Origin of the sequence: Bacteroides sp. AF34-31BH (genome assembly GCF_003602795.1) — a bacterium.
In the GTDB taxonomy this organism is placed as follows: Bacteria; Bacteroidota; Bacteroidia; order Bacteroidales; family Bacteroidaceae; genus Bacteroides; species Bacteroides uniformis.
Genome location: NZ_QTLV01000007.1, coordinates 1 through 53,749 on the forward strand (window position 1 = coordinate 1; position 53,749 = coordinate 53,749).

Annotated in this window: 70 protein-coding genes and 5 pseudogenes (1 of these 75 cut by a window edge); 40 read left to right on the top strand and 35 right to left on the bottom strand. The window is 43.8% G+C overall.

Annotated features, from left to right (window positions below):
* Positions 1 to 504 (top strand): transposase (locus DWZ67_RS11635; protein ID WP_133302941.1); only part of this gene is annotated, 504 nt, incomplete at its 5' end.
* A gap of 193 nt (positions 505 to 697) precedes the next feature.
* On the opposite strand, the gene DWZ67_RS11640 is transcribed toward DWZ67_RS11635, so the two are convergent.
* Positions 698 to 1,312 (bottom strand): SLOG family protein, encoded by a 615-nt coding sequence (locus tag DWZ67_RS11640; protein WP_005868759.1) that lies wholly within the window; start codon positions 1,310 to 1,312, stop codon positions 698 to 700.
* Position 1,313: 1 nt separating this feature from the next.
* Positions 1,314 to 1,880, bottom strand: a complete 567-nt coding sequence (locus DWZ67_RS11645; protein ID WP_005868760.1) for a phosphoribosyltransferase — start codon at positions 1,878 to 1,880, stop codon at positions 1,314 to 1,316.
* A gap of 396 nt (positions 1,881 to 2,276) precedes the next feature.
* Here DWZ67_RS11645 and DWZ67_RS20105 point away from each other — a divergent pair, with 396 nt between their 5' ends.
* Positions 2,277 to 2,477: a hypothetical protein gene (locus DWZ67_RS20105; RefSeq protein ID WP_008782408.1), complete on the top strand. Its 201-nt coding sequence runs from the start codon at positions 2,277 to 2,279 to the stop codon at positions 2,475 to 2,477.
* A 565-nt stretch (positions 2,478 to 3,042) separates the two neighbouring features.
* Here the strand turns inward: DWZ67_RS20105 and DWZ67_RS11665 are convergent.
* The 4 genes from DWZ67_RS11665 to DWZ67_RS11680 form a co-directional block, all read right to left on the bottom strand.
* Positions 3,043 to 3,366: a hypothetical protein gene (locus DWZ67_RS11665; protein ID WP_005868762.1), complete on the bottom strand. Its 324-nt coding sequence runs from the start codon at positions 3,364 to 3,366 to the stop codon at positions 3,043 to 3,045.
* A 29-nt stretch (positions 3,367 to 3,395) separates the two neighbouring features.
* Positions 3,396 to 3,959 carry an N-6 DNA methylase gene (locus DWZ67_RS11670; protein WP_225990576.1) on the bottom strand — a complete coding sequence of 188 codons (564 nt, stop codon included), beginning with the start codon at positions 3,957 to 3,959 and terminating at the stop codon, positions 3,396 to 3,398.
* 177 nt (positions 3,960 to 4,136) lie between these two features.
* Positions 4,137 to 4,400: a hypothetical protein gene (locus DWZ67_RS11675; protein WP_005868765.1), complete on the bottom strand. Its 264-nt coding sequence runs from the start codon at positions 4,398 to 4,400 to the stop codon at positions 4,137 to 4,139.
* A 56-nt stretch (positions 4,401 to 4,456) separates the two neighbouring features.
* Entirely contained in the window at positions 4,457 to 4,936 is a 480-nt protein-coding gene (locus DWZ67_RS11680) for an LPD28 domain-containing protein (RefSeq protein ID WP_005868767.1), read from the bottom strand.
* Between the two features lie 410 nt (positions 4,937 to 5,346).
* On the opposite strand from DWZ67_RS11680, the gene DWZ67_RS20265 reads away from it, so the two are divergent.
* The 4 genes from DWZ67_RS20265 (at position 5,347) to DWZ67_RS11705 (ending at position 6,763) form a co-directional block, all read left to right on the top strand.
* A complete protein-coding gene (locus DWZ67_RS20265) occupies positions 5,347 to 5,547 on the top strand; it encodes a hypothetical protein (RefSeq protein ID WP_007564649.1) in 201 nt (66 codons plus the stop codon).
* Positions 5,548 to 5,744: 197 nt separating this feature from the next.
* Complete coding sequence (locus DWZ67_RS11695) at positions 5,745 to 5,999, top strand: hypothetical protein (RefSeq protein WP_005868768.1); 255 nt, start codon at positions 5,745 to 5,747, stop codon at positions 5,997 to 5,999.
* A gap of 45 nt (positions 6,000 to 6,044) precedes the next feature.
* Entirely contained in the window at positions 6,045 to 6,371 is a 327-nt protein-coding gene (locus DWZ67_RS11700) for a hypothetical protein (protein ID WP_005868769.1), read from the top strand.
* 14 nt (positions 6,372 to 6,385) lie between these two features.
* Positions 6,386 to 6,763 (top strand): hypothetical protein, encoded by a 378-nt coding sequence (locus DWZ67_RS11705; protein WP_005868770.1) that lies wholly within the window; start codon positions 6,386 to 6,388, stop codon positions 6,761 to 6,763.
* Between the two features lie 61 nt (positions 6,764 to 6,824).
* On the opposite strand, the gene DWZ67_RS11710 is transcribed toward DWZ67_RS11705, so the two are convergent.
* The 5 genes from DWZ67_RS11710 to DWZ67_RS11730 form a co-directional block, all read right to left on the bottom strand.
* Positions 6,825 to 7,097 carry a hypothetical protein gene (locus DWZ67_RS11710; RefSeq protein ID WP_005868772.1) on the bottom strand — a complete coding sequence of 91 codons (273 nt, stop codon included), beginning with the start codon at positions 7,095 to 7,097 and terminating at the stop codon, positions 6,825 to 6,827.
* Between the two features lie 12 nt (positions 7,098 to 7,109).
* A complete protein-coding gene (locus tag DWZ67_RS11715) occupies positions 7,110 to 7,394 on the bottom strand; it encodes an HU family DNA-binding protein (protein WP_005868774.1) in 285 nt (94 codons plus the stop codon).
* 99 nt (positions 7,395 to 7,493) lie between these two features.
* Complete coding sequence (locus DWZ67_RS11720) at positions 7,494 to 7,892, bottom strand: hypothetical protein (RefSeq protein WP_005868776.1); 399 nt, start codon at positions 7,890 to 7,892, stop codon at positions 7,494 to 7,496.
* Positions 7,893 to 7,941: 49 nt separating this feature from the next.
* Complete coding sequence (locus tag DWZ67_RS11725; RefSeq protein WP_005868777.1) at positions 7,942 to 8,262, bottom strand: type II toxin-antitoxin system PemK/MazF family toxin; 321 nt, start codon at positions 8,260 to 8,262, stop codon at positions 7,942 to 7,944.
* Positions 8,256 to 8,504, bottom strand: a complete 249-nt coding sequence (locus tag DWZ67_RS11730; protein ID WP_005868778.1) for an AbrB/MazE/SpoVT family DNA-binding domain-containing protein — start codon at positions 8,502 to 8,504, stop codon at positions 8,256 to 8,258. Before DWZ67_RS11730 ends, DWZ67_RS11725 begins: the two co-directional genes overlap by 7 nt.
* Before the next feature lie 433 nt (positions 8,505 to 8,937).
* Here DWZ67_RS11730 and DWZ67_RS11740 point away from each other — a divergent pair.
* The 3 genes and pseudogenes from DWZ67_RS11740 (at position 8,938) to DWZ67_RS11755 (ending at position 10,774) form a co-directional block, all read left to right on the top strand.
* Positions 8,938 to 9,790, top strand: a pseudogene (locus DWZ67_RS11740) (virulence RhuM family protein).
* A gap of 16 nt (positions 9,791 to 9,806) precedes the next feature.
* On the top strand, positions 9,807 to 10,136 hold the full coding sequence (locus tag DWZ67_RS11750; RefSeq protein WP_005868780.1) for a hypothetical protein: 330 nt from the start codon (positions 9,807 to 9,809) through the stop codon (positions 10,134 to 10,136).
* Positions 10,137 to 10,177: 41 nt separating this feature from the next.
* Positions 10,178 to 10,774: a recombinase family protein gene (locus tag DWZ67_RS11755; protein WP_005868781.1), complete on the top strand. Its 597-nt coding sequence runs from the start codon at positions 10,178 to 10,180 to the stop codon at positions 10,772 to 10,774.
* A gap of 112 nt (positions 10,775 to 10,886) precedes the next feature.
* On the opposite strand, the gene DWZ67_RS11760 is transcribed toward DWZ67_RS11755, so the two are convergent.
* From DWZ67_RS11760 to DWZ67_RS11785, 5 genes are all read right to left on the bottom strand, one after another.
* A complete protein-coding gene (locus DWZ67_RS11760) occupies positions 10,887 to 11,285 on the bottom strand; it encodes a hypothetical protein (protein ID WP_005868782.1) in 399 nt (132 codons plus the stop codon).
* A 348-nt stretch (positions 11,286 to 11,633) separates the two neighbouring features.
* Positions 11,634 to 12,044, bottom strand: coding sequence for a hypothetical protein (locus tag DWZ67_RS11765; RefSeq protein ID WP_005868783.1), 411 nt, complete (start codon positions 12,042 to 12,044; stop codon positions 11,634 to 11,636).
* A 176-nt stretch (positions 12,045 to 12,220) separates the two neighbouring features.
* Positions 12,221 to 12,847, bottom strand: a complete 627-nt coding sequence (locus tag DWZ67_RS11775) for a RadC family protein (RefSeq protein ID WP_005868785.1) — start codon at positions 12,845 to 12,847, stop codon at positions 12,221 to 12,223.
* Between the two features lie 881 nt (positions 12,848 to 13,728).
* A complete protein-coding gene (locus DWZ67_RS11780) occupies positions 13,729 to 14,937 on the bottom strand; it encodes a hypothetical protein (RefSeq protein WP_005868786.1) in 1,209 nt (402 codons plus the stop codon).
* Between the two features lie 203 nt (positions 14,938 to 15,140).
* Positions 15,141 to 15,314: a hypothetical protein gene (locus DWZ67_RS11785; RefSeq protein ID WP_224201638.1), complete on the bottom strand. Its 174-nt coding sequence runs from the start codon at positions 15,312 to 15,314 to the stop codon at positions 15,141 to 15,143.
* Here DWZ67_RS11785 and DWZ67_RS11790 point away from each other — a divergent pair.
* The 3 genes and pseudogenes from DWZ67_RS11790 to DWZ67_RS11805 all read left to right on the top strand — a co-directional run.
* Positions 15,296 to 16,555, top strand: a pseudogene (locus tag DWZ67_RS11790) (IS1380 family transposase); the annotation flags it as partial. The gene DWZ67_RS11785 and the pseudogene DWZ67_RS11790 sit on opposite strands and share 19 nt — an antisense overlap.
* Before the next feature lie 114 nt (positions 16,556 to 16,669).
* The gene (locus DWZ67_RS11800) at positions 16,670 to 17,062 is read left to right on the top strand and encodes a MobC family plasmid mobilization relaxosome protein (RefSeq protein WP_005868789.1); all 393 of its coding nucleotides are present in this window, start codon (positions 16,670 to 16,672) and stop codon (positions 17,060 to 17,062) included.
* Entirely contained in the window at positions 17,059 to 18,006 is a 948-nt protein-coding gene (locus tag DWZ67_RS11805; RefSeq protein ID WP_005868790.1) for a relaxase/mobilization nuclease domain-containing protein, read from the top strand. Before DWZ67_RS11800 ends, DWZ67_RS11805 begins: the two co-directional genes overlap by 4 nt.
* Positions 18,007 to 18,027: 21 nt before the next feature.
* Here DWZ67_RS11805 and DWZ67_RS11810 read toward each other — a convergent pair whose 3' ends face one another.
* A complete protein-coding gene (locus DWZ67_RS11810; RefSeq protein ID WP_004329304.1) occupies positions 18,028 to 18,687 on the bottom strand; it encodes a helix-turn-helix domain-containing protein in 660 nt (219 codons plus the stop codon).
* Positions 18,688 to 18,749: 62 nt separating this feature from the next.
* Between DWZ67_RS11810 and DWZ67_RS20115 the strand changes: the two genes are divergently transcribed.
* Entirely contained in the window at positions 18,750 to 18,899 is a 150-nt protein-coding gene (locus DWZ67_RS20115) for a hypothetical protein (RefSeq protein ID WP_004329303.1), read from the top strand.
* A 47-nt stretch (positions 18,900 to 18,946) separates the two neighbouring features.
* Here DWZ67_RS20115 and DWZ67_RS11815 read toward each other — a convergent pair whose 3' ends face one another.
* Positions 18,947 to 19,846 (bottom strand): helix-turn-helix domain-containing protein, encoded by a 900-nt coding sequence (locus DWZ67_RS11815; RefSeq protein ID WP_004329302.1) that lies wholly within the window; start codon positions 19,844 to 19,846, stop codon positions 18,947 to 18,949.
* A gap of 130 nt (positions 19,847 to 19,976) precedes the next feature.
* On the opposite strand from DWZ67_RS11815, the gene DWZ67_RS11820 reads away from it, so the two are divergent.
* The 4 genes and pseudogenes from DWZ67_RS11820 to DWZ67_RS11835 form a co-directional block, all read left to right on the top strand.
* Positions 19,977 to 20,753 (top strand): MBL fold metallo-hydrolase, encoded by a 777-nt coding sequence (locus tag DWZ67_RS11820; RefSeq protein ID WP_004329300.1) that lies wholly within the window; start codon positions 19,977 to 19,979, stop codon positions 20,751 to 20,753.
* The gene (locus tag DWZ67_RS11825) at positions 20,750 to 21,418 is read left to right on the top strand and encodes a radical SAM mobile pair protein A (protein ID WP_004329299.1); all 669 of its coding nucleotides are present in this window, start codon (positions 20,750 to 20,752) and stop codon (positions 21,416 to 21,418) included. The genes DWZ67_RS11820 and DWZ67_RS11825 overlap by 4 nt, the downstream gene beginning before the upstream one ends.
* A complete protein-coding gene (locus tag DWZ67_RS11830) occupies positions 21,415 to 22,290 on the top strand; it encodes a radical SAM mobile pair protein B (protein WP_004329298.1) in 876 nt (291 codons plus the stop codon). The genes DWZ67_RS11825 and DWZ67_RS11830 overlap by 4 nt, the downstream gene beginning before the upstream one ends.
* Positions 22,291 to 22,782 (top strand): annotated as a pseudogene (locus DWZ67_RS11835) (sensor histidine kinase); the annotation flags it as partial. It lies immediately after the preceding gene.
* Here DWZ67_RS11835 and DWZ67_RS20270 read toward each other — a convergent pair.
* The 4 genes from DWZ67_RS20270 to DWZ67_RS11850 form a co-directional block, all read right to left on the bottom strand.
* Positions 22,777 to 22,929 carry a hypothetical protein gene (locus tag DWZ67_RS20270; RefSeq protein ID WP_005868795.1) on the bottom strand — a complete coding sequence of 51 codons (153 nt, stop codon included), beginning with the start codon at positions 22,927 to 22,929 and terminating at the stop codon, positions 22,777 to 22,779. The pseudogene DWZ67_RS11835 and the gene DWZ67_RS20270 sit on opposite strands and share 6 nt — an antisense overlap.
* 127 nt (positions 22,930 to 23,056) lie before the next feature.
* Positions 23,057 to 23,695: a recombinase family protein gene (locus DWZ67_RS11840; protein ID WP_007564634.1), complete on the bottom strand. Its 639-nt coding sequence runs from the start codon at positions 23,693 to 23,695 to the stop codon at positions 23,057 to 23,059.
* Between the two features lie 241 nt (positions 23,696 to 23,936).
* Complete coding sequence (locus DWZ67_RS11845) at positions 23,937 to 24,773, bottom strand: virulence RhuM family protein (RefSeq protein WP_007564633.1); 837 nt, start codon at positions 24,771 to 24,773, stop codon at positions 23,937 to 23,939.
* A gap of 3 nt (positions 24,774 to 24,776) precedes the next feature.
* A complete protein-coding gene (locus tag DWZ67_RS11850; RefSeq protein WP_007564632.1) occupies positions 24,777 to 25,106 on the bottom strand; it encodes a hypothetical protein in 330 nt (109 codons plus the stop codon).
* Between the two features lie 286 nt (positions 25,107 to 25,392).
* Between DWZ67_RS11850 and DWZ67_RS11855 the strand changes: the two are divergent.
* Positions 25,393 to 26,150 (top strand): annotated as a pseudogene (locus DWZ67_RS11855) (ParA family protein).
* A 4-nt stretch (positions 26,151 to 26,154) separates the two neighbouring features.
* Positions 26,155 to 26,412 carry a hypothetical protein gene (locus DWZ67_RS11860; protein ID WP_005648607.1) on the top strand — a complete coding sequence of 86 codons (258 nt, stop codon included), beginning with the start codon at positions 26,155 to 26,157 and terminating at the stop codon, positions 26,410 to 26,412.
* Between the two features lie 188 nt (positions 26,413 to 26,600).
* Here DWZ67_RS11860 and DWZ67_RS11865 read toward each other — a convergent pair whose 3' ends face one another.
* The 3 genes from DWZ67_RS11865 to DWZ67_RS11875 are packed head-to-tail and all read right to left on the bottom strand — an operon-like array spanning position 26,601 to position 29,926.
* Positions 26,601 to 27,743: a fimbrillin family protein gene (locus tag DWZ67_RS11865; protein WP_243635160.1), complete on the bottom strand. Its 1,143-nt coding sequence runs from the start codon at positions 27,741 to 27,743 to the stop codon at positions 26,601 to 26,603.
* Between the two features lie 45 nt (positions 27,744 to 27,788).
* Entirely contained in the window at positions 27,789 to 28,709 is a 921-nt protein-coding gene (locus DWZ67_RS11870; protein WP_005868808.1) for a DUF5119 domain-containing protein, read from the bottom strand.
* Positions 28,706 to 29,926 (bottom strand): DUF3575 domain-containing protein, encoded by a 1,221-nt coding sequence (locus DWZ67_RS11875; protein WP_009276883.1) that lies wholly within the window; start codon positions 29,924 to 29,926, stop codon positions 28,706 to 28,708. The genes DWZ67_RS11870 and DWZ67_RS11875 overlap by 4 nt, the downstream gene beginning before the upstream one ends.
* Positions 29,927 to 30,240: 314 nt before the next feature.
* On the opposite strand from DWZ67_RS11875, the gene DWZ67_RS11880 reads away from it, so the two are divergent.
* Positions 30,241 to 31,302, top strand: coding sequence for a LuxR C-terminal-related transcriptional regulator (locus tag DWZ67_RS11880; RefSeq protein WP_120138893.1), 1,062 nt, complete (start codon positions 30,241 to 30,243; stop codon positions 31,300 to 31,302).
* Positions 31,303 to 31,607: 305 nt separating this feature from the next.
* On the opposite strand, the gene DWZ67_RS11885 is transcribed toward DWZ67_RS11880, so the two are convergent.
* Entirely contained in the window at positions 31,608 to 32,888 is a 1,281-nt protein-coding gene (locus DWZ67_RS11885) for an ATP-binding protein (RefSeq protein WP_005868811.1), read from the bottom strand.
* Between the two features lie 126 nt (positions 32,889 to 33,014).
* A pseudogene (locus DWZ67_RS20425) lies at positions 33,015 to 33,174 on the bottom strand (helix-turn-helix domain-containing protein).
* 129 nt (positions 33,175 to 33,303) lie between these two features.
* Between DWZ67_RS20425 and DWZ67_RS11895 the strand changes: the two are divergent.
* From DWZ67_RS11895 to DWZ67_RS11915, 5 genes are all read left to right on the top strand, one after another.
* Positions 33,304 to 33,654 (top strand): helix-turn-helix transcriptional regulator, encoded by a 351-nt coding sequence (locus tag DWZ67_RS11895; RefSeq protein ID WP_005868812.1) that lies wholly within the window; start codon positions 33,304 to 33,306, stop codon positions 33,652 to 33,654.
* Positions 33,647 to 35,236, top strand: coding sequence for a type II toxin-antitoxin system HipA family toxin (locus tag DWZ67_RS11900; RefSeq protein ID WP_005868813.1), 1,590 nt, complete (start codon positions 33,647 to 33,649; stop codon positions 35,234 to 35,236). Before DWZ67_RS11895 ends, DWZ67_RS11900 begins: the two co-directional genes overlap by 8 nt.
* 99 nt (positions 35,237 to 35,335) lie before the next feature.
* A complete protein-coding gene (locus DWZ67_RS11905; RefSeq protein ID WP_005868815.1) occupies positions 35,336 to 35,656 on the top strand; it encodes a helix-turn-helix domain-containing protein in 321 nt (106 codons plus the stop codon).
* The gene (locus DWZ67_RS11910) at positions 35,646 to 37,172 is read left to right on the top strand and encodes a type II toxin-antitoxin system HipA family toxin (protein WP_005868817.1); all 1,527 of its coding nucleotides are present in this window, start codon (positions 35,646 to 35,648) and stop codon (positions 37,170 to 37,172) included. The genes DWZ67_RS11905 and DWZ67_RS11910 overlap by 11 nt, the downstream gene beginning before the upstream one ends.
* Before the next feature lie 110 nt (positions 37,173 to 37,282).
* A complete protein-coding gene (locus tag DWZ67_RS11915) occupies positions 37,283 to 37,570 on the top strand; it encodes a hypothetical protein (protein ID WP_007569214.1) in 288 nt (95 codons plus the stop codon).
* A 15-nt stretch (positions 37,571 to 37,585) separates the two neighbouring features.
* On the opposite strand, the gene DWZ67_RS11920 is transcribed toward DWZ67_RS11915, so the two are convergent.
* From DWZ67_RS11920 to DWZ67_RS11940, 5 genes are all read right to left on the bottom strand, one after another.
* Complete coding sequence (locus DWZ67_RS11920) at positions 37,586 to 38,095, bottom strand: hypothetical protein (protein WP_007569216.1); 510 nt, start codon at positions 38,093 to 38,095, stop codon at positions 37,586 to 37,588.
* A gap of 267 nt (positions 38,096 to 38,362) precedes the next feature.
* A complete protein-coding gene (locus DWZ67_RS11925) occupies positions 38,363 to 38,800 on the bottom strand; it encodes a hypothetical protein (protein ID WP_005868821.1) in 438 nt (145 codons plus the stop codon).
* Positions 38,801 to 38,843: 43 nt separating this feature from the next.
* Positions 38,844 to 39,092 carry a hypothetical protein gene (locus DWZ67_RS11930; RefSeq protein ID WP_005868823.1) on the bottom strand — a complete coding sequence of 83 codons (249 nt, stop codon included), beginning with the start codon at positions 39,090 to 39,092 and terminating at the stop codon, positions 38,844 to 38,846.
* Positions 39,093 to 39,105: 13 nt separating this feature from the next.
* Positions 39,106 to 39,342 (bottom strand): hypothetical protein, encoded by a 237-nt coding sequence (locus DWZ67_RS11935; protein WP_005868824.1) that lies wholly within the window; start codon positions 39,340 to 39,342, stop codon positions 39,106 to 39,108.
* Between the two features lie 73 nt (positions 39,343 to 39,415).
* Positions 39,416 to 39,727 (bottom strand): DUF2958 domain-containing protein, encoded by a 312-nt coding sequence (locus tag DWZ67_RS11940; RefSeq protein WP_005868826.1) that lies wholly within the window; start codon positions 39,725 to 39,727, stop codon positions 39,416 to 39,418.
* 648 nt (positions 39,728 to 40,375) lie between these two features.
* On the opposite strand from DWZ67_RS11940, the gene tnpA reads away from it, so the two are divergent.
* Positions 40,376 to 40,732 (top strand): IS66 family insertion sequence element accessory protein TnpA, encoded by a 357-nt coding sequence (tnpA, locus tag DWZ67_RS11950; protein WP_004319780.1) that lies wholly within the window; start codon positions 40,376 to 40,378, stop codon positions 40,730 to 40,732.
* A 3-nt stretch (positions 40,733 to 40,735) separates the two neighbouring features.
* Positions 40,736 to 41,038, top strand: coding sequence for an IS66 family insertion sequence element accessory protein TnpB (tnpB, locus tag DWZ67_RS20430; RefSeq protein ID WP_083444256.1), 303 nt, complete (start codon positions 40,736 to 40,738; stop codon positions 41,036 to 41,038).
* A gap of 44 nt (positions 41,039 to 41,082) precedes the next feature.
* On the opposite strand, the gene DWZ67_RS11960 is transcribed toward tnpB, so the two are convergent.
* From DWZ67_RS11960 to DWZ67_RS11970, 3 genes are read right to left on the bottom strand one after another with little or no spacing between them, the layout of a single operon-like run.
* On the bottom strand, positions 41,083 to 42,066 hold the full coding sequence (locus DWZ67_RS11960) for a hypothetical protein (protein WP_005868869.1): 984 nt from the start codon (positions 42,064 to 42,066) through the stop codon (positions 41,083 to 41,085).
* A 27-nt stretch (positions 42,067 to 42,093) separates the two neighbouring features.
* Positions 42,094 to 43,494 (bottom strand): relaxase/mobilization nuclease domain-containing protein, encoded by a 1,401-nt coding sequence (locus tag DWZ67_RS11965; protein ID WP_005868870.1) that lies wholly within the window; start codon positions 43,492 to 43,494, stop codon positions 42,094 to 42,096.
* A complete protein-coding gene (locus tag DWZ67_RS11970) occupies positions 43,491 to 43,829 on the bottom strand; it encodes a plasmid mobilization protein (RefSeq protein WP_008770294.1) in 339 nt (112 codons plus the stop codon). Before DWZ67_RS11970 ends, DWZ67_RS11965 begins: the two co-directional genes overlap by 4 nt.
* A 403-nt stretch (positions 43,830 to 44,232) precedes the next feature.
* Between DWZ67_RS11970 and DWZ67_RS11975 the strand changes: the two genes are divergently transcribed.
* The 13 genes from DWZ67_RS11975 to DWZ67_RS12035 form a co-directional block, all read left to right on the top strand.
* A complete protein-coding gene (locus tag DWZ67_RS11975; RefSeq protein WP_005868872.1) occupies positions 44,233 to 44,931 on the top strand; it encodes a ParA family protein in 699 nt (232 codons plus the stop codon).
* A gap of 4 nt (positions 44,932 to 44,935) precedes the next feature.
* Positions 44,936 to 45,418, top strand: coding sequence for a DUF3408 domain-containing protein (locus tag DWZ67_RS11980; RefSeq protein ID WP_005868873.1), 483 nt, complete (start codon positions 44,936 to 44,938; stop codon positions 45,416 to 45,418).
* 692 nt (positions 45,419 to 46,110) lie between these two features.
* On the top strand, positions 46,111 to 47,241 hold the full coding sequence (locus tag DWZ67_RS11985; RefSeq protein ID WP_005868874.1) for a hypothetical protein: 1,131 nt from the start codon (positions 46,111 to 46,113) through the stop codon (positions 47,239 to 47,241).
* Between the two features lie 244 nt (positions 47,242 to 47,485).
* Positions 47,486 to 48,079 carry a Crp/Fnr family transcriptional regulator gene (locus tag DWZ67_RS11990; RefSeq protein ID WP_005868875.1) on the top strand — a complete coding sequence of 198 codons (594 nt, stop codon included), beginning with the start codon at positions 47,486 to 47,488 and terminating at the stop codon, positions 48,077 to 48,079.
* Between the two features lie 309 nt (positions 48,080 to 48,388).
* Positions 48,389 to 48,967 (top strand): conjugal transfer protein TraO, encoded by a 579-nt coding sequence (locus tag DWZ67_RS11995; protein WP_005868877.1) that lies wholly within the window; start codon positions 48,389 to 48,391, stop codon positions 48,965 to 48,967.
* A gap of 18 nt (positions 48,968 to 48,985) precedes the next feature.
* Positions 48,986 to 49,198 carry a hypothetical protein gene (locus DWZ67_RS12000; RefSeq protein WP_005868879.1) on the top strand — a complete coding sequence of 71 codons (213 nt, stop codon included), beginning with the start codon at positions 48,986 to 48,988 and terminating at the stop codon, positions 49,196 to 49,198.
* A complete protein-coding gene (locus tag DWZ67_RS12005; RefSeq protein ID WP_005868881.1) occupies positions 49,195 to 49,539 on the top strand; it encodes a hypothetical protein in 345 nt (114 codons plus the stop codon). Before DWZ67_RS12000 ends, DWZ67_RS12005 begins: the two co-directional genes overlap by 4 nt.
* An 18-nt stretch (positions 49,540 to 49,557) precedes the next feature.
* A complete protein-coding gene (locus tag DWZ67_RS12010) occupies positions 49,558 to 49,902 on the top strand; it encodes a hypothetical protein (RefSeq protein ID WP_005868883.1) in 345 nt (114 codons plus the stop codon).
* A 12-nt stretch (positions 49,903 to 49,914) separates the two neighbouring features.
* On the top strand, positions 49,915 to 50,226 hold the full coding sequence (locus tag DWZ67_RS12015) for a hypothetical protein (protein ID WP_005868885.1): 312 nt from the start codon (positions 49,915 to 49,917) through the stop codon (positions 50,224 to 50,226).
* The gene (locus DWZ67_RS12020; protein ID WP_005868887.1) at positions 50,223 to 52,829 is read left to right on the top strand and encodes a TraG family conjugative transposon ATPase; all 2,607 of its coding nucleotides are present in this window, start codon (positions 50,223 to 50,225) and stop codon (positions 52,827 to 52,829) included. Before DWZ67_RS12015 ends, DWZ67_RS12020 begins: the two co-directional genes overlap by 4 nt.
* Positions 52,822 to 53,043, top strand: coding sequence for a hypothetical protein (locus tag DWZ67_RS12025; RefSeq protein ID WP_005868888.1), 222 nt, complete (start codon positions 52,822 to 52,824; stop codon positions 53,041 to 53,043). Before DWZ67_RS12020 ends, DWZ67_RS12025 begins: the two co-directional genes overlap by 8 nt.
* A gap of 5 nt (positions 53,044 to 53,048) precedes the next feature.
* A complete protein-coding gene (locus tag DWZ67_RS12030) occupies positions 53,049 to 53,645 on the top strand; it encodes a hypothetical protein (protein WP_005868889.1) in 597 nt (198 codons plus the stop codon).
* A 6-nt stretch (positions 53,646 to 53,651) separates the two neighbouring features.
* Positions 53,652 to 53,749 carry the start of a hypothetical protein gene (locus DWZ67_RS12035; protein WP_005868890.1) on the top strand. The gene runs 958 nt beyond the window's last position, so the window shows 98 of its 1,056 coding nt (coding positions 1–98); the start codon lies at positions 53,652 to 53,654; the stop codon falls past the right edge of the window.

Sequence of the window (53,749 nt, forward strand, 5' to 3'; positions counted from 1 at the left end):
TACAAATCCATCCAATGGAAACGTAGGCTGCCTAAGAATGTGCTTTCAGACGCAAGTGTATTTCTGACAGGATTCTATCCTAAACAATATTATCCAGAGCCACTTAGATTGGTTAAATATTGGGATGAAGAACAAGAACGAGAATTTACATTCATAACCAATGCGATGCATATATCTGCGCTTCAAGTTGCTGAACTTTATAAAAATCGCTGGCAGGTAGAGCTGTTTTTCAAATGGCTCAAGCAGCACCTTAAAATCAAAAGATTTTGGGGAACTACAGAGAATGCTGTTCGAATACAGATATATGCTGCTATATGCGCTTACTGTTTGGTGGCAATCATTCAACACGATATGCAACTGAACAGAAGTACATATGAAGTGTTACAAATACTGAGCATCTCATTGACTGATAAGACTCATCTGAGAGACCTCTTTGATAAAACTAAATTTCAAAATGACAAAGAACGATTCGGACCAAATGGGCCAAGTTTATTTAATTTTTAATTCGTCCCAATTTTAATGGGACACTAATGTTTTACAAAGGTAAAACAATTAAGTAAAATTCATCTATCATTGCTTTTCATATTTATTGTGTCTTTCTCTTTTGCATCGGAAGTATTAGCACTTACAGCAACCAGACAGTATGACATCGCCACGTTTGATCATACCGCTGGAAAACAACGATATACAATCTGAATCAAAACAGATTGTATATCACCAATTTCTTTTTTTGTGCCTTGTTAAACGTATAAGAAGTTCCTCCGGCAGATTTTCCATCCCAATAGGCAATCAGCCTACAGGCGTGTGAAATCATGTAATCATTACGGTGGGCATAGCATTGGGCATAATAATATTCGGATAGAACTACCACCTTGTCGGCTTGGCGCAAAATATCAGCATACCTCTGTTTGTCCTCTTTGTTGAAATACACATCTTGCCCGACATAAGGAACAACCGCCACCAAAACCATATCGGGATATTGTTTCCTTTGTTCAAGTACGGTATGAGCAGCCATCATGTCAAATCCAACCGCACAACCAATATAGAAAAAACGGATTCCATTCTCATAGCAGAAACGTACCTCTTCATTCAACGATACGGACAAAGCATATTTATTTGTTCGTATCGTTCTATGACCGGTAAAAGCAACGGACATCATTTTCATCCATTTATCACGTGCCTTTCTACATATATCCAACGAACCTGCCGAAGTTTCATACACCATTCCATTCACCTCATAACGATAAGTGAACCAAGTAGTATCTCCAAAGATATCCTTCTGCTTCTCTATATAACTCTCTTTTTCTTTCATCTTATAACATACGGACAACTGTTTTACCTAAAAAGAAACCTCCCAAAACCTCACCTCCTATTTTTTCCAACTGACATGCGAAACGAGCATACGAAAACCCTTTTGTTAAAATATCGTCAAATACCAAGATTTTCTTACCCCGAAAAAAGTCCTTGTCAAATTCTATCACTTGTACTTTTTGAAGCGACTTGCTGTCAAATTTCTCGTGAATAGCCAAACGATCTCCACTGACACGTATATGTTCATACGCATTGATAGCACCTGAAAACTTACACACAGCCGAAGCAAACCCCTTATAACGAAGTTCATTCTTATCAGCGGAAGAAGCCGGAACACAAGCAAAAACAATATTCTTAACATCATCACCAAAAACTTGATGTAACTTATTCGCTATCATCCAAGCTATATTCAAATAAGCTTTTCCATCCTTAAAACTCCATATCATCTTACGAATTTGCCATTCTCTTTCCGTTGCCTGCCGATATTGCATAGGAAGATACTCAAAGAAAGAAAACATCATCTTATGCCATTGTCTGTCTAAACTAGGATATTTACTCTGATGTGCCATAGTCTTTTATCTATTAAAATTAAACTTATGCTTCAGCTAGATTTAAAGACCTTTTTTTAAACCCCTTTCCGGGATGGCCTTTTCTTTCTGCCGACTTTTTTTTTGAGCTTTCATGCCCCATCTGAGTTTATGAGCCTTTTTTTTACGGCACGCATCAATAAGGAAGGAGGGATTAAGAAAAGTTTTGGACAACAAAAAATGTTGGGGACAGCGAAGCCGTCCGGCGTTATTTTTTTCGGGACAAAGGGCGAAGACCGGAACTCTTTCGTATCCATCCACCGAAATAATTTGCCGTTCAAAAACAAAGGATCTCAGATGGAGCATGAAAAAAGCACATTAGGGGAGGCAGAAAACAAGGAAAAGGGCAGTACGGAAAGTAAAACAAGCCATACGGTTTTGCAAGCAAAACCATACTCCTATCTCCCTGCCACAAGTGACAGGGGGGAACGGGTTAGCAACGGACTGCCGGGACAAACGGTAAAAGGAAGGGACTGCAATACGGAAGAAGGAGGTTGTTTCGGCAATGCCGAAGCTCCGGATGATGACCATTGCAATCCCGCCCACGTTTGGAACTTCTCTTTTCCGGTTTACCCATAATCAGCCGCATAGCGGATGATTACGGGTAAACCGGGAATGAGAACAGTCATTCCGATGAAGGGGAGGGTGGGAAAGAATACTGCGTGAACGCAAATTAATGGGATTACCAGTAACTCCAAGCGTTTTTTGCTACTTTTTTGGGGTGCTTGCCAAAAAGTAGCGGACAGCAAAATACCCTCCCTTCCCTAATCCAAAAGAAGGGAGAATGTGCTTCATTGAAGGTATATAGGTTCCGTTCCCTGATTATAACAATACATAGTGTTATTTCTGAAACCATCAAAGCATATATGAAAATCATCGAAATCCTGTTCCGTGGCCAAACGAACCTTATCACTCAACAAAACCATGCATTGTTTATTGACAGATGTAGCCAAAGAGGTAGTACGTCCCGGCTTTATCTCCAATGCCACCACATAAGAAGTCCTTCGTGGATAGATATACCCAATAATTTCCTCATTGAGTACAACCAAACGAATAACATCTTCATTCAAAACGGGAATATTATTAATTTTGCCCATCATTGTTATAATATAAATCAGTTTATAATCATTAAAATACAATATCATTACAAATGATACCTATAATTTTTATAGGTAAACTTTTCCACCGAGACCACCTCATAAAGATAGTCTTCATGGCAAGAAGCCATTATACAGTTCTCACATTCAAGAATAGGATTTATAACTACACGGAATTTAATAGTGCCGTCCACCAGAACAAACTCCACCCGATTAAAGAACCCTTGTAGAGAATGCCCTTCCTTATCCATCAGACGCACTACTTCACCTGTAAAAACAGCCAATTCCTTAGCCTGCCATTTCGCTTTACGCAAACAACTGTTCGCCGCTTTGACGTTCTCATTCACCTCTTTTGTTCTTATTGCTTTCATACCAAAATCCTTTTTACATATTTATCTTGTCAAAAATCAAAAGTCAGCTGCGTAGCCCTTGCGTTGCTCTGAATCGACCTCTTCAATTCAGAATTATCCTCCATTGCATTTTCAAGTTTCCTAATAAAAGAAGTGTCACCTGCTTCCGTTATCTTTAAAATAGGCAACCATACTCCGGCTATCAGCTGTAAATCTATATGATAACTTCTCCAATGCTGCATTGTCAATGTATTCATCCATGCGACTTCACCGGGTACGCTATTCATCATCAGATTGACAACGGTCATCTTTACACAAATCAAATCTATATCCGAGCCATAACAAAAAAGCCTTCCTCCATCATTCTCTTCCGCACATTTTTTTACAGCGGAAAGTAGCATCCTGCCGGAACCACAGCACGAATCACAGACCGACTGTTTAGGTTTCAGCCTATTTCCCCCCATACATGCCATCAAATCAGCAACGTGTATCGGGGTAAAGAACTGTCCGTTATTCCCATGACTGACACACTCCATGAACATATCTCCCAAGACATCGCAAAATCCTTCCGAATATTCAGACACCCTATAAAACATTTGAACAAAAAGTTCCATTTCATATGGCTTATATCTTTTTTCCACTCTACGATAATCCTCCGCCAACATCCCGACAGACAAATAGTAAAGACAAACATCCAAAAAATCCCGAAAGGCTTCTTCATATCCCCGACTGAAAGCAAGCTTTTCATAAAGTTTCATTATCTCCTTTGGTATCATACTTTTCTGACTTCATTATTCACAACATTCTATATTCCTTGTGCCATAGATTTTATCAAAAGCCGCTTTTATCTCCGAGCGATATTTACAGTCCTTCTCAAAACAAAGTTGTTTTGTCCAAAAATCGAAATCAAAACCATCGGTATTATCAATCGTTACAGAAACATAATCAGTCATACCACTCTGACATACAACCGTATGCCGATTTACACAAAAGTGGTCATTTAAAGCAGTTTCTTTTCGGGTAATGCGTTCTACCATCTTATCTATCCACTTCATACTTATAATATTTTATGTAATTGCCCCATTCCAAGAGGCAGTTACGGTTATACTCATTAAAAATCGTTCTCGTTCAAAAACAGCACATCGCCTTTCATCACCATCCAATTAATCTCACTCAGATGATAGCCACAATGCCCACTCAAAAAAATCTCAATCTCTTCAGTGGTCTGCAATCTCCTGTCTGGGCTTATCACCGCAACATTACCGGAATTACAATCCAATACAGCCAGTTTCTCATAAGCCCACTCACCAAACTGGCAGAACTCGATAAAATTGGTATAGGTTATCCGTATGCTATTGTTTGCATCAAATTCAAGGGGTGACTTTGTAATGAATGAACCTGCATGATTCACCACCACAGAGGGGCTAATCTCTGCCAATGAAGATAAGCTGTCATCCCATCTAATCTCATAAAGGAAAAATCCTTTTGGCAATGAATTGCGGTCTATACGATAACTGGAAAAAAGACCGTCTATCGTTTCATTAATAACTAACTGTTCATAATCTCCTTCTAAATAGTGTACTCGTGACATAACTCGTTGTTTTTTGGGATTGTTAAACTTCTAATTTTATGCTTCAGCTAGATTTAAAGACCTTTTTTTAAAACCCCTTTCCGGGATGGCCTTTTCTTTCTGCCGACTTTTTTTTTGAGCTTTCATGCCCCATCTGAGTTTATGAGCCTTTTTTTTACGGCACACAACAATAAGGAAGGAGGGATTAAGAAAAGTTTTGGACGACAAAAAATGTTGGGGACAGCGAAGCCGTCCGGCGTTATTTTTTTCGGGACAAAGGGCGAAGACCGGAACTCTTTCGTATCCATCCACCGAAATAAATTTGCCGTTCAAAAACAAAGGGTCTCAGATGGGGCTATGAAAAACGCACATTAAGGGAGGCAGAAAACTAGGAAAAGGGCAGTACGGAAAGTAAAACAAGCCATACGGTTTTGCCTGCAAAACCGTATTCCTATCTCCCTGCCACAAGTGGCAGGGGGGAACGGGTTAGCAACGGACTGCCGGGACAAACGGTAAAAGGACGGGGCTGCAATACGGAAGAAGGAGGTTGTTTCGGCAATGCCGAAGCTCCGGATGATGACCATTGCAATCCCGCCCACGTTTGGAACTTCTCTTTTCTGGTTTGCCCATAATCAGCCGCATAGCGGATGACTACGGGTAAACCGGAAATGAGAACAGTCATTCCGATGAAGGGGAGGGTGGGAAAGAATACTGCGTGAACGCAAAAACACAGTATGTCATCTTAAAACAATATCTTTAAAAAGTTTTTCAGAAGAAATGCTTACCAATATCCTAATAATTATTACTTTTGATAACATAATACAACGATATGGAAAAGAAAAAGATTACAATAGAGGTAGAACCAGCTACAGCCGTAGCTACCGTCGGTTTATTGCGTGGGATATTTCCCAGTATCATCGAACAACTGGAAAGGCAAGCCGCAACAAACGGCAGCCCCTTAAAATTCAATAAAGTAGAAAATATGCAAGAAGTATTGGATGAGATTTATGAAAAGTGCATTGCCGAAACGAACCTCCGGGAGTTTGCCCAGGCGCACTTAAATAGTGACGGATTACCTAACTGATACAGAAATACGGAATCTGCCAGCCATCCTTATTCCAAATAACAAATGGTACAGAATTACACACCTGTCATGTGGGATGACAAAGCATTTGCCTTTGTCCCCTACGAAGCATTCAGTGATTTGCCACATTATCCCAAAGAAAAATGTGAGCAAATTTGCAAAGAGCTGAACAGCCTTATAAGACTATGTACTTATAGGCCGAAAAAGGAAGATATTTATTTTCATCCGGTAAGTTATGTACGTCGTTCCGGAGGTTTCATAGTTACGGATAATCAGGCATCCTTTGAGAAATGCCCCTATCCTGCTTGCGCAGACCGTCATAGCTGCCAAAAAATATGTGATTTGATGAACCGTATCATTGAAGAGTCTTAATTATATAAAATACCATGGAACATCCAAACTCCAAATGCAGAATAGCACAAGCTGAATATTTAAGTCGGCTACCTGAAGAAGAACGGGAAAATAAGGCCAGAGATATTAGAATCGGAAACGCCAGCTATATTTACCACCAACAAGCGGTTCCAATCCAAGAAAACAGATTGATAATGTATTATAAAGAGTGGTTGGAAGGTCTTCCTCCCAACATTTCACGCCATATGAGAATGCTTGGATTTGAAGCATGTAAGACAATGATTCCGTTTACGAGATATGTGAACGAAAGAAACGATATTGGTATGCGTGACTGGATGCAAGAGCATCTTTCACCGAGTGACTTCAACTATTGGCAGGAACTTTCGAAAAAAGCAGGTTCGCCAACATTTTAATCCCATCCCGTTCAATACGCTGCCTGAAGAATAAAAGGTGCGTATTAAACGAGAATATTTTTTAGCGTTTAGTCATCTCTTCCCGCACCAGTTCCGTTTCTGTCGGGGAGAGTTTCGGCAATTTGACAGTTGCCGGACTTTCTAACTGGTAAGCCTTCACCTCATTGATAAGCAGCTGCCAGTCAAAAAGAAATTCTTCGGAACAACCATGTTTACGATAAATTTCTTTTGCTGCTTCCAAAATCTCAGGAGCGCAAAAATCGTCTCCCTGAAAGACAACTGCCGGACGATCATTATTGATACAGTCTCTCAATAATCGTAACTGATCTTTCATTGTGTTTACCTATTATGCGTTCTGTTGTTTTACCATTTTCAAAAATTCGTCAGACGGTTTAAATGCCGGTATGTTATGAGCCGGAATAATCATAGTAGTATTCTTAGAGATATTCCGAGCTGTCTTTTGCGCTCTCTTCTTCACTATGAAACTACCGAATCCACGAAGATAGACATTTTCCTCCTTACCCAACGAAGTCTTTACCTCGTTCATGAATCCTTCCAAAACAGCAAGCACCGCTTTGCCGTCGATGCCGGTTCTGGCAGATATTTCCTTTACGATTTCCGATTTAGTCATTTCTTTATAATTTGAAAATTAGCGTGCAAAGATAATTAATCCAATGGATTATTTAAAGTCTGGCATCCGCAGCAAGCCCTGCCTTCGCCCAATGAAGTGTTAAATTGTTGCGTATGGGTCAAGTTCCTTAATCCGCTTACACAAATAATCAAAGCGTTTCTTGGTAAGCGGTGTGAGTGTATCGAGGTTCTTGCCATCGAAATTCTCTCCGAAAATAAGGTCGTCCACTCCTATGCCGTGATTGTAATTCTCGCGCACGCAATCACGCAGAATCCAAAGGTTATGCAGGTTCACCCAGTCGGCTGTAATGTTTCTGATTTTACTGAACAGCAGCGCAGCAGTGTAAAGGTAGTGTCCGCAATGGTTGTAGTCATGCAACACCAGCTTGCCCTGGTAATAGATGTCGAAATCCTTGTTTTCTTCATCTTCCTTTGTATCGCAGTAGAAGAATGGAATGTCTTTCAGACCGTCCCAATTAATATAAGTAGTTGGCTTCATAATATCTTTTTTGAATACGCTACATAACCTGTTATTTGCACACTTTCCATTATTCACAGAACATTTGATGAAACACTTCCTTCAGTCTTTTTATCTCACTGAAATTCAAATCTCCAATCTTTCTTTTCAGCCGGCTTTTGTCCACCGTGCGAATCTGATCCGTGGCTATCTCCCCATCACGCCCGGCTACAGAACACAGAACCCGGTAAGGATAGTTCCTTATGGTGGAGGTTATCGGAGCAATGACTACTATTGTAAGGTACATATTCAAATCTGAAGGAGTTACAACAACACATGGCCGTGTCTTTGCCATTTCACCCCCACGGGTAGGGTCTAACTCTACCCAATACACTCCATACTGTTCTACCATGTCCAATCCTCAAACTTTTCATCCTCAAACACATCAGGGATAAGCAACTCATCATCCCCATTCTCATGGGCACGTTTGGCAGCTTCCGCCCATCCCTGCCGTGGTTGTGCCTTTATCACAATATTGTTCCCGTCCAAAGAAATGCTCACAGCCGATTTCAAGGACAAACGCAACTGTTTCAATATCTCGGAAGGAAGTATTATCCCCTTGCTGTTTCCAATCTGAATAATGTTTGTTACCATAATGTTATAACTTTAAAATTGATTATCACAACACAAATATAGACAAAGTTATAACAATACCAAAAGAAAAGCCAACTTTTTTCCATTTTCACCGATAACCCGGCCAACGGCTGCACTCGTCGGGAGGCTAGTGCCCCCCTTGCCGTGCGGCGCTCCCCGACCTATGATTCTTATCATGTCTTGTGTCCTTTTCTCCGCTTCTAACAAACAAATCTGCATAAAATATAGATTTGCGTTTCCATTTGAATTTTAGTTATTTGATACCCTAACTATGAATAGCAAACAGATAACTGATTTTTAAAACAGCAGAATGTTTCTGTTTTATTAAAATAAAAAGGGAACAAATTTTTAAGGTAATACTTACGGAAAAAACAGACTTTATAACGTTTCTTTTTCGTACATTTGCAACAATATAATAAAAGCGAAACATATAATGGAGAAGCAAGGAGAAATCATACTATACCAACCGGATGAAGCTGTAAGGTTGGAAGTACGTTTAGAAGATGAAACCGTTTGGCTCACACAAGCGCAGATAGCAGAACTTTTTCAACGTGACAGAACCGTTATTACCAAACATATAAATAATGTTTTTAAGGAAAAGGAATTGGAAGAGAAAAGCAATGTGCATTTTTTGCACATTGCTAATTCCGATAAGCCTGTCAAGTTCTTTAGTCTAGACGTAATAATTTCAGTTGGATACAGAGTTAAAAGCGTAAGAGGTACGCAATTCAGGCAATGGGCAAATAAAATTTTAAAAGAATATTTATTGAAAGGTTATTCTATAAACCAACGGCTCAATGACATGGAATATAGAATGAACAATAGATTCTTCCAAATAGAGAAAACCATTGCTGAACATGATGCAAAGATAGACTTCTTTGTACGCACCTCATTGCCTCCGGTGGAAGGTATATTCTTTGACGGTCAGATATTCGATGCGTATAAGTTTGCTACAGATTTAATAAAGTCTGCCAAATGCTCACTTGTGCTTATCGACAACTATGTAGATGAATCCGTGTTACTCATGTTGAGCAAACGAAACAGTGGAGTATCAGCTACTATTTATACACAAAATAAACGCACAGCTCCAACTTGATTTAAACAAACACAATGACCAATATCCTCCCATTGAAGCTAGAACCTACAAAAGTAGTCATGACCGCTTCTTAATCATTGATAATACGGAAGTATATCATATTGGGGCATCGCTAAAGGATTTGGGCAAGAAAATGTTTGCTTTCTCCAAACTGGAACTTCCTGCCCATACGATAATTGATGTATTATGAAATAAGCTAATCACCCATGCGAGAAGCGGAAGAGAATATAAAATTCAAGATGGAAATTGACGTATTGGTTCCCATTCCACGTACTGTCACCCGTGATTTCACCAGTTTGAAGCACCTGCGTCAATGGCAGAAACGGAATGACATCGATGGTTCTCTTTACTGTTTTGCACACCGGGAATACCTGCTCAACGAAAAGGGAGAATGGGAACAATTTACCGTTATCGGCAAACAGGTAGTGACTATCGGAGAACTGGAAAGGCTTCTTTTGGCAATGAAGCAAAAGGGGTTCAACCAATACAGCCGTGAGGAATATGAAGAATTAATGTCTTCATATTTGAAAAAGTGAAGAATTAAAACCTTCATTACACATTTAAATACGAAAACAGGATGAAAATAGGATATGCCCGTGTTTCCACCAAGGAACAACATCTGGATATGCAACTGGAAGCGTTGAAGGCTGCCGGATGCGAGAAAATCTTCTCTGAGAAAATGACCGGACGTCAACAAAACCGCCCGGAACTGGATGCCTGCCTGAGCTTTCTCCGGGAAGGCGACACACTTGTCGTATATAAGCTGGACCGGCTTGGCCGTTCGCTGAAGAATATCCTTACGCTATTGGAAGATTTCAAGAATAGGGGCATCCAATTCACCTCACTGCAAGACAACATCAGTACGGAAGGCGCAATCGGCCAACTGATGAACAACATTCTCGGTGCTTTCGCTCAGTTTGAAAGAGACCTTATCTATGAGAGAACCCAAGAAGGCAGAAGAATCGCCAAGGAAAAAGGTGTCAAATTCGGCAGAAAGACACTTATCAACAAAAACAACATCGCCAAGCAGAAAAGCTGCATCCAACTCTATGAATCCGGAACGCCGGTAAGGGAGATACAGAAAATATTAAACATAGGCAGTAGCGGAACAGTATATCGCCTATTAAGAAGGAATGGAATTGCGCTGAAATCCGAGAACAAAAATAACAAATAACGAATAAACCTCTGCCCATCCTTCAAAGATGATTCTCAAAGATCGTCTGCAATTCCACCTCTCAGCAAGATTATAGGAAAGTCCCCTTCACGGGGACTGATTTTTTTTAATTTTAATACAATAACTCCATGCACTCCTGTACCGCTTTTTCCAATGCTTCTTCCAAACAACAAAAAGCGTCCGCATTACTTTCGGAGTCATACAACACATAATCTCCAGCCCTCACAACCACATGCCAGACCGCCACGTTTTGTTCTGTTTGAAACGTATATTCACGAGTCTGTATCATCCATTGGATACATGCTGCCAGTGTCGGGCACTCGCACATATACATCGGGGTATTCCTTCCCTCAATATCGGTGCGTAGCCTATCCTGTTTGTCATACCAATACTCACAAGGCACGTAATAGTATAATTCCTTCATCATAAGAGCTGTGTCGCTATTAACCAATCTCTCTTTGTTGATTTGTGTAATCAAATTTTCCATATTAGCATTATTTAAGTTGAACATCTGATTTATTCTTCAGCTAGATTCAAGACCTTTTCATTTTTTGTATCGGGAAGGTCTTTGGTCAGCCGACCTTTTTTTTGATGTCATTCCCCATCTGAGTTCTGAGCCTTTTTTCGGCATATCAAGGTCTGGATTGCAAGCAATAAGCCAAGTTTCACTTATGGAAAATGTCGGGAAGACACTTCTTCATCGTTATTTTCCATACAGTAAAGGCGCATGGCCGTAACTTGCCATTTGCGGAATCCCGAAACCTTTGCCGAGCAAAAAGCCGGACTCGGATCGGAGGAAAGAAGCCGGGGGAGGCAGCCCACAGAAAGGGCAATCCGATACAATCAAGAAATTAACCTGCTATACCCTTGTGCGAGTGAAATAATCCATCATAGACACTACATACCTAAGTAGTGGTATCAATACACCGATCACATATATCATAGCGTAGCCCAAAAGGACAAAAGGTAATGTTTTACGATAAAGACATGCAACAGCGAGCAATATAAACGAAAAAGAAAAGCCATAAACCCCATATTGAAAACCGGGTATCAACTCATAAACAGGTACGGGTTCCGGATGAAGCATGGCTCCGGCCACAATAGAATAAAGGCTGGTCAATAATATAAGCAGCGTATATAAGCAACTCTTAAGAATCCTGGGATCATTCCTTTTACAATAGAGAATCGTTCGGATATCACTTCTAAGAAACTCAATGCCCAGTAAGAGAGCCACCATAACGCCTGTATCAAAAGTAGAAAATACATTCATTCCGATCACCTTTGGCGCGAAGATATGTATTTATTCTGAAAAGCCACGTCTTTGCGTATTTTACGATGTCGCATCCGATAGTCCGGGAAGCATTTTTTTGGTTCTTTTTTGGGGTGACTGCCAAAAAAGAACCCCGAAGCCGAAATCCCGGGCAGACGGGATTTCTCCCGTCCACCTTACCTATTTTGCAATCTTCCCTCGTCCGCATAGCTATAATAGTTATTGCCTGCCACAATCACATGGTCAACCAAACGGATGTCTAATGTTTCAGCGGCTTTTTTAACTGCTTCCGTCAAGCGGTCATCCGCACTGCTGGGCTTGCGTGCTCCTGATGGGTGGTTATGTACCATGATAAAAGATACGGCGTTATAATACAATGCCTGCTTCATGATAACCCGTATATCCACAGGGGCGGTATTTATCCCGCCGCATGAGATACGGACTTTACGGATGAGTTTGGACGAACTGTTCAGCAACAGCACCCACATCTCTTCAGTAGCTATATCGCACAAAACAGGATGCATCATTTTATAAACATTATTGCTGGATAAAAGCGCAGGACTTTCAACTTGCCCTTCTTTCAGCCGTTTATATAGCTCAATCGCCGCATAAGCGACTTTTTTACGGCTGGGTGTTAGTGTTTCCAGTACATCAGACAAGCACAATCCTTCTATTTCCATCTGTTCATACTTATATTCTTCACGTTTCAGTTTCTCACTGTTCGTCAAGGTATAAATCAACTCGCTGTTTTCCATCACCCGATAAACGTCATTCACTTCAAATACGGTTCTCTTCGTTTTCATACTGCCAAAAATTAAAAGATTAATACTCGCAAACATCGCTTGTCGCCCCAACCATAAATTTTTCCTCAACTGATTGGGAACAGTGCATTGAAGAGAAAGCGGGAAAGACGGATCAGAACGGGATTGAACTGGTAAATACTACCTCCCGGAATGGGAGGATGGAGATTTGGCTTTTCAATATCGGGCGTTCCGGCCACGCCTACCTTCGCAATGTTCCTATCAGTTCAGGAAAAAATCATCATACCTCTCTTCCGGCATAGCCGGAGCGTAGAGCGTTAGGGATAGCAGGGAAAAGCCTGGAGGGTAACGAGGACTTGCAACGAATAGCCCGGTCAGAAGGGAACGCCCTGAAAAACTAATTCGGATACAGAAGATGAACAGAACCGCCTTCCAATCATATAAAAAAGCGTGAAAATCAACACATACTTCCGAAAAATCTTTTTCCGAAAGTACGTATAGGGCATGTGAAGGGAAAATTTATTTTCCCAGTCATTTCTATGTTATCGCTTTGGGGATATTTAAAGGGGTTAGGAGTTTAGGTCTTTATTATGTATTTTGGTGGATGGTTTTACACAGCCGATACCTTTTATTTAAAAATTTCTCTCTTTTATTTCACTGATATACCGACATATAAAAAAAACAGGGATTACCTATTCCCTTCATTAACGGGTGGACGGTTTTACACAGCTGACAAGTGAAACCGGACGCTTTTACACAACTAAAGCAAAAGGAGTGGACGGTTCTACACAACTAGAAGCAACAAACGGGACACTTCTACACAACTAAAACAGGCAAAGCGGATGACTCCACACATCTAATCACCCCAATAGGGACACTTCTACACAACTAATTCTATAAAAAACCGTGAAACGTGGACGGTTCTACACAGCTGGATCGTCCATGTTCACCGCCCCGTCCGTCTCCGGAGATATGAACTCTTCAGGAGCAGGAGCAACTTCCGTTCCATTGGCACTCTCCAACTCTTCCTGTGCCCATCCTTCCGGAAACCTGCCGAATACAGCCACGAAATCACTGATATATATCTGTTTCTTCTTTTCTACGCTTTCCGGGGAGTTTGCCCATAAAAGGAACTCTTTATACAGTCCGGCATCTTCCTCCACCTCTTTGATCTTCTTCCTCCTGACAGCCATATCCGTGTCCGGGTAGGCAATCTCGACATACAGCCCAAGCAGGTTCTTATAGAATTTCTTCACCACGACAGCATATTGTCCTTCATCAAAATAGTGCAGCGTATGCCTAGGAAACGAGAACAACACGGTATATGCCCATCTCTCATGATCGCCTTTCACAAAAGAGAAATTGAAATTGGTATATTTCAGGTAAGTATTCATCTTTTTCAGTATCGAGGCGACCTTCTTTTTCCGGTCTTTGGGTTCGGCAATCTCTATGCCGAGCTTTTTAGCCAGCTGATCGACTGTCAGCACATAAAAAGGAGCCTCATTCTTGGTGGTCTTATACTTGATCAGGTAAACCATCTTGGAAAGTTCCAGATAGAAATAGCGGTAACGGCTGGGCAGGCTACGGTAATCCTGAAGTTCCAAGAGGTTATAGAGCGAGAACATGAAATTCTTTATCTCCGGGCTTACCACTGCCGAGTACAGCCTTTTCGTTGACTTCTTCGTCTTGAAATCGGTCATTATGTCGAAACGTTTCAAGATCTGCACGAAATTATAGGATGTACGGCCATCCTCGCCAATGGTCGGATAGCAGAGGTTCTCCAATCCCAGTTTATAGAGAGCCGCCTCAAAAACCGTCTCGATAGGATGGCTGATTCTCTGTCCTGCCGTGTCGGTACATACATATTCCGGCTGCATATTCTTTCCGAACATGGCCGCGAGCTGCCGGCTATCCAGCTTGCGCTGCAAGTTGGTACGGTCATACCCCATCTTACGGCAGAAGTCTTCTACGGAGAACCAGGAAGTCCCGAACAAGTCTTTGAGGTGATAGCTGCCCAGGTATATGATCAGATCGAGCATGACATTTCCACCTGCCTCATACAACCGTTCAATCAGCACGGAATTATAGCTTTCCCCAAGCACCCTAGGGACACGAATCAGTTCTTTTGCCATGATAATACTTACAAAATCAATCCTTTCTCTGTTTTCATTGCCACAAAGATAGGCATACCGGCCAACATACGCGTCATAATTATCAATCAGTTTTAACGGTATGACCGGTATGGGAAAAGGAGAAGTACTTTCCTGAAGAATGCTTTATCCGCCCTTCATCAGAAAGAAAGCATCTTACACCTGTACCCCATAGACATCCTATATTACTTTTTCAGTTCTTCCGATAAAAAGGAACGGTCTATCAATACTTGCACCAATGGTTTCTCTTTGACAAACTCATCAAGCTCACGCTTTATCAATTTATTGCCCAACCCTATGCGTCGTCCAAATTCCTCGAAATCCTTCCGCCCTACCTGATGAGCAATTTGACTCCACATTGTCATCTGTAATCGACTCAACCCTCGGTCTAAGGTGTAGATCGTTAGGTTATCAGTACAGCGAAATCATCCGTTCTCTCATGAGTATCTACTTCTGTGGTGGCTCATGTATTGAGGATGTCACTACTCATTTGATGAACCATCTCTCGCTTCATCCGACACTTCATACTTGTAGTTCTGATACTATCCTCAGAGCGATAAAGGAACTGACGCAAGAAAACATCTCATACACATCAGATACGGGTAAGAACTACGATTTCAACACGGCTGACACTCTCAATACTTTACTGCTCAATTGTATGTTTGCATCTGACCAACTGAAAGAGGGTGAGAAGTATGATGCAAAGCCTACATACAAGAAGTTCTCTGGTTATCGCCCTGGCGTGGCGGTTATTGGTGACTTGATTGTTGGCATTGAGAATAGCGATGGTAACACAAAAGTTCCATTTCATGGCACGTTTTCTCGCCATGGCAGAGCTTAAGTAAACTTAGCTCTGCTCATCTGGCTTAACGAAAACCTTCGTTTTCATCAGAAGGACACGCTGAAGAGGTTCTTTGAGAGATTTGAACAGAACAGGCTCACTATCAATCGTTTCAGAGCTGATTGCGGATCATGTTCCGAGGAAATCGTGGAGGAAATAGAGAAACACTGCAAGTCCTTCTATATCCGCACTAACCGCTGCAGTTCGCTCTACAATGACATATTTGCTCTCAGAGGCTGGAAGACTGAGGAAATCAATGGCATTGAGTTTGAATTGAACTCTATCCTTGTTGAGAAGTGGAAGGGTAAAGCATACCGACTTGTGATTCAAAGACAGAAACGGATGGATGGTGTGCAGGATCTTTGGGAAGGAGAATACACATACCGTTGTATCCTGACTAACGACTATGAATCTTCCGTAAGAGAAATTGTCGAGTTCTATAACCTTCGTGGAGGAAAGGAACGTATCTTTGATGATATGAACAATGGTTTCGGGTGGGACAGATTGCCCAAATCCTTCATGGCCGAGAACACTGTGTTCCTTCTTCTTACAGCACTTATCCGTAACTTCTACAAGGCCATTATCCAAAGACTTGACGTAAAGAGGTTCGGACTCAATGCAACAAGTCGCATAAAAGCGTTTGTCTTCAGGTTTATCTCTGTACCAGCCAAGTGGATCAGGACATCAAGGCGGTATGTGCTGAATATCTATACCTGTAACAATGCTTACGCAGATATTTTTCAGACTGATTTTGGATAACGCCTACAACTTATGGGTATGATACTGCGTATTGTCTCAAGTCGCATTGTGGGGTAAGGGGATGTTGTAGGCAGAAGTGGGTGTTTCTGCCTCAATTTATCTGATAATTCAGTAATGAGAGGACGTGTACACGCAAGAAGGACGTTGAAGGGCTTAGTTGCGGATTTGAGGCAGGTAAGAAAATACAAAGAATTAACAGCAACCGAGAAACTGAAATACCGTATCGCAGTGAAAATGACGGCAGCCGACTACTTCCGCCTGCTGACACGATCGCATGAGGCGGGCGTATCACCAAGCGAGTACATGAGGGAATGTTTCCGTAACGGTCATGTGAAAGAACGGCTGTCGGAGGAACATGCCGGATACATCCGCCAACTCTGCGGCATGGCTAACAATCTCAACCAGCTTGCGCGTAAGGCAAACGCCGGAGGCTTCCACGATGAACGGTGGGACTGCAAGGTGGCAGTGGCAAGGATTCATGAACTTATAACCAAGATAGGGATATGATGGCGAAAATCGTAAAAGGAAGCGACTTCAAGGGTGCGGTGGATTACATCATCGACAAGAAGAAGGATACGCAGATAGTAGCAAGCGAAGGCTTGTTTATGGAAAATCTGGAAACTATCGCCATGAGTTTCAATGCCCAGTCACGGATGAACGATAAGGTGACAAAACCTGTCGGACATATCGCGTTGAGTTTTTCCAAAGAGGATGAGTTACGGCTGACGAACCGTATCATGGCAGGCATCGCGCTTGAATATATGGAACGGATGGGAATCAAGAATACGCAGTTCTTCATCGCCCAGCATTTCGACAAGGAGCATCCGCACGTGCATATTGCTTTCAACCGCATAGACAACAACGGCAATACCATATCGGACAGGCACGAGCGTCTGCGCAGTACCCGCATCTGCAAGGAATTGACCTTGAAATACGGCTTGCATATGGCTGGCGGAAAGGACAATGTCAAACGCAACCGCCTGAAAGAGCCAGACAGGACGAAATATGCGCTTTACGACATCATCAAAATGGAAGTCGGCAGATGCGGCAACTGGAACGTGCTTATCGCCAACCTGAAACGGCAGGGAGTGGAAGTACATTTCAAGCATAAGGGGCAGACCAGCGAGGTGCAGGGTGTTGTATTCTCCATGAATGGCTACCATTTCAACGGCTCCAAAGTGGACAGGCGTTTCAGTTATTCCAAGATTGACGCGGCTTTGCAGCACAACAGATGCAGGGAACGTATGGGAATAACAGCCGGAATATATGAAACGGCTACACCAAGCGCACCGTCCGGCACGGCACAAAGCGAGTTGTTCAACGGCTCTTGGGGATTGCTAAAAAGCAGTGGCTCATCTTATAACACTGCTGATGCGGAAGCCAATCAGGAAATGGTGGATATACTTCGCAGAAGGAAGAAAGTTAAGCGCAAGAGAGGTGTTGGGTTCTAATATTCTGTACTAATCCAATTCTCACGACACTTGCGCTCTATATTCATTCGGAGTGTAACCTACCTCTTTCTTGAACAGTCGGGTAAAATGTTGCGGGTACTGAAAACCGAGATTATAGGCGATTTCATTAACGGTGTCGTCTGTAGATGCAAGTTCCGTCTTGGCTATTTCAATAGACTTGTCATGAATGAAATGCAGGGCGGTTGAACCTGTTTCTTTTTTCAATAAATCACTGAAATAGTTGGGCGAGAGGCAGAGCTTGTCTGCACAATACTGTACAGTGGGCAAGCCTATCCGTTTAGCAGCCCCATCATGGAAGTATTCGTCAAGCAACCGCTCAAATCTTGCGAGGATGTCTCGGTTTTGGTTGTCGCGTGTGATGAACTGACGGTCATAGAAACGTGTGCAGTAATCAAGGAACGTCTTGATGCTGTCTGTGATGAGGTTCTTGCTGTGACGGTGTATCGGATGGTTCAATTCATATTGAATCTTGTGGAAGCAATCCATGATGATTTGCCGTTCTTCCACACTAAGGTGCAATGCCTCGTTTGTCTCGTAGGAAAAGAACGAATATTCACGCATTATCCGCCCGAGAGGTGTATTCCGCAGCAGGTCGGGATGGAACATAAGCAGGTAGCCATCTGGTTGGAACTGCATGCCGTCATCTTCCGCACCGAACACCTGTCCGGGCGCGATAAATATCAGTGTGCATAATTATTCCTAAGTCTGTGAAACCGGAACGCATGAAGCAGAATCTCGACATATTAGACTTCACCCTGTCGGCCGACGACATGGCACGGATAAAGACGCTGGATACCGACAAGCCTTTCTTACTCGGCTCGCACGAAGATCCAGAAATCGTAAAATGGTTCATGCAGTACAAAAACGCCTGAACATCAACAACCATATTTCGATAGCCGCTATCGACTATATTAAGAAGTTATTCGTATATGCCTTTATTGTAATCCGTCATGTACTGAGTAAATGTTTTGCCTGTTTGCTGTTTGAAGAAGCGCATGAGATGGCTCGGATCAGAGAAATTGAAATCATCCGCCATTTCACTGACAGTGCGGTTGGAGAATAGCAATTCGTTCTTCAGTTCCTCAAGCAGACGTTGTTTTATCAAATGGGTAGCTGATACTCCGAATTGGGCTTTTACTGAGTTATTGAGTGTGATGCGACTGACATGAAGCATGTCTGCATATTCCTGCACCCGCTGGTGGGTGCGGATATTCTGTTCCAACAAGTCCTTGAACCGAAAAGCGAAATTGTTTTTAGCAATTTCAGCGGGCAAGCAATAGGCGGCAGCGTATGTACGATTGATAATCAGCAAAAGATAATATAGTAAGGAAACAATGATATTGTACGTATCGGACACTGGATTCATCAGCTCATACTTAATCTTTCCGAGCAGCCGCATATATTCCTTCATTTCGTCATGTGTGGCATTGATGTAAGGCGGCGTATCTGTCTGGTAACAATACAAAAGGCGAAAAACGAAGAACTTGTCGGCGATAAAAGTACGCATGAAATCTTCGCGGAATATAAGGAACGTGTAATCCAACGCCGTCTCATCTACATGCCACTCTTGTTGCTGATGGGGTGAAAGCAGGAGAACCATGCCGTCGCGCAGTTCAATCTTGCGGAAGTTCAGTAGCAAATATCCGTTTGCCTTACGGAAAAAGTAGAAGCTGAAGAAGTCTGTCTTAAACCGCTTGTTTTCTGTCAGCACAAGTCCGATGTCCTTGTTTATGGCAGTATTGATGTAAAAATCCACGCCGCAGCGTGTCTTGTTGAACGGTACGCTGACCAGTCGATCAGGGTTGATTATCTCGTCCATATCCTTGTCGTTTTTGCAAAGATAATAATTTCATTTATCAAAATGGCATAATTACCGTTTTTTCAGGCATAGATGTTTCGCCGGATTCTTCCGAACTTTGCACCCGTAATCAATAACAAGACATATAGTCATGAAAAAGACATCCACAGTACAATTGGTGCGCAATGCCACCTTGAAAATCAGGTATGCGGGACACACCATGCTAATTGACCCCGTTTTAGCCGACAAAGGCACTTTGATATCGGCCCTCGGTGTGAATAAAACACCGAGGGTACACCTCACCATTCCTATTCAGGATATTATCGGAGGCGTGGACATGGTGCTCCTGACCCACAATCACATCGACCATTACGAGCCGAGTGTCCCCACACATTTGCCCAAAGAAATTCCTTTCTACGTTCAGCCCCAGGACGCGGACGCCATCAGAAACGACGGATTTACAAATGTGATACCCATCGAAGAAATAAAAACAATAGACGGCATATCCATTTACCGCACGACCGGACATCATGGTTTCGGGCAGATCGGGCAGATGATGGGACCTGTATCAGGTTATGTGCTAAAAGCCGAGGGCTTCCCGACCGTTTATATAATGGGTGACTGCCGATGGGAAGCATGTATCCGAGACACCGTGGAACGGTTCAATCCTGACTATATCGTGGTAAACTCCGGAGGTGCAATCTTTCCCGAATTTTCCAAAACGGACGGTCCTATCATCCCCGACGAGAACGAAGTGATGCAGATACTTGACGAATTGCCTTCGCATATCAAGCTGATAGCCGTACACATGGATGCCATCGACCATTGCCAGACCACCCGTGCAATTCTGCGCAATGAGGCAACGCATCACGAAGCCGACATGAGCCGGCTGATTATCCCGGAGGACGGAGAAACAGTTGTGTTATGAGTGTCTGCATTAAATCCCTGATAAAAAACATGAACATAGTGGTAGGGTGCACTATAGGATGCCCTTACTGCTATGCCCGTAACAACTGCCGCCGTTTCCACATTACCGACGACTTTTCCGTGCCTGAATACATGGAACGAAAACTGCGCATCATCGATACGTCCCGTCCTCATGTGTGGCTCATGACAGGAATGAGCGATTTCTCCGATTGGAAGCCTGAATGGAACGCAGAAATTTTCGAGCGGATCAGCAGCAATCCCCAGCACGCCTATATCTTTCTGACGAAGCGCCCTGACAAAATCAGTTTCTCCTCTGACGACGAGAACGTATGGATGGGCGTGACCGTCACGCGCAGTTCCGAGAAAAGGAGGATTGATGATTTGAAAAAGAATATCAAAGCACGACACTACCATGTCACGTTTGAACCTCTCTTCGATGATATCGGCGAGATTGATTTCGAGGGAATTGACTGGATTGTCATAGGCACAGAGACCGGAAACCGAAAAGGAAAGTCATATTCGCGCCCCGAATGGGTGCTTAGCATTGCAGAACAGGCAAAGGCTCATGGCATACCGGTGTTCATGAAAGAGGATTTGCTGCCGATTATGGGCGACGAAAGAATGATTCAGGAATTGCCGGAACAATTTACCAGACGAATACAATGAATATGGATACAATAAAGGAAATAGATGTAAAGAGTGTAATGACCAAATCCTCTCTGCCGGTGGGAGGATATTCGGTCAACCCTTATGTAGGGTGTCCCCACGCCTGCAGGTATTGCTACGCATCGTTCATGAAACGGTTCACCGGGCACACCGAGCCGTGGGGTACGTTTTTAGATGTAAAAAACTGGAAGCCGATAACGAATCCTCATAAATACGACGGTGAACGTGTTGTAATAGGGTCTGTGACGGACGGTTACAATCCGTATGAAGAAGAATTCCACCGTACCCGAAGGCTGCTCGAAGAGCTGCGAGGAAGCGATGCCGAGATTATGATATGCACAAAGTCCGATCTTGTCCTTCGCGATCTCGACCTGTTGAAGAGTTTTCCCAAAGTGACTGTGTCATGGTCTGTCAATACGCTCGACGAGCAGTTCTGCGCAGATATGGACAACGCCGTAAGCATTGAACGCCGTCTGAAAGCGATGCGTCAGACATACGAGGCAGGTATCCGCACCGTATGCTTCGTCTCGCCCATATTCCCCAGAATAACAGACGTAAAGGCAATAATAGAGGAGGTAAAAGATTATGCTGATTTAATCTGGCTTGAAAACCTGAATTTACGCGGGCAGTTCAAAGGCGGGATAATGACGTATATCCGTGAGAAGTATCCTGACCTCATACCGCTTTACGAGGAAATTTACAATAAAAAAAGGCTTGAATACTGGCAGGCATTGGAGCAGGACATTTCAAATTACGCCAAGGAGCAGGGCTTCCCGTATCGTATAAACGATCTGCCATACGGACGCTCGGAAAAAGGCAAACCTGTCATCGTAAACTACTTCTACCACGAAAAAATACGATTGACAAAATGAGGCTATGCCGGACTGATGCAGAAAAGTTGTAGCGCGGATAAAAGCACCATGTATGTGGATAATATCCGGCAATCTTCCGAGCGTATGCGGGAGATGCTCAACACGCTGCTGGATTTCTTCCGTCTGGACAACGGCAAGGAGCAACCCAACCTTTCCCCTTGCAGGATTTCCGCAATCACGCATATTCTTGAAACGGAGTTCATGCCCATTGCCATGAACAAGGGGCTGACTTTGATAGTGGAGAGCCACACCGATGCGGTGGTTTTGACCGACAAGGAACGTATCCTGCAAATCGGCAACAACTTGTTGTCAAACGCCATCAAGTTCACGGATAACGGTAGTGTATCATTGGCAGCGGATTATGATAACGGTTTGCTGAAACTTATCGTTGAAGATACCGGTACGGGCATGACCGAAGATGAGCAACAACGAGTATTCGGTGCATTTGAACGTCTTTCAAATGCCGCCGCAAAAGACGGCTTCGGATTAGGCTTCCTGCAACCAGCCGTTATCCAACAGCCGGGTTAAATGCGTCCTCCCTATCTCGGCCGTCCCTTGCAGGACGACACAGCGGTCTTTCTCCTGGAGCTTTCTTAATTCCTCCAGTGAAGCCGCCATTTTCTCCGCCATTGTTGCCATAACCGTTTTTATTTAGATTCTGATTATTTTCGTGCAAATACTCGTTTTTAGACACGTGTAAATACTCGTTTTTAATTATGTGCATTTACTCGTATTTGTTGCAAAAATACAATATTTGTTCCGATAATCAGCTACTAATGAAGTCTTTTTTTACTTGTTGTATCGTCGAAACGGCCTTTCCCGTGAGCTTCGCCACGTTCCGGATCGAGTAGCCTTTCTTTAACAAGGCGATCGCCTCCCGGTATTCCTCTTTCCTCTGTTCGGCCGTTTTCCGGCTTCCCGGCTTCCGTCCCAGCCTGCCCCCTTTCTGGATGTACAACTCCCGTCCGCTATTAAGGCGGTCGATGATCCCCTGGCGTTCGATCGCGGCCAGTTCCCCCAACAGGGTAGTGATCAGAGAGGACAAGGGGTTTACCGTCTTGTCCGGCCGTAACGTTTCCAGGTTCAGGTTTTGAATATACACGCATATTTTATGCGTGTGCAGCGTATCGAGTGACTTTAGGATCTCCAGGGTTGAACGCCCCAGGCGTGAGATCTCGGTCAGCAACAACATATCCACCCGGTTCTGCGGATCTGTGCAGTATTCCAGGCAACGGCTTAAAACCGGGCGTTCGATATTGGCCTTTCGTCCGCTTATCTTTTCCTCAAAGACCGCCGTCACCTCGTACCCCCGTCCGGCTGCGAACCTCTCCAGATCGACAACCTGCCGTTCGGTCGATTGCCTGGCCGACTGCGAGCTTACACGTGAATAAATAACCACATTCATCCCTTTTGCTTTTGTTCTTCCTTATCTATTGTTTTAATCACCTTATCCACCTCTTTCAAGGAGGCATTATTTCCGGATCTATCCAAAAAAGAAATTCGCTAATTAACCTATAATTACTATCTTTGCATTGTAATGCTTGGTAAAGCCTCTGTTATCAAAACACGTAACCAAGTCAAGGATATACCCGTTCATCAAGAACGGGTTTTTCTTTTGCGACAGCCCATTCATAAGACAAAGGATATTATAACAGGTCAGTAATCACAGCCGCCGGAATATCCAGCTTTGAGAAAGCGAACATCTTTTTCCCCAGATCCTTTAACGAGGCTCCGATATGGTACACGTCCGTTTCATCAACGATCAGGAAACGGTCGTGACTGTCCCGGTACGTCCTGATGTCGATAGGTGGGTACTGGCTGTTATGCCTGTCAAGATCAAGTTGGAGTTGCTGCGTGATACGCTGGGTGTAAATGGTGGCCGAGACACCGACGCTGCGTTTACTCAACATGAGCAAGACCGTTTCGTCCACATAGTTGTCGATAAGCACGATCGAACGCCTGGCCGACTTTACCAGATCGGTAGCGAACTTGTACGCATCGAAAATCTGGCCGTTATAAAAAATGCCTTCGACCGGGGGCAAGGCAGTACGCACAAAAAAATCTATCTTCTCGGTATGTTGAGCGACAGTCCTTTCAAGTTCTGACAAACGTTTATTAATGGAATACCCTTTTAAAAGATAGTCCTTTAAAACCTTATTCGCCCATTGCCTAAATAAAATACCTCTTTTACTATTGACACGAAACCCAATGGATATGATCGCATCCAAATTGTAATAAGTCAGATTGCGCATCACTTGCCGTTTGCCTTCCTGTCGAACTGTTCGGAAATCCCGAACAGTTGAACTTTCCTCTAATTCTTTCTGATCATATATGTTTTTTATATGCTCGCTTATATTTGCTTTGCTGGATTGAAAAAGATCCACAATTTGCGCCTGTGTCAGCCAAACGGTTTCATCTTCCAGCCTCACTTCCAACTTGACCGCTTCATCCGGCTGGTATAATATGATTTCTCCCTGTTCCATTACTTATTTACCTTTTCTTAATTCATCAAGCCTCTGCATCGCACCGCTGAACTTCTCACTAAACATCATATCATCGGGCAAAACAAACCAGGTGGGAATACCTCTCGACTGTGGATTACCTATACATTCATCTTGCCCGTTCTGTTTGCGGTAATCGTCCCATTCACTATAAGCGATGTTCCAACGAATACCTAATTTATAGGTATTTTCCCATTTAATAATAGCCAGTGAATAGGCCGGATCATCTTTGCCGTCATAAATCACTTCTACAACTTCAACCATCCCTTTAGGGGAATTTATAAACTTCGGATTTTTATACGAATAAGTGCTCATGTCTTTTATTTTTTATTTATAGCACACAAAGATACTCAAAAACAAATATATACATATATACATACGTATGATTAACGTATAAAAACATTTATGGTTATTCTAATCTTTGATTAATTCCGGTACAGAAACAAAACGTACCGAAAGGTGGAAACCGGATTTATTTCGGTACGCTTCCCCGATCGGCACAAAAAACACGCAAAAAACGAAAAATACTACTTTTAGTATTTTAGTATATTAGTTTTTGACTATATTTGCGGACATGACAACCATTTAAAAAACTGAATTTATGAGCAAAGCAAAAGTAATCTCCGTATTGAATCACAAAGGGGGAGTAGGAAAGACTACAACCACGATCAACCTGGGCGGCGCGTTACGTCAAAAAGGGTACAAGGTTCTTTTGATCGACCTTGACGGACAAGCCAACCTGACTGAATCGCTGGGCTTCTCTGCGGAGCTTCCCCAAACGATCTACGGTGCGATGAAAGGCGAATACGACCTGCCGATCTACGAGCATAAGGACGGTCTTAGCGTCGTTCCCTCCTGCCTGGATCTCTCGGCCGTTGAAACGGAGTTAATCAACGAGGCCGGGCGGGAACTTATCTTAGCCCACCTTATCAAGGGCCAAAAGGAAAAATTCGATTATATCCTGATCGACTGCCCCCCTCGCTGTCGCTGCTCACGCTTAACGCACTGACGGCCTCGGATCGGTTGATTATCCCGGTTCAGGCTCAATTCCTGGCAATGCGTGGAATGGCCAAACTTATGCAGGTCGTCCACAAGGTGCAGCAACGTTTGAACTCGGATCTTTCGATCGCCGGGGTCCTGATAACCCAGTACGACGGAAGAAAGAACCTGAACAAGAGCGTTTCGGAACTGGTACAGGAAACATTCCAGGGCAAAGTGTTCAGCACCCATATACGCAACTCCATTGCGCTGGCCGAAGCCCCGACACAAGGGCAGGATATTTTTCACTATGCCCCCAAATCTGCCGGGGCAGAGGACTACGAAAAGGTATGTAACGAACTGCTAACAGAAATAAAGTAACCATATGGCAAAGAAGAACGATTTAAAAAACAGTATGTCGGCCGGGCTGACCGGGGGATTAGACAGCCTGATCCAATCCACGGCCGGGCAAAAAGAGGCTCAAAAGCCGAAGAAAGCGAAAACCGTGCATTGTAATTTTGTCATGGACGAAACCTATCACCAGAACTTAAAGCTGATCGCGATCCGCAAAGGCGATTCGCTAAAATCGGTATTGCAAGAGGCTATATCTGACTACTTGGATAAAAACAGTTCCCTGCTATAACAGCGTATCGGGAATATACAGGGCAAACACTCCACAAAAGAAATTCTCCAGGAAAAAGGTACGCAAAAAGCACCCCTACACATCAAAAAGTATATTGAAAATGCGATTCCCTATAAAGAACCCGTTGGCAGGATTAATCTTGCGTATGTTTAACCTGCCAACGGGTACGATATTAATAAACGTTTGGATTAAGGTTGGGGTTGGACGTTTACGTCATTATCTGCATCAACCCAGCCTGTTGTCTCTGCATTAAACTGGATCGGATTCAACACAGCCACTCCCTGATCAGTATAACCACCACCGAAAATCAACGTGTAGATATGACGCTTGCCCGCTACCCATGTATCTCCGAACGGAACATAAATTGTTCCGTAACTATCTGCTGAACCCAACAGATAACCTCCGGACTGCTGGATTTTGCAGGTGATCGACAGGTAACATTGATGCGCACCGTCGGCTTTTATCTTGGTATTGGTGGCTTCTTCGGAAACTTTCCATGCTGTCAGCTTCTGTGGTATATTCAGCATAGGAGTTTTTTCGGAAATATCGGTAGCTGTGGTATTACTATTGACCTCGATGAATTTGCCTTGCACTACGGTAATAGAACCTCCTCCTGTAGAGCTTTCAGGCCAATCACCCACAGCCCAACTTCCCGTTCCATCGGCTGTCGCAGGCAATGTGTAGACGCCGCCCATTTTTACATTAAAAATCTTGATGTCCTTTATATTCACCTGCATGTTATCGTATTCGGTCTTTGCTTTGAATACGACCTGTGACAGAATATGCTTGAAGTTAAATCTCACTACTCCGTTGTTCTTGTCTTTTGTCTGGCCTTTGGCTATGGCATACATCACGTCGTAGTTTTCATGAGCATTGATACCAGATCCATACTCATCGGAGCAGGAATAAGTTATCTTTTGAGTATCCTTGGTGGCTTCCCACATATAACTCCACTGCATGGCTTCATCAACCGTTCCGGGATTGAATGCGTAAAAGTCCAAAGCCTCGGTAGGCCAATAACGAAGATCGCCCGCATTTTTATAATCCCACTTATTATCTTTGTACACGATATTCACTCCGTCATGTCCAAATTCCGTGTCGACCTTTCCCATGAAGGCAGTACCATCCGCCGTAAAAGCGAACACGTCGAAATCGGTGTTCTTCAAGTTGGTGTTGGTAGTAGGGGTAGCCCTCGTTTCCGCCGCATTACTTAACACGTTAAAACCAATCGCATTCCGTGAGGAGGTTTCCACATTCGCAATCTCCTCGTCTGAGCAACCCATGAGTAGAGCTCCAAAGATTGCCCAAAGCATTACTGTACTTTTTTTCATAAATAAAAATAAATCAAATTGATACATATAATTAATAAACTCATATTACAACACTATATCCATATTCACATCATCCCAATCATCAACGTCCACATCAAATCCCGCACCGTCACTTCCCGGCTCGGATGGAACCTCATAATCAAAATTCAACACCAGATGCACATCACCGACATGCCCCACTACCGGGACATCATGCACTTGGCCGCTCACGTCCTGTTCCAATACAGACATGCTGCCTGAACGGTTCTTGAGATACAACCGGAAAACATTGGGCTCTCCTTCAAGTGCGGAATGTCCAAACGTATAGAATCCGCCTATAATCTGATTCCGTGAAACCATTCCATCAAAGAGCAGGCTCTCCGAAAGACCGGCGGGCAAACTGTCGGCGGACATGTTAAGCGAGCCGGACATGCCGGAAAGAGCGGCCCGCAAATCCGCCACCCTATCCAGTCCCCGAAGACCGTTCACCTCATACGTGTAGTGACATACCATGTTTACGGGAGTCAGCCGTACTATCTCCGCGCTTCCTCCCGGAATGTCCTTGAGGATAACTTCGTCTATATGGTCGCCACACAGCCAAGGTGGGGTGACAGCCATTGTCCGGTTATCCGGCGACTGCACATCACGCGTATCGGCAGTAAAAAGCGTGTAACTGCCGTTTTCTTTCCAAACCATCCCGTCGGTATCGTAGTTGAAGCAAATTACCCGGTAATCATTCTCGGGAAGCTCCACTTCCCCATCCTCTCCTCCGGGGAAATCAAATATCCACGTGTTGCTTTCATCGTCGGTCGGATAAAATACGACCCTCATGCCTTCAGGCTTGTCATGATTGGAAATCTTGGTCCAGTCGAATATTACCCGCACCGTGGCAAAGTGCGGATGATCGTAACATAAATCCTTATGCTCACAAGCCGTCAGTCCTATCCATAAAAATATGAACACCAGACTAAAGCGTATCCGTATCACTGCCTGCCTCCTTTCTTCCGGCTATAATTCCCCCGCCCGATCAACCACACCAAAGAGATACCCGCCTTGGTCGGGCCGAACCAGCGGCGGTTTTTAGTGGTCTGCCATACATAGTGACCGTCCAAAGGGATGTACTCCTTGTACGATCCTCCAAGGTAGCCGATTCCCAACGTGAAATCCACATTGAACCGATGTCCCACAGGTAACGAGTAGCCGTAAGCCACGCCTCCCCCGTAACTCCATTTATCCCCCAAGTAACCTTTCCCACCCAATTCGAAATCATAGGTGACGATCTGCCCGTACAATCCGACATGATGCCCGGAAAACGGTTTTTCCACCGCTCTCCGACCGAACCAGCGGCGCAACTCCACATCTCCCCCATAGATACGCCAATAATTATGCTTCCGATCACTTTTCCACCAGGCATACATCCAATTCCCGGCCACAGACCAGTTCTTCCCCAAACAGAACTCAACCCCGATGTCAGGTATCAAAACAGCGTCATAAAGCAAGTTTGTTTTCACCGCCATGCAAAACGGCCGTTTCTTTACCGGAGCTATGACGGTAACGGTATCACGGATGCACAACGTATCACGTGTATGTATATATACCGTATCTCTGACGGGATTTATCGGATCACTATCATAGCATATTTTCACCATCGACGAACGAAGTTTCGGAAAATGGAATTTATACAAATATGAGTATGGCCTCCCCCCTTTCAGTCTTTTCAGTTCTCCCCCCCAATAAGGGCTGTCCTGGTTTTCCAAACGTACGATCTTCTCCAACAAACGAAGGACATCCTCCCTCTCCGGAACATTCACATCCGCTCTCACCATCGTTATAAGTCCGTTCCAGTCGCTTCCCGAAAAATGAAAATCCCTCTCCAATACCGGAATCTTTATATAAGGTGATATATACCGCCACAAAACCTCTGCTCGTTTTTCAGACAGCCTTCCATTCAACAGCCCCCCTCCTTCCGGGGAAGCTCCTCCTATTATTTGAATTTTCCTGATAAGACGGACGGAGTCGTTCAATGCGGAACAGATTTTAGCAAACCGCTCCATCTCGTTCCCATTGTCAAGTAAACATGTATCTATATTTACCTTTCCTTGATGAAAATAGATCCTTACCGAATCACGCTTCTCCTGAGCGGATATTTCTCCGCTTATACTCAACACGAGCACGAACAATACACATTTAATATAAAAAAACATCTTTTCGTCATTTAATCATTTGTTAATATGACAATCCAAACCCAGGCTTTTACACCCCCTGAATTTCAACCGCTAAAGATATGCACTTATAAACCAACCTCCAAAGCAAAAAACAAGTATTTTAAACTTATAAATACTTAAAAAGACAACCACACAACAGCTACAACACTTACCACAGCAGCCAATCACGCTTACACAACAATTAAAAACACTTAACATCATAAAGAAAAGTACTTAAACATACAAAAAAAAAAAAAAAACAGTTATTTTTGCAGGAAACATTATACTTAATAACACTTAAAACAATAAAACACATGAAAATCAGCACAAAAGCCGCCTCTTTTCTAAGTTCAATAAAAACTCAAACTTACGACAAAAAAGAAAGAGAAATGATAATAACGTATCAACAAAAACGAGTCTTTCATCTATCCCTGCTCATGCTGGCCTTATGCGCACCCATATACATATATTCAGTTCCATTTCCCAATGAACAGTTTTATTATATTAACAGCGTATTATTCCTGTTTATCATTATGTGCACTCTCGCTTATTTTAAAAAGAGAGTAAATCTGACCACGACCTTTTCCATTATACTGATAGCCATACATATCGAGATTTTTATCGAAATAATTTATTGCTCAATATGTAGCGGATATGAATATAGTTATCAAAGAGCATTGATAATGAGTAACCTTACTATCTCTCTCTTATTTACCATGCTTTCCATCTGTGCCTATATGAGTAATATCTCCATCCTATTGTCCTCCCTTACCATAGCTTCCTATACAATCTGCACACTTATCACCGACGAACCGTTCCTATACAGTTATCTGCCTTTGATCATCATCATATACACCATGATCCCCTTATTAGGAAGATCCTTACACAGTAATATCAGCAGCTTGCTAAAAAGTAGCAACTTGCTAAAAGAGGAAGAGGAAATGCTTTTGAAACGTCTCCAAATGAAAAAGGAAGAACTATTCGCGTTCGCCGAGTTGTTAAGCGAGAATAACCCGGAAGAAAAGACAAACTCCCTGTTAAACATAATAGGGGAACAATCCAAAGAAAATCTTTTTACAGCCCTTGCCGCATACCAGAAAAAGGAAAAAAGTAAACTTGATACAATCAGGAGAATATATCCCAATTTATCCCCGTCCGAATTAAACATCTGCCGTTTAATACTGCAAGACAAGACCGTCAGCCAAATATGCGAATTATTACATCGGAGTAGCGGAAACATAACCAGCCAACGAGCGAACATACGTGCCAAACTCGGACTGAAAAAAAGCGACAATTTAAAAGAAGCATTACAAGAACGCATGAGGCTGTATGAAGAAGAAGAACACCGGCAAGAAGAGTTTTCAGCCATGCGTTAGGGATTGCAGAGTAAAGCCCACAGCCTTTAGGCGAGGACTTGAAACGTAAAGCCCGACCGTCCCACAGGAACGCCCAAAAGAAAAAGAATCCCCCGAACATTCATCCGGGGGACATCCAAGCCGTCACATCAATTATAATACAGATTCAGATCATCCGTGCCAATCTCCTTTCCGTCCCGGAAAACAAGGCGTAAATCAATCCTCTCTCTGTTTTCATTGCCACAAAGATAGACATACCGGCCAACATACGCATCATACTTATCAATCAGTTCTAACGGTATGACCGGCATGGGAAAAGGATACACCTATATTGCATATAGCGGAAAATTTGTAAGATTACCCTGTACTTTATAAGGCAACATAGAAAATCTCTCCGCATGCAATTCCGGTCTTTTTCCCAGTAATGCTGTCAACGAATTGGCCCGGACATTCCCTTCGGCCTTCACTTCTATCGGCACCATTTGGGCATTACGTTGAATAACAAAATCCAACTCAAGACGCGAATTGTCTGTGTTATGGTAATAAATCGGTGACACGCCCTTACTTTTCATCTGCTGCAATACATACTGTTCAGTCATTCCTCCCTTGTATTCCTTAAATATGTCGTTTTTAATCAAGACTTGGGCCGGATCTGTCTTGACCATAGCACCCATAAGCCCCAAATCAACCATATAGAGTTTGAAAGCCGACAGGTCTTCATAAATATCAAGCGGAAGCTCCGGTTTGGTACATCGAGGCACTTTATACAACAACCCGGCATTTACAAGCCATTGAATGGCCATCTCAAAATCATTGGCTCTGGCACCTTTTCGCAAAGCTCCGTAAATGAATTTCTTGTTTTCTTTAAATAATTGGGAAGGAATGCTGTTCCATACCATTCGGACACGCGGAACCTGTTCTTTGGGCGCATGTTTTGAGAAGTCAAGATCATAGCCTTGCAAAATCTCCGACTGTATTCTTCTGACTTCCAGCAAGGAATCCGTTTCTACATATTTGAGTACAACTTCCGGCATACCACCTACATAATAATATTGCCGAAGGAGATCCGTATATTTGTCATGCAGGAGGCTTATCGTTTCAAAATCCCCACTCATAAGCAATTTACAAGCTTCTTCTTCTCCCTTGGCGACAAGAAACTCTTCAAAGTTCATAGGAAATATATTGATGACATTTACCTTCCCTACGGGATAAGACACATCCTGATGAAGGGATATCCCCAAAAGTGAACCTGCCACAGCTATATGATACTCCGGAACCTCCTCTTTAAAATACTTCAAAGATTCCAGTGCTTCCGGGATATCTTGTATCTCATCAAGGATAATAAGCGTATCACCCGGAGTAATGTCAACGGAAGTCATCGCACGCAGCCCCCGTAAAATTCTGTCAACATTGAAATCCTGAGAAAAAAGCTGGCGTGCAAGGTTATTCTTACGGCATACCACATAAGCCTCTTTTTTGTATTCAAGTTTGGCAAACTCATGGAGCAGCCATGTTTTCCCAACTTGTCGGGCACCATTTAAAATCAGAGGTTTTCTATCCTCACGGTTTTTCCATTCTATAAGTTGTTGCAAAACAAATCTTTTCATCTACAAACAGCATTTTTATACATGTAAAAACAGCGTATAATACATTTATCCGCACTTATTTAAAGCACAAATATACTAAAATAAACAGATAATAGAAGCAATCTTATACATTTTTCCGCACTTTAATCAACTCCAATGGAAAGCAGTAGCCAATTTAGGATTGCCTTCTCCACGCTCGATGGCCACCAGCGTATTGATGCCCACGCCCGCCAGTTCGGAGAAGTTCCAGCTGATTGACCTTCAAACTCTTCCTGCACTCTTTAATCATCTTTCCTAGCTCTTTCATATTCACAACACATTGTGATTTTAGTCAGTTTTCATCCTAGTTCAAAGAAAAAAACAGCCGATAAAGCAACTATAATCATTGTATTCATATAGATTAACATCATATATTCAAGTTAATCTATATATTTACATGGATTATTTGTATATTTGCAAAAAAGGAACAACCATGTGGAATGAAATGAGCAATCCAGCTGTGCTGATGAGAATCGGCCAGCGCATCAAAGAGACACGTATCAGGCAGCATATCACGCAGGAAGAACTGGCAACGGCTTCCGGTGTAAGCCCCTTGACCGTTGCGAACATCGAGAAGGGCAAATCGGTATCGCTGCTGTTGTTCATCAGCGTACTCCGCTCGCTCGGCCTGCTGGAGAACCTGGAGCAACTGGTACCGGAAATCCGGGTCAGCCCGATAGAGCTCAAAAAACTGCAAGGAAAGAAACGCTACCGTGTACGCCATTTAAAACAAGATAACCATGAATGATTTGATAGTAGATGTAAAGCTATGGGGAGAAAGCGTAGGCTCTCTCTATTGGGAAAAGGAAAGCAATGCCGCCTTGTTCGACTATGAACGGAAGTTCATCCGCTCCGGTCTTGACATTTCTCCCATCATCATGCCCATCAGCCAGTACAGGAACACCCCCTACCGGTTCCTTGAAAACCGTACCGACTGTTTCAAGGGGTTGCCCGGCCTGTTTGCCGATTCACTGCCGGACACTTTCGGAAACCAGATCATCAATGAATGGTTTGCCAGCAAGGGATTGTCCGGAGAAGAGATTACCCCTTTAGACAGGCTTTGCTATGTAGGCAAACGTGGCATGGGCGCACTGGAGTTTGAGCCGTCCTCGCCAATCAACGGCATGAACGAATCATCAGTGCTCCATATCGAGGAACTGACTGAGCTTGCCAAATCCGTATTCACGGACAGAATGGCTTTTCAGGTCCAACTGCGCCAGGAAGGAAGAAACATTCTGGATATACTGAAAGTGGGAACATCTGCCGGAGGTGCCAAGCCCAAGGCCATCATCGCCTACAACGATATTACCGGAGAGGTACGCTCCGGACAGGTAAAAGCTCCTGAAGGATTCGGGTATTGGCTGTTGAAATTTGATGGCGGCAAATACAGCGAACACACGCAGATAACGGACAATCCACAAGGAATAGGAAATATCGAATATGCCTATCACCGGATGGCAAAAGCCTGCGGTATCGATATGATGGAATGCCGGTTACTTCAGGAAAAAGAGTCATATCACTTTATGACACGACGTTTTGACCGTATGGAAGACGGAGAGAAGATCCATGTACAGACATTGGCCGGGCTTGCCCACTATGACCGTGACCAACGCCATTCATACGAAGAGATATTCCGTATCATGCGGCAGATGAACCTCCCTTATCCAGAGCAGGAGGAACTATACCGAAGAATGGTGTTCAACGTCATGAGCCGGAACCATGACGACCATAGCAAGAACTTATCTTTCCTGATGGATAGACAAGGGAAGTGGAAACTGGCCCCAGCATACGACCTCTGCTACTCATACACACCGGGCGGCAAATGGACGAACCGCCACCAGCTGTCACTCAACGGCAAACAAGACAATTTCACGATGGAAGATCTGCAAAAGGTAGGTGAGAACATGGGTATCCGGAAACACAAACAGATTATCGAAGAGATACAGGAAACCGTATCGCATTGGCATGAGACTGCCAAGGATTGCGGGGTCAAGCCGGAACACGCCGATTTTATCGGAGAAAACCTGCTCTTGTTCGGCAAGCAACTGCATACGATCCATATGCCGGACATTGCCAACGAACAAGAGCAGGCTTTCATGAAGGCTATGCGAAATGATGACTTCAATACCATTCTGAAACTGAAGATGAGAGGATATCAGCCATCGGAGAACACACTGAAAAGCCTCCAGCCGGATGTATCCGCCACCACCTTCATCGCTGCCGCCAAAATCTTCCAAATGGAAGGGATGCTAAAAAGCCTTCAGGACATAAAACCCGCGCAAAGCCCGATTACAGGCGGCAATAAACGTAGCATGGAATTGGGGGATTAGCACACAAACTACATCGCGCACAATTCAATATAACAGTAAATATATTAATTGTTATATATCATATTTTGATTTAACAATTAATATATTTACCTTTGTAAAATGACAACGAATCACATCACCCAAGCCATGGCCAATCCGGAAATCATAGTGGAACTGGGCAGACGATTTAAGGAATACAGGCTAACCTATAGGCTCACCCAAAAAGAGGCTGCCGAGAAAGCCGGTGTCAGCCTTATCACCTTACGCCAGTTTGAGAACGGGAAGGCCTATAACATCAATATGGGCAACTTTCTTGCCCTGTTACGAGTAGTGGACTGTCTGGAACAGATGGATGATCTGATGCCGGAAATACCTGTTTCAGCCTATACAATGGAACGAATAATGAATAAAAAGCCGAAAAGGATAAGACATGGAAAATAATGTTGTGAGTGTTATGTTATGGGGAGAAGAAGTCGGAAAGCTCTATTGGGACGAAAGAAACAAAAGAGCCGTCTTCAACTATCATCCGGATTTCATCAAGAAAGGAGTGGAAATCGCCCCACTGACCGCTTCTGTCAAAGGACCGGCGGCAAAGGGTATGCCCATACTCGGAAACAAAGAAAAGACTTATCAAGGTCTCCCACCGTTTTTGGCAGATTCATTGCCTGATCGGTGGGGTAACATGGTCTTCGACCAATGGGCGGCACAAAACCATATCCCCAAGCGCAAACTCACACCGGTAGATAAACTGTCTTTCATCGGGAAACGGGGAATGGGAGCCTTTGAGTTCATCCCGGCCACTCCTGGATTGGAATCCTCTTCCACTCTCCAGATAGAGAGTTTATACCAACTGGCACGCCGTATCTTTGAGGAACGGGAGGAAATATCCGTGCAAGATGACGAAGCACTGCAACTGCAAAGTATCTATGAGATAGGTACATCAGCCGGAGGGCAGCACCCGAAAGCCATCATCGCCATCAATGAAACGACACATGATATACGTTCCGGCCAAGTCCCTTTACCGGAGGGCTATACCTACTACATATTGAAGTTTGCAGAAGGGGACGATTTTCCGTTCACGCAAATGGAAATGGTATATTATGAGATGGCAAAGGAAGCCGGGATTACGATGATGCCTTCCCGACTCATTCAAATTGAGGGAAAACATCACTTCCTGACGGAGCGTTACGATAGGATAAACGGAGAGAAGATACATACACAGACACTTGCTGCCATGAATCCGGATGCAACGAGCTATGAGGATTTGTTTGAAGTCTGCCGAAAACTGAACATCCCGGCAAGCGAACAGTCCGAACTCTACCGTAGGACGGTATTCAATATCATGGGCGGCAATGTGGATGACCACATCAAGAATTTCTCTTTCCTGATGGAAAGAAACGGCACATGGCACATCACCCCAGCCTACGACATGACATTCACCACCAATTTGGACGGTGCGGCATACGAAAACGCACACTCCATGAGCATTGCAGGAAAAGATAACGACATCACGGAAGATGACCTGATGCAATTTGCCAAACAGAACGGAATAAAGAATGCGAAAAGGATAATCGAAGAAGTCAGCCTTGCCATCAGCCATTTTTACGATTATGCCACCAATCATCAAATCGATGACTATTGGAAAGACCGCATCGAAGAGCATCTTTCCGGTTTGGTATCTCCGATCATAGGGAAAACCATGAAACACTACCTGCCCACCATTGTCGAACCCTACGAGACAGAGGATGGCTTTTTGGTATCAGAAATCAACATCATCGAAAACACCCGGCATGATTTCCGTATCGAGGCCTTCATAAACGGAAAGCGACAGAAATACATTGCCGGGCGTAAAAGCGATTTGGCTGCTGAAGTCATTGCCAAAGGCAGAAACAAGATGCCCGTTGAGAACAAGAAAGAACTTGTGGAACGGTTGTTACTGCCTTTAGCTAGAAGATAAAAACAGACGAATAGCGACACTATTACATTAATAAAAAGTCTGTTCTTGTTCGGCAAGCAACTGCATACGATCCAAATCCGGACATTGCCAACGAACAAGAGGAGGCTTTCATGAAGGCTATGCGAAATGATGACTTCAATACCATTCTGGAACTGAAGATGAGAGGATATCAGCCATCGGAGAACACACTGAAAAGCCTCCAGCCGGATATATCCTCCACCACCTTCATCGCTGCTGTCAAAATCTTCCAAATGGAAGGGGTACTAAAAAGCCTTCAGGACATAAAGTCTGCGCAAAGCCCGATTACAAGCGGTAATAAACGTAACATGGAGCAAACAAATTTACTATTCAATTTTCAGTTTTTTTCTATTTCTATACTACTGTACGCCATAAAATAACGAAGAAACTTATTCCTATATCAATTCATAATCAATAACATACAATTCACCAAGAATATTAGGGAATGCTACAGTATCATATATCACCTGCCCTACTCCATTAAAATTACCCGGAGATATTACAGATGCTACAACACCATGATAAGCTGTGGGAGAAAAAGAAAGATCTGCTAATCCATTTATCCCAATAACATTTTTCTGTACACCAGCATTATTAACATTACAAAAAATTGCATAATGAATAGTTTGATGTAAATTTACAGCAGCATTAGGAAGATGCACAAAATATAATATATCTCCATTATTACATTTAGCTAAATCATGATAGGTATTTATTTTTTGTATCATACTTTCTAAAGAAGCTCCAAAAGGATTAACTGAAATTCTTTTTCCTGTTGCCTGTTCTATAATTCCTCTAACTAAATTAGCACACCCTCCACCATTTGTAGGTAAATTAACATTCAAATTCTGAGTATTAGTAATAAATTGTGTAATCAATTGTCTATCATTTATACTTATAGCCATATATTATAACTCATGTTCTCCTACTCTCTCAAAGGCTTTTCGGAACCTGCCTATAAAAACTGTCTCTGTAAGCTTACCCCACAAATCTACCCTATAATCCCCAAACCGCTATCATCCCTTTTCTGAATGCCATGGAATTTTTTCCGAATACATAAGTTAGAAGATGAAAAAAGATTGTATTCAAAGTTTTTGGTTCTTTTTTGAAAAAAGAACCGCTGGCCAAAAATCCAACGGTTACTTTACTTTCGGAAAAATATGCAATGAAGTTTATAGGCCGAATGAGGAACGCAGCTTCTTCATGGCATTCTCCACATCAAAGAAAGACACATCCATAAGATCTTCTCCCCATGCTTCCGGAAAGTCAAGAATGGAACGTCCGTTATTAAGAACCGCATCACGGATGGCTTTCATCACATTCTGCCGAGTCGGTTCCAGCTTGAAGAAAAGGCAATGCCTGACTGCCATTGTAAGGGTATCATCATCTATAAAGAAACGGATGGTGACGGTCATGTGTACCTGCGTCCGTTTCTCCAGTTTCTTCTTTTTAGTTTCCAGTTTGGCCAACCGGGAAACATAGAATGAAGGGATATGTTTCCCGGATTCAACGCAAGTCTTCATCGCTTCATGTATTTCAGCGATGCCGTCACGTATATCCGTCAAGTCGGTGCAGTTGGATGCAACCGTATAAGCCGATAACTTTTTCATCTCAAAAGCCGTTTTTATATGGCAAAAGCCCTGTTTGTGAAACTTATAATATATGAATCTCCTTATCACCTACCTTCTCGTCCGATACGACCAATACCTCGTACTTCATCCTCTTGTAATTATAGACTACGGCAAGCGTATTAAAGCCACCGTTATCATACCGCCTGTCATAAACGGTATGTACATACTCATACATCGCATTCCCCATCATGAACTTTACGGAAACATCCGTAAAGTAAAATGCCACCGCATAAGCCAGCGTTTTCTTTTTATCAACCTTTTTTGTTTTCATAACCATTTGTCCTTTATTGTTTTCTGATAAAATATTCAATGGCCGAATGAACCAATATATAATGTGTGGGTGTCTGCCTGCACTGTTCCGCATAAGGATTATAGAACTGGAGAGCCAGCGCATGGTATAATTCCGGCAATTCCCGCTTGATTCTCGCCGTAAGCAGCCGATAGGAGCATTTTCTACCGTACTTCATCAGCTCACGCCATTTGTCCTGTGTTATTTCCGTGCAATTCGTCTCGTAAACCATAACTTCCGTTTTTAAGTTCAATATTCCGGTTGGAAAGCGGAAAGGGGTTGTTCCCTCTCCGTTTATTCTCTAATCAATTCAGGCAAGCTTTTACCGTTATACCGGTTTTCAGTCCTTTATCCAGCTGCACGGTCAACCCACGAACATTCACCTCTTGAATTTGAGAAAGAAGCACATAACCCCATTCCCATTCTTGAATATGGCAATAACCGAAAAAAAGCCAGTCACCGTCTTCCTGCTGTTCGGCTTCCGTTACCAACCATACCACCGAAGAAAAAGGAAGGAAAAACCTTGCGATGACTTCCGCATTAAGCCCCTGCCCCTCTTTTGAGTACAAAGGGTTGGCTTCAAACACATTCTTTAGTTGTTCCGTCACTGTAATCATATGTCACATTTTTAAAGGGTTAAACTTCTAATTTTATGCTTCAGCTAGATTTAAAGACCTTTTTTTAAAACCCCTTTCCGGGATGGCCTTTTCTTTCTGCCGACTTTTTTTTTGAGCTTTCATGCCCCATCTGAGTTTATAAGCCTTTTTTTTACGGCACACAACAAGAAGGAAGGAGGGATTGAGAAAAGTTTTGGACGACAAAAAATGTTGGGGACAGCGAAGCCGTCCGGCGTTATTTTTTTCGGTACAAAGGGCGAAGACCGGAACTCTTTCGTATCCATCCACCGAAATAAATTTGCCGTTCAAAAACAAAGGCTCTCAGACGGGGCTATGAAAAAACGTACATTAGGGGAGGCAGAAAACAAGGAAAAGGGCAGTACGGAAATAAAAGAAGAATAAAATCCAACATTATTCACATTGATATATAATAGCCAAGTATTTCGCCATATCAATATAAATCCAACTATAATCAAAATCAAACAGTTATCTAATTTATTGGTTATTAAACATATAATACGCCAAAACATTTATTTTGGAGAATATAATATTAATTAAACAAAAAAATGTAAGCATTCGATAAACTCCCCCTTTCATTCTAAAAATGTGATATTACTTTTGTAATCAAAGTAAAAAAGCTCAATTGTTATGTCACATCAATGGACCATGGAAGATTTTGAATCTATTTATTCCCGTTTCAAGTCGAGCGGACTGTCAGTTATGGATTTTTGTTCGAATGAATGTATTCGTCCCAAACGTTTCTACGAGTGGCGTTCCAAGCTGTTGCGCAAAGGCGGCTTTATCCCGGTAAAGGTAAACAGTAAGGGCCAGGTCAGTCTTCCCCATAAGGAGAAATCCCTGCTGTCTGCCCCTCCGGTCAGCCCGTCGCCAATTCCCCAGCCGCTATGTGAGATCTCCTATCCCAATGGCGTTACAGTCCGCTTGAACAGCCCTTTGTCACCGGAGGTATTGCAAACCCTGATATTTTTGAATTCAAACCGTTAGCCTATGTTTTCTTTGAATGAATCCAACAGATATTATCTTTACCCGTATCCGACAGACATGCGTAAGAGTTTTTATACGCTTAGCGGCATCGTGACCAACCAGATGGGAAAGAATGTACGGGACGGTGACGCTTTCATTTTTATCAATGCGAATTGTACCTGTATGAAAATCCTCCAATACCTGCACTATCATCCTCTATCAAACAGGGTTGAGATAACGCTTGGGATAACCAATCCTCCCAGTGGCAGGATTGTAAAAAGACTACTGGCCGATGCCGTAACCAAAGGAATGATAGAAGTACTCTAACAATAGTAGTGCCACTATTTTATAAGCAGCACTGCAATTGTTCCTTACCCCAGCAAATGCACCTCCTGTAACCTCACCAACCCCAAATACATCTTCAAGAACACCTCCTGATACACCTTCAGATCCGGGAAATAGACGAAAGACTTCCGGGCAAAAGAGAGGCACGTGAATGGCCGTTCATTCGGAACCTCCATTTCCGGATAGCGTTTCTTCGCCTGGTCAACCGCCATCTTGTTCAGTGAAGCCACGAAGTTAGCCTGGCGTATCGGATTCCATTTCGGGGTTTCAAGAATCACCATCCCATCTTTCCGCTCAGGAATAACCAAATATTCATCCTGCACGTTACGGACGTAATAGCACACAAAAGACAAGGCCTCATAGACATTATCCCCTACATGAATACCGATAACCCGTTCTTCAACCGGTGTACCGGCAAAGCATTCCGCAATCTGTTTCATGGCATACCCATGCAACAAGGCAGCATCAGAAGCCAACAGATAAGCCGGTGCGGTACGCTCTCCTCCCTTATCGATGGCAGCAAAGACAGAAGGACTCCAACAGAGATGGATGAGCTTTCCTTTTTCTTTCTCACGAAGGGAAGCGACACATAAACGGTTATCAAAGACCAAACGGGCTTCTTTCGTTTCCGGATGGAACTGGAACACGTTCCGTACCCTGTCCGGCTTATGGATATCCATCATCAGATAGCCCTGCCAACCGGACACGTGCTTTGTCTTCAAGACGGTTTCGCTTTCCTCCACATCGAAAAGATAAGACAAGAGCTTTTCTCGCTTACAACATACGAAGAGAGAAAGCTCGTCCTGTTCTTTCATCTGCTGCATATCCAAGGAAAGAACAAAAGCCAATTGCCAAGGAGTAAGCTCGGAAAAGCCATGTAATTCAATACAAGACAACGCATCCTTCTCCGGTGAGTAAACGACATATCCCCGGCCACCTATCTCATATCTCAACATGAAATCCCCCTGTTCAGTGGGATGATAATTCTGTAAAACGGTCTGATAATTCATAAAGCAAATATATTAAGTTAGTATTCATCATAATGAGAAATCGGGACCACTCTTGCGTTTCCGTTTCTTTTTGGACGGTATGAGATCATCCTCTTGCGACTTCTTCCCGCTGCCGGTAATGTCAAGTTCCGGAATGGCCATAACTCCCCCACCCTGCATATAGAAAGCCTCACGATCCACCCGCTCACGGAACTCCCCTACCCTATCGATATGTGGCGAGAGACCGACAGCCACACCATCGAAATGCTTCTGGATATTCTGATAAGTGAGCTTACGGGAAAGATCCGCACCTTTAAAGACATGAGCATTTTCCACGTTTTCCATATAAAAGGAAATCCCGTATGCGCCTTTGCTGTTTACATGTTCCGTCACACGGATCGATTCTTCCGCCAACCTTTTCTTAAAATCCTCATAGCCTAAAGAAGCGTTCAATGCCTTAAACACATGGTCATAGAGATAATGCTTCTGTTCATCGGCGCTCATGCCCCGGCCATCAAAACGAATATTACCAAAACGATATTTCTGAGGAAGTGAAACGTCCTTCAGGTAAAAGCCTGAATCCTTGATGCCATAGACATAATAGGATTTGTCCTTCTTGGTGACCAGACGCATATACAATCCTTCTTGTTCCAGGTTCCTTCGGAAATCGGATGTACTTTCGGAAAAAGAGTAGATGCGGTCAAGCTGTTGTAACAGTTCATCCTTGAACAAGGGGTTGAAAAAACCTCCTTTTTCCAGCAATGCGAAAAGGTTGTCATAGCTTTCATCCCCCAATAGGACACGCCATTCTTCATTGGCCAATTTTATTTCTTGCAAGGGTTTATTCAAAGACCGGTATGTATCGGATTGTTCCAGGACAGCCGATACCTTATCCTTGTAATTATAACTACGCATGGCTTTCTTCAAGGCCGCATCGAAATAATAGTTACGGTATTGCGCCTCTCCCAACGTGGTTCTCTTGCCTCCTTCCCTTTCCAAAGGCAACAGACCGTACTTCTGCTCCAGTTCCCTTGAGATCTTTTCGGAACGGCTGTAATTATTTCCGGAAGGAATGCTTTTGCCTTCTTCATCAATTGTGGTCAGCAGCACATGCACATGGCTGTGTGCCTTGTCGGTATTTAGGACAACGGCATAACAGGACTTTCCGTACCCCATCCTCTCGATATATTCCCCGGCAAGAGAAAGCCACTGTTCATCGGAAAGGCTTTCTCCCGGATAGAGGCTCAGAATAAATTCCGCATAAGGTAGTTTCACCCGGTCATTCAACTGGGAGATAAGTTTCATGTAGGCTGGCATGGCGGCCAGTTCGTCACCAGTGGAGGTGTAAAGCACTTTTCCGTTTCCTTCCTTGACCTTGGAAAGCTGGTATTCAATTTTCCGGCTCATGGACAGGTGGGATGAGAAAGAAGGTTGTATCTCGGCTATCATAACAATTTCCGGTTAATGGTTTCTACATCCGAAAGGTATTGGTTAATCCGATCCAATGAATACAATATATTTTCATCGGACGGAAGCGTATTGATATGTTTGGCAAGCTGGTTGATATTGGCTCCTATTTTACGAAGTTCATATATCATTTGCACATCGGTTTTCGATATGCTTCTGCCTTTCAAGGCAGACTCTCTGATAAAGGAAGAAAGGGATTTTCCCTCTTCCTTTGAACGTTGAAGAAGCTGTTCTTTCTCGGCTTCCGTCAAGCGGATCTTTATACTTATATCTCGATTCTCTTTCATATATACAGAGTATGTGAGTGTAACGAACATTGGTCGGCAGCTCGGCTGTCGCAAGGTTTTTTGTACCCACAAAAACATACCTTGCATTAGCAAAGATATACAATAATACTCAGCTGTGAAACAAAACCAGACAAAAGTCTTGATTTCTTAATCCAGATTAACCGCTCACTTTGTTACAAAGTAACTACGCACATTGTAACAGGCGAACGGAAAGCCATTAGTTACAAAATACATAATTACTAATTATATTATTACAAAGTATGAACATACATACTTAATTATAAGATTAAGTATGTACATATTTATATTTATATTTATATATGTAATTACTTATACAATTAAGTAAAAAAGTGTATAATAAATTAATTATAAAAGTATGCAATTATTTAATTTATTATTTATATATTTGCGCACATACTTAAAAACGTACATTATGGGACAAATATTACCAGGAGTAGTCGTAGCTTTTGAGAATCCCAAGGGCGGGGTAGGGAAGTCTACGCTGACAGCTTTGTTTGCAGGTTATATTCATTCGCAGTCAAACGAAGAGGGGGGCTTATCCATTGCCGTGGTGGATATCGACGACATGCAGAACACTATCGGAAAATTACGTGAGGACGAAGCCGAGGACGGAATCATGAAAAAGGAAGAAGAATATGAGGTTATCAATATCTCTTCCTCAGAGTTCATCAACCAACTGGATTTCCTTCAGGACAATTACGACATTATACTTGTCGATTTTCCGGGTAACCTGAAACAAAACGGTGTAGTTGAAACGCTGCACTTCGTTGACGTGATCATCATTCCCTTCGAACCGAACCAGACCGATTTAAGACCTACATTGACCTTTTACTATAACATCTATGAAGGGATTATCGAAAGCCGTCGAAAGATTGGTAAAAAGACTACCGTGCGTGGTGTTATGAACCGTGTTCTTCCGAATGTGCTGGAGTTCAAAGAAATTTTGAAAAATAAAAAAACCTTGCCTTTCGAGTTGATGCAAAACTACATCAAGGATTCAAGGGTTGACTATCAACGCAATTTAAGTACGCTGAGTAAAGCGTACCATCATCCCTGTGATGCTTTCTGTGAAGAGGTATTGGAATTAATCTGTAACCATATAGGAGAATAAAGCTATGGCAACCAACAAAGAAAGGACATCATCAGCCGCCATGAGAAAACTCTTGCTGCAAAGCGCCAGTAAGAAAGAGCAGGAAATCCAGCAGATCGGAAGTGTTGCGGAAAGCACTATCCCCCAACCTGCGATTGAGCACCCCATCCATGAAGAGGTGAAAGAATCGGCTCCAGTCAAAGAAACCGTCCAAGAACCTCAGCCGGAACAAATGGAAAAGCCGGAATCCAAACCTTCCGTGCAGTCTTCTCCAAAAACAGAAGAAAGCAAAGTCTGCGGAAAAAAATTCTCGGAATATCTGGAAGAGCGAAAATTAAAGAACACCGAAGTAATCCGGATATCCAGCGAAACCCACAGAAAGCTGAAGCAGATTGCTATGGCCACTGGATTAGGAATGCACAACATCGCAAACAACATTCTTGAAGACATATTGACCAGCCATAACAAGGAGATTCAAGCGATACTGAAGAAGTATATGAGCATCTGATTCTACTTTCGGAAAAATATATACGCCTGTTCGACTGCATCCGTCGGGCAGGCGTTATTTTTGCACACCGTTTTAGTGAAGGCCGGCATTGAACCGGGACACTTTTACACAACTGCGGAAAAATCCCTTTGCCTATTATCCTGGACAATATGTTAAAGAATTCAAACCTCTACTTGTTTCCACCTCAAAATTTTTTCCGAAAGTAAGAATACGGTAACAAAATCATTTCTTCGTTTTATTTAGGTTTTTAGGGATTTAAGTATTTGTGGGACACTTTTACACAACTAATAAGGGAGGTTTTCCGTATAATCAACTATATTATTGCAAGTTAGCACTTACTGGCATCTTCTCGTAACCGGGACACTTCTGCACAACTAACCGACTATTCGGGACACTTCTGCACAACTGAACAGGAAAGTCGGGATACTTTTACACAACTAGAATCTGCATTCGGGACACTTTTACACAACTAAATCAGGAATCCGGGACACTTCTGCACAACTAAACCGGCCATTCGGGACACTTTTACACAACTGGGGGATCGGAAACAGCCGTAGTCGGGACACTTTTACACAACTAAATCAAGAAACAGCACGAAAAAAATGCTTTGGAATCTTCATTTATAGGGAGTTAGATTCACTATCTCCGTAAAAAAACGTATCTTTGCATCAGTAAACAACAAGTGTCCGCCTATGAAGGAAAGTAATACACAAAAAGAGTTGAGCAGAGTCCCCAGGACTCTCAGCGAGTCTTCCAACACGAAAGTATTGGAAGTTCTATTTGATGCAGGCGGCACTGTCATGTCTGACATTATCATTTACGTGGCATCTTCACAAATGAAAGATCTGTTCGGCGACTGCTGGTTCTCCATCAACGATTTTTGTGAGGTCATGGGGTATGAACGAACCAAGTTGCAACGAAAACTGACCGAGAAGCAGCTTGATTTCCTGTTCAGCAACCAACGTCCGGTATATATCACCGAACAGAACGGCCAAAAGATAGAGCATCCGATAGAGAACACCTTTGAAGCGGCGTTATACCGTTTAGGGACATCCAACCTCAGTGTAGCATACGCCATGAACGGCAAGACGCAATATAAGTTCATTCAAATACTGGACCGCTTTGAGATAAAGGATAACTTCGGCACGAAAAAGCGCACCAAGCGGAATTACAACGTGCATCTGAGCAAAGATCTGATGAATACTTTGCTTACCGAATACAATCTGCTGGAACTGAAAGACTACCGTAACCTGCCCAACCGCAAAGGCTACCGCAAGTTTTATCTGAACCTGGCGAAAATGATTTACCTGATCAAGTATAAGATTGACCAAGGACAAGCACCTTATTTCACCGTTACGGTTGACCAACTTGCCAAGGAATTTGATGTAACGGTAAAGGACAACCATGACCGGAAGAAGAAGGTGACCAGCATCTTAAACGGTATCAACAAAAAGCTGGAGAGAACCAAATTCCAATACCAGTACATCAAAGGAAAAGGGGAGAAGTGGCCCTACACCGTACAGTTTTTCTTTGACCAGGAAACATTGGAATATTTCGACGAAAAGATAAAGGCGATACTGACCTCGCAATATCACGATGCGCTTAAATCATGCTTCTTGTTAAACAAGAAAGGCATTCCCGTGAGCAGACATTATCAATATAAGGATTTCTTTAAATTGGGAACCGGCGAATATTATCATGAATTTACCGCATGGCTTTATTCTGAAGAGGACAAGGAGATTAAGGAGAACATCTACCGGGATATCTATATAAAGGTAGTAGGCATTCGTCCAGAAGACCTTGCCGTCAACTTAAATCCCTAAAAGTTGGAACAAAAACCATAAAATAGTATCTTTGCAGCGGATTGTCAGAAAATTGGCAGCCCGCTTTTTACATACGTCCGTCTGTCTAACAAAAGAGTGGCATCTATCGTTAAGGAATTAACAACAACAGGCGCATGCCTGTACCAGTATGAAACTGGTACGGGGCGTGCCTTTGTTGTTGGAACGCCACGTCCATGTTAGAGGGTACGTTTCCGTACCCTTATATAAACATAAAACAAATTCAATGGTTCAAACAATTGCCACCCTGATAGATGAGACGCTCATGGTAATGGGCGCCCATCTTCACGTGCGGATGACAGACGAAGAAAAGGCGTATCTTGATGCTCATTTCGAGCTTATCCATATCAAAAAGGGAGAACACCTCGTCACCAGGGGCGAGGAAGTATGCTACCTCTATTATCTGGAATCCGGCATCGTCCGGTTATGGTTTCCGGACAAAGAGAATAGAGAGATTTCAGCACGGTTTATCCAAGCCAAAGAGTTCATCAATTTTTTCCTTTCACATGAAGAACACCATGCCCACTACAATATCAAGGCATTGGAGCCATGCAAGATCTGGAGATTGCCCAAAAAAGATCTTCATCAGCTATATGAGTTATCCATCAATTTCAACAAGCTGGCCAGAATACATTTGGTAAGATCCATCAACCGCAAAATAATAAGGGAAGAGGAGTTTTACACACTGGATGCCGAAGCGCGTTACAAAGCGCTTTTGGCCAATGAAAAATGGCTGTTACGTTCAATACCCTTAAAAGACATAGCAAGTTATATCGGCATCACGCCACAAGCATTGAGCAACATCCGAAAGCGCATATAAACCAAACCCTATAAGCCGGGCAGGACAGTTTTACACAACTAATCCTATCCGGCTTTTTTCTGTAGAATTATTCCACACCTGCCGGTTTACGGCACATGTATTTTTTAATGCACATTAAATAAACACGAAAGGCCCTTTAAAAGCCCTTCATAAAATTTGTCCTCCCGTATATAATCTATATGTTTGGAGCGAAAACAACGCGATAAGCACCTTGATTCGGTTCTGCCGACAGGAATCCGCGTAAATTGGAAACACCGTATGAGACAAATAGAAAAATATATAACATTAATAACCTAAAGAGTAATTCCCATGGAACACATCAGACTGACTGCTATCAGCCTTAGCCTGCTGTTATGCACCGTAAGCGCTTTTGCGCAACGCCATTATGAGAACATCCCGGCACTTGAATTGAACTACGGCACTAACCTGTTCGGCAATGCAGGCAACTATTACAACCTGTCCTTTTCCAGATACATCAACCGGACAAGCTATTGGAAAGCCGGGTTTAGCTATTTTGAGAAACCTTACGAATATACAGCCAACCTACCGCAAGTCTCTACCTTGAACCCGGAAGAAACGATTCCCGAAACGATACATGACAAGGGTAAGGACTTTTTTGTGGACGGCGGTTATTACAGAACCCTGGCCTGCAACCTGAAATCCGTTTACTGGGGCATCGGCCTGGGAGGATTCATCGGTACAGAATACGTCCGCCACCCCGATAAGGAATACAACTTCATCATCGGCCCGAAACTGGAAACGGAACTGGAAGTATTCATCCTGCCCCGAACGGCATTGCTTGCCCGCATACAACAACATTGGAATCCCCTATCCATTGACAAGTGGAACACTGTCTGGAACGTAGGAATAAAGATACTGCTCTACTAACCGACAAATCATATCACCATGCTTATTATCATATTGTTAGCCGATACAAATGTATCCGGCCTGATCTCCTTATACCGTGAAATAGGCGCCATGCTGATAGGGGTAGGCTTTCTATGTGCCGGACTAGCGGTACTTAAAAAGCTGATAAGCAACCACGAGCGCACCAAAGAGGCCATCATCACCTATATCACGGCATTGGTCACTTGGCTCATTATCTGGCAACTCTTATGAACGTAGTGGATTTGATACTGGTTGCCATACTCGCCTGTGTCACGCTTCACTTTTACTTTCGGAAAAAGAAGAAAGCACTTTCTTCCGGAAAGGAGAAAGAGAAGCCGATAAGGGAGGCGGTGCGCAAGGAAGGGCAGGAGAGAGCCTGTCCGGTCATCTGCGTGGTATTTCAGCCTGAGCTGGAAGAAGAGGAATTGGCTGCCGAGATAGCCGATATGTACCTGCATGGAAGAGCCTACTACTACTCAGGCAAACCACTGCCGGAACAGCCGAAAGAAGAGCCCATATCCATCAAGTATAAGGATGTGCAATGGGAGAGACTGAAAACGATTCATGTTTAATTAAAAAATAGGAACAAAATGAAAGCAATCGAAAATGTAAGAGAAAAAGCGAACCAAGTCATTAACCGCTATGGAAAGGTTATCTTCACCTTTCTCATATTCTTCACGCTGTTGGGAACGGCACAAGTGGCGGAGGCACAAAGCGGCCTGAAGATTAACAGCCTATCCGAAGTGACAGACAAAGCCAAAGAGGGTGCGGACACCATTCTGGACGTAGCCAAATACATTTTGGCGGCGGTACTCGGCATCGCTCTGGTCTTTGTCATCTATTCGCTTGCCACGAACAATCCCCATGCCAAGGAATACCTGCTCGGCTGGATCATCGCCGTGGTAGTCATCATGGTAGCCTTCCTGATTATCTAAAAACGAAGAGCCATGAGAACCATGCGTAAAATCAACAAGCCGATCAAGTTCTTCGGTCTGTCATCGGGACAGTTCGCCATCTTCATGCTGCTGACGGCCATCATCATCATCGTGAGCATATTCAAGCAGCTGCACCCGATACTCATCATCGGAATCATTTCCGCCATTCTGTTTCTATCCGGTCTGCTGTTCCAAACCTTGAAAAAGGAACACAAGGCCGGTAACCCGGACTACCTGACCGGCCTCCGGATCAAGAACGCCACCCCCCGGCAGATAACGGACAAACGGCAGATTTTCAAATTCATCCTAAAACAGCAACCATGATAGGAATCATCATACTCATATCCCTGCTAATCTGTGCGCTGTGCCTGCTGATTGCTCTGCTGTATATCCGGCAGACAGAGATAGAGGTGAAGGACAAATCCGTGGATCTGGAAAGTGTCTTGCCTATCCAGACCATCACGGAGAACGCCGTCATCAACGGGAACGGTGACATCACCGTCGGCTACCGGCTGCTTCTGCCCGAAGTGTTCACCTTGTCGGAAAGCGAGGCGCAATACATCCATGAGCGGTTGGAGGCTCTTTTGAAGCTGCTTCCGGCAGGCACGGTCATCCATCAGCAGAATTTCTACTATACGGGGCGATACCATCATGCAGAATACTCTTCCAATGCCCTGATAGCGGAGAACAACCGTCATTTCAACGGCAAGGAGATACTGAACAGTTACACCAACCTGTATGTGACGTTCACGAACGGCAGCCGAAACGGTAAGATACGCAAAAGCGCATCGGGCACCTCGCTGATGCGAAAGCTGCACTACCCGTTCAAGCAACCTTATAAGGAATATCAGCAACGGCTGACAGAAATGGAAGCCTTTCTGATGAACTTTGAGAACGGTTTGTCGTCCATCCAGCAGTTTGAGATACGCAAGATGGATGATACGGAACTGAACAACGCCATCTACGACTACGTCAACCTCTCTTACGAGACACCGGAAAACGATGCCACGCAGAAGAGCGTCAACCCTATGGCTGTCAGTGAAAGCGGAAGCATGAAAATAGGGCAGCAGCACGTTTCCATCCTTTCGCTGACCAACGAAGGCGAGCATCTTCAGGAACTGGCCGTGCCGCACACCGGCAAGTCGAAGGCATACGGGGGAAACATAGAGATACCGGACAGCATACGGAGCAAATGCTCGATGCTGTACCCCGTAGGACTTGGCCTGCCGTTCAACCACATCGTAAACATCGTGATAGAGATAACCGATCCAGATGCCACCGTAACGGCCATCGGTGCGGAGAAAGACGCGCTGAACTACATCACCAACTTCTACCCTCCGGCGGCAGAGAAGCAACGCGAGCAGGCAGCCTTCTGCGATGAGATTACCCAGTTCGACTACCAGACCGCCTATACCGCCTTCAATGTCGTGCTGAACGATACAGACCGCACCTCGCTCATGCGGAAAACCGCACTGGTACAGCAAGGCTTCAGCTTTATGAACCAAAGTTCGTGCTATGTGGAGAACGCCGAGCTGTGCAACCTGTTCTTCTGCAACATACCCGGCAATGCCAGGGCCAATTACCGGGGCTTCGTCAACACGACCAAGCAGGCCATCTGCTATCTGCAAAAAGAGGGGATGTACCTTTCGGACGAGAAAGGGCATATCTACCATGACCGTTTCGGTACTCCCGCCAAGATAAACCTCTGGGATTATCCGGCGCTGAACAACAAGAACCGCATCGTTATCGGCCCGTCCGGTTCCGGTAAATCTTTCTGGCTGAACAATTACATCCTGCAAAGCTATGAGCTGGGCCGGGATGTGATGATCATTGACATCGGCGGCTCTTACCGCTCGATGATAGCCTTGAACCGGGGCAAATACTTCGACTCTACCGAGCAGAAGAAATTTGCGTTCAACCCCTTCTTGTGTGACCGTGACAAGAACGGCAAATACCTGTACATCGACACCACGGATGCCGAGTCTGCCGATGACCAGATAAAGACCATCGTCGCCATTATCAGCTACATTTGGAAGGTACGTGAACCCATGCTGCCTGCCGAAAACGCCATTCTCAGGAAATCCGTCATCGGATTTTACGACTATGTGAACAATTCTTCAATAGGAGAGAAGCATGAGCGTATCTTCCCGACGCTGATAACTTACCGGGCTTATCTGAAGGAAGTGTTCAGCAAACGGATGACCGAGTTTGAGAAACAGAAATTCGAGATAGAGGAGCTGTTGCTTTTACTGGAACCCTATACGGACGGAGAGCTGTCATTCCTGCTGAACGCTACCGAGAACGTGGATATCGTGCATGACCGGCTGATAGCCTTCGATATGGAAGATGCCTCTAAGAAAGAGTACTTTCCACTCGTTGCCATCATCACCCTGCAAATGATCGTGGATAAAATCAAGAAACGCCAGGGGTTTGCCAAAGAGCTAATCATCGACGAAGCACTCGACTTCCTGCAAGACGAGAAATTCGGAGACTTCATCGCCTACCTGTACCGAACCTTCCGTAAAAAGGAGGGAAGCATCACGCTGGCCGCACAGAACATCCTGTTTTTGAAAAACATGCCGTCCAGTATCAAGGACTCCATCATCATCAACTGCGCGACCAAGATTATCCTCGACCATTCAGAACACCGGCAGAACCTGCCGGAAGTGAAAGCCGTGCTTTCCATCACGGACGAAGAGGCCTATATGATCGAGTCGTTGCAGCGCACGGAACGCTGGAGAGAGTTTTTCATCAAGATGTCGAACGATGCCTTCATCTTCCGCAACGAGGTGTCCGACTTCGCCGCCGTAGCCTTCGATTCGCGCCAGGCGACAGTAGTACGACTGAAGCAGTTGTTCAACGAAAGCGGCTCGACCTATACGGCCATCAACCGCTATCTGGAGGAAAGGAGGAAAAAGTATGGATGACGCCACCCAAGGGCTGACCGCCCTTCTAGGCTGGTCAACCGACTTCAACGGCAGCGCATACAATCTTGCCGGAAGCATTGCCGCCGCACTTTTGGGCGTTGCGCTCATTTTCGTGGTATGGGCACTCGCCACGAAAAAGGAAAATGCCAAGAGCTATCTGACAGCCTGGCTGGTATGTGTCATATTCACCCTATTATTCATCACCAACAAATAACCGTCATGAAAAGAATCATTCTCATACTCGGACTTGCCGCCTCGATAGGGCTGATGGGAACCGGCAGTGTTCATGCCCAGTTCGTCGTGCATGATCCCGGCCACACCCTGCTGAACTCAACGGAATGGATCGCCAATGTCAAGAAATGGGTTACACAAATCAATGAAATGATCGATGCCCAGGAACTGCGGCTCGGCCTGCAAAAGATCGACCAGTTGAAGGAACTCAAATCATTGAAAGAGCTTGCCGACCTGCTGGACGACGTAGCCTGCCTGAGCAGCGACTACAGCTTTTACCTGAACGTAGGATCGAATTACCACTGCCTGAAATTTCTCAACTTTCAGCGTGTGACCGTCAATCTGAGCCTGAGTACCGACCTGCTGTTCAAGGTGGCCACCGTGACCAGTTACTTCTCGATGAACTCGGAAGGGCGCATGTCCTTTATCGAACAGGTGAAGGAATCGGTGGAAAAAGCCGCCGAAGAGATGCGTGAGTTTAACGAATCCGTGCGTTCCACGGTCATTTACAAATCCATGAAGGGGCATAACCGGAAGACCTATTACCAGGGACGGTTGGCCGCTTTCACACGACACACCAATTAAAGCGTTATGAATCAAGATAATTTTCTCTGGGGACTTCAGATCACGGACGGTCTGACGATGGAACTCGTTTCGCAAATGACAGTCATCGCCTTCGGTGTTGGTGT

What these genes read in the sequence shown, in the direction of transcription:
- DWZ67_RS11780 (WP_005868786.1), bottom strand. Translation starts at nt 14,937, where the DNA reads ATGGCAAAAGAACTGATTCGTGTCCCTAGGGTGCTTGGGGAAAGCTAT.
- DWZ67_RS11775 (WP_005868785.1), bottom strand. Translation starts at nt 12,847, where the DNA reads ATGAAAACGAAGAGAACCGTATTTGAAGTGAATGACGTTTATCGGGTG.
- DWZ67_RS11830 (WP_004329298.1), top strand. Translation starts at nt 21,415, where the DNA reads ATGAATATGGATACAATAAAGGAAATAGATGTAAAGAGTGTAATGACC.
- DWZ67_RS12010 (WP_005868883.1), top strand. Translation starts at nt 49,558, where the DNA reads ATGAAAGCAATCGAAAATGTAAGAGAAAAAGCGAACCAAGTCATTAAC.
- DWZ67_RS12025 (WP_005868888.1), top strand. Translation starts at nt 52,822, where the DNA reads ATGGATGACGCCACCCAAGGGCTGACCGCCCTTCTAGGCTGGTCAACC.
- DWZ67_RS11920 (WP_007569216.1), bottom strand. Translation starts at nt 38,095, where the DNA reads ATGGCTATAAGTATAAATGATAGACAATTGATTACACAATTTATTACT.
- DWZ67_RS11800 (WP_005868789.1), top strand. Translation starts at nt 16,670, where the DNA reads ATGAGAGGACGTGTACACGCAAGAAGGACGTTGAAGGGCTTAGTTGCG.
- DWZ67_RS11725 (WP_005868777.1), bottom strand. Translation starts at nt 8,262, where the DNA reads ATGGTAGAACAGTATGGAGTGTATTGGGTAGAGTTAGACCCTACCCGT.
- DWZ67_RS11840 (WP_007564634.1), bottom strand. Translation starts at nt 23,695, where the DNA reads ATGAATGTGGTTATTTATTCACGTGTAAGCTCGCAGTCGGCCAGGCAA.
- DWZ67_RS11990 (WP_005868875.1), top strand. Translation starts at nt 47,486, where the DNA reads ATGGTTCAAACAATTGCCACCCTGATAGATGAGACGCTCATGGTAATG.
- DWZ67_RS11645 (WP_005868760.1), bottom strand. Translation starts at nt 1,880, where the DNA reads ATGGCACATCAGAGTAAATATCCTAGTTTAGACAGACAATGGCATAAG.
- DWZ67_RS11715 (WP_005868774.1), bottom strand. Translation starts at nt 7,394, where the DNA reads ATGACTAAATCGGAAATCGTAAAGGAAATATCTGCCAGAACCGGCATC.
- DWZ67_RS11670 (WP_225990576.1), bottom strand. Translation starts at nt 3,959, where the DNA reads ATGGAACTTTTTGTTCAAATGTTTTATAGGGTGTCTGAATATTCGGAA.
- DWZ67_RS11925 (WP_005868821.1), bottom strand. Translation starts at nt 38,800, where the DNA reads ATGAAAAAGTTATCGGCTTATACGGTTGCATCCAACTGCACCGACTTG.
- DWZ67_RS11755 (WP_005868781.1), top strand. Translation starts at nt 10,178, where the DNA reads ATGAAAATAGGATATGCCCGTGTTTCCACCAAGGAACAACATCTGGAT.
- DWZ67_RS11845 (WP_007564633.1), bottom strand. Translation starts at nt 24,773, where the DNA reads ATGGAACAGGGAGAAATCATATTATACCAGCCGGATGAAGCGGTCAAG.
- DWZ67_RS11640 (WP_005868759.1), bottom strand. Translation starts at nt 1,312, where the DNA reads ATGAAAGAAAAAGAGAGTTATATAGAGAAGCAGAAGGATATCTTTGGA.
- DWZ67_RS11860 (WP_005648607.1), top strand. Translation starts at nt 26,155, where the DNA reads ATGGCAAAGAAGAACGATTTAAAAAACAGTATGTCGGCCGGGCTGACC.
- DWZ67_RS11895 (WP_005868812.1), top strand. Translation starts at nt 33,304, where the DNA reads ATGGATTATTTGTATATTTGCAAAAAAGGAACAACCATGTGGAATGAA.
- DWZ67_RS12000 (WP_005868879.1), top strand. Translation starts at nt 48,986, where the DNA reads ATGCTTATTATCATATTGTTAGCCGATACAAATGTATCCGGCCTGATC.
- DWZ67_RS11665 (WP_005868762.1), bottom strand. Translation starts at nt 3,366, where the DNA reads ATGAAAGCAATAAGAACAAAAGAGGTGAATGAGAACGTCAAAGCGGCG.
- DWZ67_RS11825 (WP_004329299.1), top strand. Translation starts at nt 20,750, where the DNA reads ATGAGTGTCTGCATTAAATCCCTGATAAAAAACATGAACATAGTGGTA.
- DWZ67_RS12005 (WP_005868881.1), top strand. Translation starts at nt 49,195, where the DNA reads ATGAACGTAGTGGATTTGATACTGGTTGCCATACTCGCCTGTGTCACG.
- DWZ67_RS11785 (WP_224201638.1), bottom strand. Translation starts at nt 15,314, where the DNA reads ATGTGGAGTCAAATTGCTCATCAGGTAGGGCGGAAGGATTTCGAGGAA.
- DWZ67_RS11885 (WP_005868811.1), bottom strand. Translation starts at nt 32,888, where the DNA reads ATGAAAAGATTTGTTTTGCAACAACTTATAGAATGGAAAAACCGTGAG.
- DWZ67_RS11750 (WP_005868780.1), top strand. Translation starts at nt 9,807, where the DNA reads ATGCGAGAAGCGGAAGAGAATATAAAATTCAAGATGGAAATTGACGTA.
- DWZ67_RS11850 (WP_007564632.1), bottom strand. Translation starts at nt 25,106, where the DNA reads ATGAGCACTTATTCGTATAAAAATCCGAAGTTTATAAATTCCCCTAAA.
- DWZ67_RS11700 (WP_005868769.1), top strand. Translation starts at nt 6,045, where the DNA reads ATGGTACAGAATTACACACCTGTCATGTGGGATGACAAAGCATTTGCC.
- DWZ67_RS11880 (WP_120138893.1), top strand. Translation starts at nt 30,241, where the DNA reads ATGAAAATCAGCACAAAAGCCGCCTCTTTTCTAAGTTCAATAAAAACT.
- DWZ67_RS11960 (WP_005868869.1), bottom strand. Translation starts at nt 42,066, where the DNA reads ATGAATTATCAGACCGTTTTACAGAATTATCATCCCACTGAACAGGGG.
- DWZ67_RS11940 (WP_005868826.1), bottom strand. Translation starts at nt 39,727, where the DNA reads ATGATTACAGTGACGGAACAACTAAAGAATGTGTTTGAAGCCAACCCT.
- DWZ67_RS11930 (WP_005868823.1), bottom strand. Translation starts at nt 39,092, where the DNA reads ATGAAAACAAAAAAGGTTGATAAAAAGAAAACGCTGGCTTATGCGGTG.
- DWZ67_RS11675 (WP_005868765.1), bottom strand. Translation starts at nt 4,400, where the DNA reads ATGAAGTGGATAGATAAGATGGTAGAACGCATTACCCGAAAAGAAACT.
- DWZ67_RS11905 (WP_005868815.1), top strand. Translation starts at nt 35,336, where the DNA reads ATGACAACGAATCACATCACCCAAGCCATGGCCAATCCGGAAATCATA.
- tnpB (WP_083444256.1), top strand. Translation starts at nt 40,736, where the DNA reads ATGTTTTCTTTGAATGAATCCAACAGATATTATCTTTACCCGTATCCG.
- DWZ67_RS11985 (WP_005868874.1), top strand. Translation starts at nt 46,111, where the DNA reads ATGAAGGAAAGTAATACACAAAAAGAGTTGAGCAGAGTCCCCAGGACT.
- DWZ67_RS11900 (WP_005868813.1), top strand. Translation starts at nt 33,647, where the DNA reads ATGAATGATTTGATAGTAGATGTAAAGCTATGGGGAGAAAGCGTAGGC.
- DWZ67_RS11975 (WP_005868872.1), top strand. Translation starts at nt 44,233, where the DNA reads ATGGGACAAATATTACCAGGAGTAGTCGTAGCTTTTGAGAATCCCAAG.
- DWZ67_RS11680 (WP_005868767.1), bottom strand. Translation starts at nt 4,936, where the DNA reads ATGTCACGAGTACACTATTTAGAAGGAGATTATGAACAGTTAGTTATT.
- DWZ67_RS20270 (WP_005868795.1), bottom strand. Translation starts at nt 22,929, where the DNA reads ATGGCAACAATGGCGGAGAAAATGGCGGCTTCACTGGAGGAATTAAGA.
- DWZ67_RS12020 (WP_005868887.1), top strand. Translation starts at nt 50,223, where the DNA reads ATGATAGGAATCATCATACTCATATCCCTGCTAATCTGTGCGCTGTGC.
- DWZ67_RS11910 (WP_005868817.1), top strand. Translation starts at nt 35,646, where the DNA reads ATGGAAAATAATGTTGTGAGTGTTATGTTATGGGGAGAAGAAGTCGGA.
- DWZ67_RS11865 (WP_243635160.1), bottom strand. Translation starts at nt 27,743, where the DNA reads ATGAAAAAAAGTACAGTAATGCTTTGGGCAATCTTTGGAGCTCTACTC.
- DWZ67_RS11720 (WP_005868776.1), bottom strand. Translation starts at nt 7,892, where the DNA reads ATGAAGCCAACTACTTATATTAATTGGGACGGTCTGAAAGACATTCCA.
- DWZ67_RS11815 (WP_004329302.1), bottom strand. Translation starts at nt 19,846, where the DNA reads ATGGACGAGATAATCAACCCTGATCGACTGGTCAGCGTACCGTTCAAC.
- DWZ67_RS11710 (WP_005868772.1), bottom strand. Translation starts at nt 7,097, where the DNA reads ATGAAAGATCAGTTACGATTATTGAGAGACTGTATCAATAATGATCGT.
- DWZ67_RS11820 (WP_004329300.1), top strand. Translation starts at nt 19,977, where the DNA reads ATGAAAAAGACATCCACAGTACAATTGGTGCGCAATGCCACCTTGAAA.
- DWZ67_RS11875 (WP_009276883.1), bottom strand. Translation starts at nt 29,926, where the DNA reads ATGTTTTTTTATATTAAATGTGTATTGTTCGTGCTCGTGTTGAGTATA.
- DWZ67_RS11980 (WP_005868873.1), top strand. Translation starts at nt 44,936, where the DNA reads ATGGCAACCAACAAAGAAAGGACATCATCAGCCGCCATGAGAAAACTC.
- DWZ67_RS11805 (WP_005868790.1), top strand. Translation starts at nt 17,059, where the DNA reads ATGATGGCGAAAATCGTAAAAGGAAGCGACTTCAAGGGTGCGGTGGAT.
- DWZ67_RS11995 (WP_005868877.1), top strand. Translation starts at nt 48,389, where the DNA reads ATGGAACACATCAGACTGACTGCTATCAGCCTTAGCCTGCTGTTATGC.
- DWZ67_RS12030 (WP_005868889.1), top strand. Translation starts at nt 53,049, where the DNA reads ATGAAAAGAATCATTCTCATACTCGGACTTGCCGCCTCGATAGGGCTG.
- DWZ67_RS11705 (WP_005868770.1), top strand. Translation starts at nt 6,386, where the DNA reads ATGGAACATCCAAACTCCAAATGCAGAATAGCACAAGCTGAATATTTA.
- DWZ67_RS11765 (WP_005868783.1), bottom strand. Translation starts at nt 12,044, where the DNA reads ATGAATGTATTTTCTACTTTTGATACAGGCGTTATGGTGGCTCTCTTA.
- DWZ67_RS11965 (WP_005868870.1), bottom strand. Translation starts at nt 43,494, where the DNA reads ATGATAGCCGAGATACAACCTTCTTTCTCATCCCACCTGTCCATGAGC.
- DWZ67_RS12015 (WP_005868885.1), top strand. Translation starts at nt 49,915, where the DNA reads ATGAGAACCATGCGTAAAATCAACAAGCCGATCAAGTTCTTCGGTCTG.
- DWZ67_RS11760 (WP_005868782.1), bottom strand. Translation starts at nt 11,285, where the DNA reads ATGTTCAACTTAAATAATGCTAATATGGAAAATTTGATTACACAAATC.
- DWZ67_RS11695 (WP_005868768.1), top strand. Translation starts at nt 5,745, where the DNA reads ATGGAAAAGAAAAAGATTACAATAGAGGTAGAACCAGCTACAGCCGTA.
- DWZ67_RS11970 (WP_008770294.1), bottom strand. Translation starts at nt 43,829, where the DNA reads ATGTTCGTTACACTCACATACTCTGTATATATGAAAGAGAATCGAGAT.
- tnpA (WP_004319780.1), top strand. Translation starts at nt 40,376, where the DNA reads ATGTCACATCAATGGACCATGGAAGATTTTGAATCTATTTATTCCCGT.
- DWZ67_RS11915 (WP_007569214.1), top strand. Translation starts at nt 37,283, where the DNA reads ATGAAGGCTATGCGAAATGATGACTTCAATACCATTCTGGAACTGAAG.
- DWZ67_RS20115 (WP_004329303.1), top strand. Translation starts at nt 18,750, where the DNA reads ATGAAGCAGAATCTCGACATATTAGACTTCACCCTGTCGGCCGACGAC.
- DWZ67_RS11935 (WP_005868824.1), bottom strand. Translation starts at nt 39,342, where the DNA reads ATGGTTTACGAGACGAATTGCACGGAAATAACACAGGACAAATGGCGT.
- DWZ67_RS11730 (WP_005868778.1), bottom strand. Translation starts at nt 8,504, where the DNA reads ATGGTAACAAACATTATTCAGATTGGAAACAGCAAGGGGATAATACTT.